Source organism: Flavobacterium sp. GSP27 (genome assembly GCF_003970395.1).
Taxonomy (GTDB): Bacteria; Bacteroidota; Bacteroidia; order Flavobacteriales; family Flavobacteriaceae; genus Flavobacterium.
This window is the reverse complement of record NZ_RYDP01000014.1, coordinates 1-57,671: the sequence shown is the minus strand read 5'-3', so window position 1 is coordinate 57,671 and position 57,671 is coordinate 1. Positions and strand designations below refer to the sequence as shown.

Annotated in this window: 40 protein-coding genes (1 of these 40 running past the window's edge); 17 read left to right on the top strand and 23 right to left on the bottom strand. The window is 35.6% G+C overall.

Translation table 11 applies throughout. The annotated features are described in order from the left end of the window. Positions 1 to 964: the 5' portion of a glutamine synthetase III gene (locus EKM05_RS12090; protein ID WP_126460970.1), read on the bottom strand. 1,226 nt of this gene lie to the left of the window's left edge; 964 of the gene's 2,190 nt are visible here — the first part of the coding sequence; the start codon lies at positions 962 to 964; the stop codon falls past the left edge of the window. Between the two features lie 302 nt (positions 965 to 1,266). On the opposite strand from EKM05_RS12090, the gene EKM05_RS12085 reads away from it, so the two are divergent. Further along, positions 1,267 to 2,232, top strand: a complete 966-nt coding sequence (locus EKM05_RS12085; protein ID WP_126460973.1) for a TerC family protein — start codon at positions 1,267 to 1,269, stop codon at positions 2,230 to 2,232. A 60-nt stretch (positions 2,233 to 2,292) separates the two neighbouring features. On the opposite strand, the gene EKM05_RS12080 is transcribed toward EKM05_RS12085, so the two are convergent. From EKM05_RS12080 to EKM05_RS12070, 3 genes are all read right to left on the bottom strand, one after another. Next, positions 2,293 to 2,793, bottom strand: a complete 501-nt coding sequence (locus tag EKM05_RS12080; protein WP_126555617.1) for a hypothetical protein — start codon at positions 2,791 to 2,793, stop codon at positions 2,293 to 2,295. 189 nt (positions 2,794 to 2,982) lie between these two features. Next, positions 2,983 to 3,855 (bottom strand): alpha/beta hydrolase family protein, encoded by an 873-nt coding sequence (locus EKM05_RS12075; RefSeq protein ID WP_126555615.1) that lies wholly within the window; start codon positions 3,853 to 3,855, stop codon positions 2,983 to 2,985. 407 nt (positions 3,856 to 4,262) lie between these two features. After that, positions 4,263 to 7,715: a methylmalonyl-CoA mutase family protein gene (locus EKM05_RS12070; protein WP_126555612.1), complete on the bottom strand. Its 3,453-nt coding sequence runs from the start codon at positions 7,713 to 7,715 to the stop codon at positions 4,263 to 4,265. A 239-nt stretch (positions 7,716 to 7,954) separates the two neighbouring features. Here EKM05_RS12070 and purU point away from each other — a divergent pair, with 239 nt between their 5' ends. Then, positions 7,955 to 8,809: a formyltetrahydrofolate deformylase gene (purU, locus tag EKM05_RS12065; RefSeq protein ID WP_126555609.1), complete on the top strand. Its 855-nt coding sequence runs from the start codon at positions 7,955 to 7,957 to the stop codon at positions 8,807 to 8,809. 274 nt (positions 8,810 to 9,083) lie between these two features. On the opposite strand, the gene EKM05_RS12060 is transcribed toward purU, so the two are convergent. Further along, positions 9,084 to 9,869 (bottom strand): alpha/beta fold hydrolase, encoded by a 786-nt coding sequence (locus EKM05_RS12060; protein ID WP_126461574.1) that lies wholly within the window; start codon positions 9,867 to 9,869, stop codon positions 9,084 to 9,086. A 106-nt stretch (positions 9,870 to 9,975) separates the two neighbouring features. Here EKM05_RS12060 and EKM05_RS14505 point away from each other — a divergent pair, with 106 nt between their 5' ends. Then, positions 9,976 to 10,125 carry a hypothetical protein gene (locus tag EKM05_RS14505; RefSeq protein ID WP_197037202.1) on the top strand — a complete coding sequence of 50 codons (150 nt, stop codon included), beginning with the start codon at positions 9,976 to 9,978 and terminating at the stop codon, positions 10,123 to 10,125. On the opposite strand, the gene EKM05_RS12055 is transcribed toward EKM05_RS14505, so the two are convergent. The 4 genes from EKM05_RS12055 to EKM05_RS12040 all read right to left on the bottom strand — a co-directional run bounded on the left by EKM05_RS12055 (position 10,120) and on the right by EKM05_RS12040 (position 14,985). Beyond that, complete coding sequence (locus tag EKM05_RS12055; RefSeq protein ID WP_199736841.1) at positions 10,120 to 10,932, bottom strand: ABC transporter substrate-binding protein; 813 nt, start codon at positions 10,930 to 10,932, stop codon at positions 10,120 to 10,122. The genes EKM05_RS14505 and EKM05_RS12055 overlap by 6 nt on opposite strands. Positions 10,933 to 11,133: 201 nt before the next feature. Then, positions 11,134 to 11,961 carry an orotidine-5'-phosphate decarboxylase gene (gene pyrF, locus EKM05_RS12050; protein WP_126555606.1) on the bottom strand — a complete coding sequence of 276 codons (828 nt, stop codon included), beginning with the start codon at positions 11,959 to 11,961 and terminating at the stop codon, positions 11,134 to 11,136. A gap of 175 nt (positions 11,962 to 12,136) precedes the next feature. Then, a complete protein-coding gene (gene prfA / locus EKM05_RS12045; protein WP_126454063.1) occupies positions 12,137 to 13,213 on the bottom strand; it encodes a peptide chain release factor 1 in 1,077 nt (358 codons plus the stop codon). Positions 13,214 to 13,548: 335 nt separating this feature from the next. After that, on the bottom strand, positions 13,549 to 14,985 hold the full coding sequence (locus EKM05_RS12040) for a glycosyltransferase family 2 protein (protein ID WP_126555603.1): 1,437 nt from the start codon (positions 14,983 to 14,985) through the stop codon (positions 13,549 to 13,551). An 810-nt stretch (positions 14,986 to 15,795) separates the two neighbouring features. Between EKM05_RS12040 and EKM05_RS12035 the strand changes: the two genes are divergently transcribed. From EKM05_RS12035 to EKM05_RS12010, 6 genes are all read left to right on the top strand, one after another. After that, entirely contained in the window at positions 15,796 to 18,087 is a 2,292-nt protein-coding gene (locus EKM05_RS12035; RefSeq protein ID WP_126555600.1) for a DNA topoisomerase 3, read from the top strand. 639 nt (positions 18,088 to 18,726) lie between these two features. After that, positions 18,727 to 19,206, top strand: a complete 480-nt coding sequence (locus EKM05_RS12030) for a DUF6265 family protein (RefSeq protein WP_126555597.1) — start codon at positions 18,727 to 18,729, stop codon at positions 19,204 to 19,206. Positions 19,207 to 19,394: 188 nt separating this feature from the next. Next, a complete protein-coding gene (locus EKM05_RS12025; protein WP_126555594.1) occupies positions 19,395 to 21,542 on the top strand; it encodes a TonB-dependent siderophore receptor in 2,148 nt (715 codons plus the stop codon). 63 nt (positions 21,543 to 21,605) lie between these two features. Then, positions 21,606 to 22,733, top strand: coding sequence for a PepSY domain-containing protein (locus EKM05_RS12020; RefSeq protein WP_126555591.1), 1,128 nt, complete (start codon positions 21,606 to 21,608; stop codon positions 22,731 to 22,733). A gap of 184 nt (positions 22,734 to 22,917) precedes the next feature. Further along, positions 22,918 to 25,125 carry a TonB-dependent siderophore receptor gene (locus tag EKM05_RS12015; protein ID WP_126461011.1) on the top strand — a complete coding sequence of 736 codons (2,208 nt, stop codon included), beginning with the start codon at positions 22,918 to 22,920 and terminating at the stop codon, positions 25,123 to 25,125. A 59-nt stretch (positions 25,126 to 25,184) separates the two neighbouring features. Further along, positions 25,185 to 25,733 (top strand): PepSY-associated TM helix domain-containing protein, encoded by a 549-nt coding sequence (locus EKM05_RS12010; RefSeq protein ID WP_126555588.1) that lies wholly within the window; start codon positions 25,185 to 25,187, stop codon positions 25,731 to 25,733. A 91-nt stretch (positions 25,734 to 25,824) separates the two neighbouring features. On the opposite strand, the gene EKM05_RS12005 is transcribed toward EKM05_RS12010, so the two are convergent. After that, complete coding sequence (locus EKM05_RS12005; protein ID WP_126555668.1) at positions 25,825 to 28,518, bottom strand: valine--tRNA ligase; 2,694 nt, start codon at positions 28,516 to 28,518, stop codon at positions 25,825 to 25,827. Between the two features lie 217 nt (positions 28,519 to 28,735). Here EKM05_RS12005 and EKM05_RS12000 point away from each other — a divergent pair, with 217 nt between their 5' ends. After that, the gene (locus EKM05_RS12000; protein WP_126461017.1) at positions 28,736 to 29,122 is read left to right on the top strand and encodes a DUF1573 domain-containing protein; all 387 of its coding nucleotides are present in this window, start codon (positions 28,736 to 28,738) and stop codon (positions 29,120 to 29,122) included. 198 nt (positions 29,123 to 29,320) lie between these two features. Here EKM05_RS12000 and EKM05_RS11995 read toward each other — a convergent pair whose 3' ends face one another. Next, positions 29,321 to 30,649 carry a PDZ domain-containing protein gene (locus tag EKM05_RS11995; RefSeq protein WP_126555585.1) on the bottom strand — a complete coding sequence of 443 codons (1,329 nt, stop codon included), beginning with the start codon at positions 30,647 to 30,649 and terminating at the stop codon, positions 29,321 to 29,323. Positions 30,650 to 30,776: 127 nt separating this feature from the next. On the opposite strand from EKM05_RS11995, the gene EKM05_RS11990 reads away from it, so the two are divergent. The 5 genes from EKM05_RS11990 to lgt all read left to right on the top strand — a co-directional run bounded on the left by EKM05_RS11990 (position 30,777) and on the right by lgt (position 35,841). Further along, positions 30,777 to 31,982, top strand: a complete 1,206-nt coding sequence (locus EKM05_RS11990) for a pyridoxal phosphate-dependent aminotransferase (RefSeq protein WP_126461023.1) — start codon at positions 30,777 to 30,779, stop codon at positions 31,980 to 31,982. 225 nt (positions 31,983 to 32,207) lie between these two features. Next, complete coding sequence (gene folE, locus EKM05_RS11985; RefSeq protein ID WP_126461026.1) at positions 32,208 to 32,879, top strand: GTP cyclohydrolase I FolE; 672 nt, start codon at positions 32,208 to 32,210, stop codon at positions 32,877 to 32,879. A gap of 142 nt (positions 32,880 to 33,021) precedes the next feature. Continuing rightward, complete coding sequence (cysS, locus tag EKM05_RS11980) at positions 33,022 to 34,500, top strand: cysteine--tRNA ligase (protein ID WP_126555582.1); 1,479 nt, start codon at positions 33,022 to 33,024, stop codon at positions 34,498 to 34,500. Positions 34,501 to 34,575: 75 nt separating this feature from the next. Then, positions 34,576 to 34,833 (top strand): membrane protein insertion efficiency factor YidD, encoded by a 258-nt coding sequence (yidD, locus tag EKM05_RS11975; RefSeq protein WP_126461032.1) that lies wholly within the window; start codon positions 34,576 to 34,578, stop codon positions 34,831 to 34,833. Positions 34,834 to 34,887: 54 nt separating this feature from the next. Further along, a complete protein-coding gene (gene lgt, locus EKM05_RS11970; RefSeq protein ID WP_126454092.1) occupies positions 34,888 to 35,841 on the top strand; it encodes a prolipoprotein diacylglyceryl transferase in 954 nt (317 codons plus the stop codon). A gap of 61 nt (positions 35,842 to 35,902) precedes the next feature. On the opposite strand, the gene EKM05_RS11965 is transcribed toward lgt, so the two are convergent. From EKM05_RS11965 to EKM05_RS11930, 8 genes are all read right to left on the bottom strand, one after another. After that, the gene (locus tag EKM05_RS11965; protein WP_233590905.1) at positions 35,903 to 36,511 is read right to left on the bottom strand and encodes an acyloxyacyl hydrolase; all 609 of its coding nucleotides are present in this window, start codon (positions 36,509 to 36,511) and stop codon (positions 35,903 to 35,905) included. A gap of 140 nt (positions 36,512 to 36,651) precedes the next feature. After that, the gene (gene secDF, locus EKM05_RS11960) at positions 36,652 to 39,624 is read right to left on the bottom strand and encodes a protein translocase subunit SecDF (RefSeq protein WP_126555576.1); all 2,973 of its coding nucleotides are present in this window, start codon (positions 39,622 to 39,624) and stop codon (positions 36,652 to 36,654) included. Positions 39,625 to 39,850: 226 nt separating this feature from the next. Next, positions 39,851 to 40,786 (bottom strand): malate dehydrogenase, encoded by a 936-nt coding sequence (gene mdh, locus EKM05_RS11955; RefSeq protein ID WP_126461042.1) that lies wholly within the window; start codon positions 40,784 to 40,786, stop codon positions 39,851 to 39,853. Between the two features lie 85 nt (positions 40,787 to 40,871). Continuing rightward, the gene (gyrB, locus tag EKM05_RS11950) at positions 40,872 to 42,815 is read right to left on the bottom strand and encodes a DNA topoisomerase (ATP-hydrolyzing) subunit B (RefSeq protein ID WP_126461045.1); all 1,944 of its coding nucleotides are present in this window, start codon (positions 42,813 to 42,815) and stop codon (positions 40,872 to 40,874) included. Between the two features lie 184 nt (positions 42,816 to 42,999). Beyond that, a complete protein-coding gene (gene asnB, locus EKM05_RS11945) occupies positions 43,000 to 44,616 on the bottom strand; it encodes an asparagine synthase B (protein ID WP_126461048.1) in 1,617 nt (538 codons plus the stop codon). 442 nt (positions 44,617 to 45,058) lie between these two features. After that, positions 45,059 to 46,684: an amidohydrolase gene (locus EKM05_RS11940; protein ID WP_126555573.1), complete on the bottom strand. Its 1,626-nt coding sequence runs from the start codon at positions 46,682 to 46,684 to the stop codon at positions 45,059 to 45,061. 172 nt (positions 46,685 to 46,856) lie between these two features. After that, entirely contained in the window at positions 46,857 to 48,533 is a 1,677-nt protein-coding gene (asnB, locus tag EKM05_RS11935) for an asparagine synthase B (RefSeq protein ID WP_126555570.1), read from the bottom strand. A gap of 269 nt (positions 48,534 to 48,802) precedes the next feature. Next, positions 48,803 to 49,039 (bottom strand): helix-turn-helix domain-containing protein, encoded by a 237-nt coding sequence (locus tag EKM05_RS11930; RefSeq protein ID WP_126555567.1) that lies wholly within the window; start codon positions 49,037 to 49,039, stop codon positions 48,803 to 48,805. 181 nt (positions 49,040 to 49,220) lie between these two features. Between EKM05_RS11930 and EKM05_RS11925 the strand changes: the two genes are divergently transcribed. Both EKM05_RS11925 and EKM05_RS11920 read left to right on the top strand, forming a co-directional pair. Then, positions 49,221 to 49,637 carry a hypothetical protein gene (locus EKM05_RS11925; RefSeq protein ID WP_126555564.1) on the top strand — a complete coding sequence of 139 codons (417 nt, stop codon included), beginning with the start codon at positions 49,221 to 49,223 and terminating at the stop codon, positions 49,635 to 49,637. Positions 49,638 to 49,836: 199 nt separating this feature from the next. Then, a complete protein-coding gene (locus EKM05_RS11920; protein ID WP_126555561.1) occupies positions 49,837 to 50,448 on the top strand; it encodes a hypothetical protein in 612 nt (203 codons plus the stop codon). A 501-nt stretch (positions 50,449 to 50,949) separates the two neighbouring features. Here the strand turns inward: EKM05_RS11920 and EKM05_RS11915 are convergent. The 4 genes from EKM05_RS11915 to EKM05_RS11900 form a co-directional block, all read right to left on the bottom strand. After that, the gene (locus tag EKM05_RS11915) at positions 50,950 to 51,399 is read right to left on the bottom strand and encodes a hypothetical protein (RefSeq protein WP_126555559.1); all 450 of its coding nucleotides are present in this window, start codon (positions 51,397 to 51,399) and stop codon (positions 50,950 to 50,952) included. 123 nt (positions 51,400 to 51,522) lie between these two features. Continuing rightward, positions 51,523 to 53,328 carry a TonB-dependent receptor gene (locus EKM05_RS11910; RefSeq protein ID WP_158615151.1) on the bottom strand — a complete coding sequence of 602 codons (1,806 nt, stop codon included), beginning with the start codon at positions 53,326 to 53,328 and terminating at the stop codon, positions 51,523 to 51,525. A gap of 70 nt (positions 53,329 to 53,398) precedes the next feature. Then, positions 53,399 to 54,262: a PhzF family phenazine biosynthesis protein gene (locus EKM05_RS11905; protein WP_126555556.1), complete on the bottom strand. Its 864-nt coding sequence runs from the start codon at positions 54,260 to 54,262 to the stop codon at positions 53,399 to 53,401. Positions 54,263 to 54,336: 74 nt separating this feature from the next. Then, positions 54,337 to 57,351 (bottom strand): tetratricopeptide repeat protein, encoded by a 3,015-nt coding sequence (locus EKM05_RS11900; protein ID WP_126555553.1) that lies wholly within the window; start codon positions 57,349 to 57,351, stop codon positions 54,337 to 54,339. Between the last annotated feature and the right edge of the window lie 320 nt (positions 57,352 to 57,671).

Sequence of the window (57,671 nt, the reverse complement as noted above, 5' to 3'; positions counted from 1 at the left end):
GGCGTTCTCCTACTTTTTGCATCACATCCATCAACAAGCAGTTATGATCAACAGCAAGATTTGTTTCTTCAAAAATAGGAGCCAATTCAAATTGATTTGGTGCTACTTCATTATGACGTGTTTTCACAGGAATTCCTAACAACATGCATTCTTGTTCCAAGTCTCTCATATACATTAAGGCACGAGTAGGTATAGACCCAAAATAATGGTCATCTAATTGTTGCCCCTTAGCCGATGTATGTCCTAACAAAGTCCTACCGGTCATCATAAGATCAGGACGCGAATTTGCTAAAGATCTATCAATTAAGAAATATTCTTGTTCCCAACCTAAAGTTGCAGTTACCTTTTTTACATTTTTATCAAAATATTTACATACTTCGGTAGCAGCGTCATCCATAGCGGTCAAAGCTCTCAACAAAGGTGTTTTATAGTCTAAAGCTTCCCCCGTATAGGAAATAAAAACCGTTGGAATACACAAAGTAGTTCCAAAAATAAATGCTGGAGATGTTGGATCCCAAGCTGTATACCCTCTAGCTTCAAATGTATTTCTGATTCCACCATTTGGAAAACTAGATGCATCCGGTTCTTGTTGTACTAATTGAGCGCCACCAAATTTCTCTACTGGATCACTGCCATCATACGAAGTTTCAAAGAAAGCATCATGTTTTTCAGCGGTTGTTCCTGTAAGTGGCTGAAACCAGTGTGTATAATGAGTCACCCCTTTAGCCAAGGCCCACTCTTTCATTCCCATTGCGATATAATCCGCTAATTTTCTGTCTATTTTAGTTCCATGTTGAACTGCATCGCGCACTCCTTTAAAAGCATCTGAAGTTAAAAACTGTTTCATTGCTTTGTCATTAAAGACATTTGAACCAAAAATAGTTGATTTTCTATCAGTCTCTTCAAATTTTACTGGAACTCTGTTTGATGCTTCTTTCAAAGCTTGAAAACGTAATGATGACATACAATTTTGTTTTAATTAATTAAACCCCCTATTATTTTGATGCAAATATAATTTAATAATTACTTTTATAAAATATTACCTCTGTTTTTTATGGGTAACCACGTCAAATTTATCAAATTAACAAAAAATATTAATTATAATAACAACTTAGCAATTTAAACACCCCTATTTATTTTTACTGATATTTTCATAAAATAAAATAAACATAGACAATCACAAACAACAGCAAACTTTCGATTAAATATTTATTGAAGTTAAACAATCTAAAAGTATCTTTGTGCAACTTTTTAAATATATGATATATGATTGTCTGGATTTCTTTCTTAGTAGCCGTAATGATTTTCTTGGCTCTTGATTTAGGTGTTTTCAACAAAACGCCGCATATTATAAGTTCAAAAGAAGCGGGTAAGTGGACTGCAATATGGGTTACTTTATCATTCCTGTTTTCCGGCGTTATTTATTGGCTCTACAACAATAATTATATCGCAAATCCGGATCAATTAACTCCCACAACAGCATCCATAAAGTTCATTACCGGATATTTAATTGAATTATCATTAAGCATTGACAACATCTTTGTCATAGCCATAATCTTTTCTGCTTTTAAAATTCCGCCACAATACCAGCATCGTGTTTTATTTTGGGGAATATTAGGGGCAATATTCTTTAGAGGCCTAATGATCTTTTTTGGCGTTATGCTAATCAATAAATTTTCTTGGATGACGTATATTTTTGGTGCTTTCCTGATCTATACTGCCATGAAAATGTTGTTTGGAAATGAAAATGAAAAATTTGAACCTAAAAAATCATTCGTCTATAAAAGCCTAAAAAAAATAATGCCCATATCTAATCATATGGATGAGGAGCATTTCTTTGTCAAAAGAAGACACATTACTGCCGCAACCCCTCTATTTGTAGCTCTTGTGGTTATTGAAGTCATGGATGTGGTTTTTGCCATTGATAGTGTTCCTGCTATTTTAGCCATTACTAATGACCCCTTTTTAGTTTTCAGTTCTAATATTTTTGCCATTCTAGGATTGCGATCCATGTATTTCTTTCTGGCTAATATGTTAGCTAAATTTAGTTATCTGGAATACAGTCTAATCGCTATTTTAAGTTTTGTTGGTGTGAAAATGTTAACCCATGACATACTAAAAAAATACAATTATGAAATTCCGGAATGGATGTCACTGGCTTTTATAGCGGTGGCTCTTATAGTGGGAATTGTAGTTTCACTTAGAAAAAACAGCAAAGAGTTTGTCTCCTAATTTTAAGGTCTATAAAAAAAGGAAATCTTTCGATTTCCTTTTTTTTTGACTTCTCTGAAATTATAAATTTATTTTTTGAATTTCACTTTTACTAACCTTCAATGAGGACATAACTGCATCCATATTATTTTTGTTTATTGTAGAGGCAAAATTTGCTGGTACAATTACTATTCTAAAAGTTTGATTTTGTGTCCAACTGGAATCTAAAGTATTCAGATTGAAATTAGCCGCAAGAAAAATTTTAACATCAAACCTGGAATAATCAAAATTAAAATCTAATTCACCACCATTATTCAGATAATACGTTTGAGGCATTAATTTCCAAATATCTGCTCCATTTACCGTATCATACAAATGGTATACTAAAACAGAATCCGAAGAATAAATTGGCGGATCAAATACAACCAAGCTGCTATAATTATTATTGGAGTTGAACGAAGTTGTAACTTCATACACTTCAGTTCGAGGACCGTTATCAACGGTATTATATAGTTCTGTCACTTCACAACTTTGTAGTGTCATCATCCCGATGAAAACTAAAAATAAAGTAATTTTTTTCATTCGTTATCGTTTTATAATTTATATTAAAAAACTCTATTCATGAATTGTGCCAAACTTTATTCTCAAAAAAAAGTGCTTTTCAATTATGGAAAAAAAACTTAAATTATACCTAATAATCCTGGGCTTAAAAGGAACTAAAAAAGCCTCTCAGACGAAAGGCTTTTTTAAAATTTTATTACTATTCGGTTATTATTTCTCCACAACAGCCACGCCATTATTGTTTAAAATTTTGCTAAAAAACAACACATGAAAAGGTAACGCATTTTCCCAATATTCCCACGTATGCGCTCCTGGCCGTTCCGTATAATCGTGAGCAACTTTATTATAAACAAGCCTTCGGTGTAATTCTCTATTGGATTCAATCAAAAAATCATCTACACCGCAATCTATAATCAATTCCAGTTTGTTACTTTTTATTTTATCCACCATATTCAAAACTGCACTGGAGGCATATACTTCCTGTGGCGCTCCTTCAATCCCAAAAACAGGTTCCATTAATTTAGTAACTCTTTCCTTAGATTCCGGATTAATCATGCTTCCCATATCAACAGCGCCGCTCATACTTCCTGCTGCACAAAATAGTTCTGGATGTCTTGTCGAAAGATACAATGCTCCGTGACCTCCCATAGAAAGTCCCGTAATTACACGTCCTTTTCTGTTGTTTATTGTCCGATAAGTGTTGTCTACTTTCTGAATTACTTCTTTTGTAATATACGTTTCAAACTGACTTCCCTTATTCACAGGACTATCCAGATAAAAACTGAATGTTTCTCCTTCCGGCATTACGATTATGATATTATACTGATCTGCTAAATTGTGCAATAAATTCTTATCCGGAGTTTTAGACAACCAATCATTAAAATGACCATAAGCGCCATGCAGCAGATAAAGCACGGGATAATTAATCTTGCTTTTTGCATACGAACTTGGTAATACTACCGCAGCTTTATACGTTTTATTCATTGCCATACTAGGAATTTGCAATGTATCGGCTTTTGCTGCATAAGAAACTACAGTATGACCAAGAAGAAAAAATAAGAATACAATTTGAAGTTTTTTCATACTATTCGGTTTTAAGGTAAAATGTAAATATAGTACTTTAACTCGTTGGGTGTAATTAATGAAAATTTCAATTAATCTTAACTAAAAAAATGAACCACATAGAAACATAGAAAAAAAGAGTTGGACAGCCCAATTTTTGGCTTCATATAGCTATGATTTTCTCCAAAAAAGTGAAACGACTTACATAATTTTAAAATCTATGTTTCTATGTGGTTAAAAAATTAAACGCATTGGATTACACCCAACAGCTACTTTAGAATAAATGTAATAAAGTCGCAATAATTACATGAACAAAAAAAGACCTCTCATTACTGTAAGGTCTTTTAAAAAAAAAATTAGATCACGCCCGCCCAAAAGCGGGATAAGCGATTCACACACTTTTTGCGATGCAAAAAGTGGTTCTCTGCTTACATATTTCTTCTGTATTGTCCACCTACTTCAAATAAAGCAGCTGTTATTTGTCCCAAGGAACAAACCTTGGTCGCTTCCATTAAATGCTCGAATAAATTTTTGTTTTTAATGGCTGCTTCCTGAAGCGTATTTAAATGATCCTTCACTACATCCTGATTGGATTGATGCAAATGGTTCAACATATCAATTTGGTATTGTTTTTCTTCCTCTGTGGCGCGAATTACTTCGGCGGGGATTACTGTTGGAGAACCTTTGGAACTCAAAAACGTATTCACACCAATGATAGGAAATTCACCTGTATGTTTCAAAGTCTCATAATACAAACTTTCTTCTTGAATTTTACTTCTTTGGTACATGGTTTCCATAGCTCCAAGCACGCCACCACGTTCTGTAATTCGGTCAAATTCTAATAAAACTGCCGCTTCGACTAAATCCGTTAGCTCTTCAATAATGAAAGCACCTTGAATTGGATTTTCATTTTTGGCCAGTCCTAATTCTTTATTGATAATCAACTGAATTGCCATCGCACGACGCACAGATTCTTCTGTAGGTGTTGTAATTGCTTCATCATACGCATTGGTATGCAAGGAATTACAGTTGTCATAAATGGCATACAACGCTTGCAAAGTAGTACGAATATCATTGAAATCAATTTCCTGTGCGTGCAAAGAACGTCCCGAAGTCTGAATGTGGTATTTCAACATTTGCGCACGCTCGTTAGCGCCATATTTATTTTTCATGGCTTTCGCCCAAATTTTACGTGCCACACGACCGATAACGGCATATTCAGGATCTACACCATTCGAAAAGAAAAACGATAAGTTGGGTCCAAAATCATTGATATTCATACCACGACTCAAATAATATTCTACATACGTGAACCCATTAGAAAGTGTGAAAGCCAATTGTGTAATTGGATTTGCTCCCGCTTCGGCAATATGATACCCTGAAATAGAAACCGAATAAAAGTTCCTTACATTCTTAGTAATAAAATATTCCTGTACGTCACCCATTAATCGCAACGCAAATTCAGTAGAGAAAATACAGGTATTTTGCGCTTGATCTTCTTTAAGAATATCGGCCTGAACGGTTCCACGAACTTGAGATAACGTTCTTGCTTTTATTTCGTTATACACTTCCAAAGGTAAAACCTGATCTCCGGTTACACCCAAAAGCAGCAACCCTAAACCGTTATTCCCTTGGGGCAAATCCCCTTGATAATGCGGTCTTTCAACTCCTTTTGCTGCATATATTTTGTTGATTTTTACCTCAACTTCTTTTTCAAGGCCATTTTCTTTGATGTAAAACTCACATTGTTGGTCAATCGCTGCATTCATGAAAAACCCTAATAACATAGGTGCCGGTCCATTAATAGTCATACTCACCGAAGTCATTGCATGAACCAAATCAAAACCAGAATATAATTTCTTAGCATCATCCAAACAACAAATAGAAACTCCGGCATTACCTATTTTTCCATAAATATCAGGGCGTACATGTGGATCGTTTCCGTATAAAGTCACACTGTCAAAAGCCGTTGATAATCGTTTTGCCGGTAATCCCGCACTTACATAATGAAAACGTTTGTTCGTTCTTTCCGGTCCGCCTTCTCCGGCAAACATACGAGATGGATCTTCTCCTTCACGTTTAAAAGGATATAAACCTGCGGTAAAGGGAAATTCTCCAGGAACGTTTTCCTGCAAACACCAACGTAAAATATCACCCCAAGCTTTGTACTTTGGCAATGCAATTTTCGGAATTTGAGAATGTGAAAGGGACTCCGTGTGCGTGGCCATTTTGATTTCTCTATCCCGAACTTTGAACGTATACACCGGATTCTTGTACTTGTTTACTTTCTCGTCCCAAGTCAAAATGATTTCCCAGTTGTATGGATCCAAATCCATTTTTATTTTATCAAATTGATTTAGTAAAAGATTTAAAAATATTTTGTCCTCAGCAGCACCCGGTTTTTCAGATTCTAAAGCACTTGGCAAAACCGAATCGTCATTAATTCCTGTTTTATTCAATTCAGGAATTTTTCTAGTAACCGATTCAATCGTTTTAAAAATCCCGTACAATTTCTGAGCCACTTGTTCTTGGCTAACGGCCGTAACATCATACTTCCGGTTGCTCTCGGCAATTTCAGACAAATAACGGGTTCTGTGTGGCGGAATAACGAAAATCTTCTCGCTCATTTCACGAGTGATTTGGAATGTTGATTTCAAATCAGAATTCGTTTTTTCATGGACTTTATCCATTATCGCTTTGTACAGCGTATTCATTCCCGGATCGTTGAACTGCGAAGCAATAGTCCCAAAAACCGGAAGCGTATCTAAATTCGCATCCCATAAATTATGGTTGCGTTGGTATTGTTTTTTCACGTCTCTCAATGCATCCAGAGAACCGCGTTTGTCAAATTTGTTTATCGCTACCAAGTCAGCAAAATCAAGCATGTCGATTTTTTCTAGTTGAGTTGCAGCACCAAATTCAGGCGTCATTACATATAAAGAAACGTCAGAATGGTCCATAATCTCCGTATCAGATTGTCCAATCCCAGAAGTTTCCAGGATTATGATATCATAATTTGCTGCTTTAATCACTTGGATTGCATCGGCAACATATTTAGACAAAGCCAAATTCGATTGGCGTGTGGCCAAAGAACGCATGTAAACTCGAGGGTTATTAATAGCGTTCATTCGGATTCTATCACCTAACAAGGCACCGCCGGTTTTTCTTTTTGATGGATCGACGGATATTAATCCGATAGTTTTTTCCGGGAAATCGATTAGAAAACGACGCACTAATTCATCCACCAAAGAAGATTTTCCTGCTCCACCTGTTCCTGTGATTCCAAGAACCGGAGTTTTACAACCCTGATTCTTTTTTTGGATAACTTCCAGAGTTTTGGCCGCTATGTCTGGGAAATTCTCTGCTGATGAAATAATTCTGGCAATTGCTTTTGGATTTTTTTCTTCCAAATGTTTTATTTCATCCGTCAGTTTATCTCCAACGGGATAATCAGATTGTTGTACTAAATCATTAATCATTCCCTGCAATCCCATCGCGCGACCGTCATCCGGCGCATAAATACGGGTGATTCCGTACGCTTGCAATTCGGCAATTTCAGAAGGCAGGATTACTCCTCCTCCCCCACCAAATATCTTGATTTGCCCAGCTCCTTTTTCCTGAAGCAAGTCATACATGTATTTGAAATATTCGTTGTGTCCGCCTTGATACGAAGTTATCGCAATAGCATTCGCGTCTTCCTGAATCGCGGTATTGACCACTTCTTCCACACTGCGATCGTGACCCAAATGGATTACCTCAACGCCTGTAGACTGAATGATTCTACGCATAATATTGATTGCAGCATCGTGACCGTCAAAAAGCGCAGCTGCGGTAACAATTCTTACTTTATTGTTAGGGATATATGGTTTTTGTTGTTCCATTTTATGAATATGATAATTTAAGACTGCAATTTACAATTTTATTTTAAAAATTATCCGTTGTTACTGTTGGTTATTAATAAATAATAAAGTTTATGCCATGCAGGACAACAAATAGATTAAAATTGGGCTATTTTTTTAAACATAAAACAACCCAATCTAACTTTTTTATAAACACAGATACATTTAGTTTTGAAAAACACTAATCATTACTAAAAAACAAAGCTAAAAACAAAATGCTAATGCAAAAAATCACAATCCTAATCCATTGCAAAGATCAAAAAGCAATTATTGCCTCCGTTACAAATTATATTGCCTCCATTGATGGCAATATAATCTACCTAGACCAACACGTTGATGCTAATGAGAATGTGTTTTTCATGCGTTTAGAATGTGAATTCAATACCAAAAATTGGAATATTGAAGCTATTAAAAATGATTTTCAAGCAACGTTGGCTTCACCGTTTAATATGTCCTGGGCAATGTACACCCAAGATGAAAAACCAAAAATGGCATTATTTGTTTCAAAATACGACCATTGTTTGTATGATATTTTAGGACGCCACAGCGCTGGTGAATTGCCACTTGAAATTCCTTTGATAATAAGCAACCATGAGGATTTGAAACCAGTAGCAGACCGTTTTAATATTCCGTTTCATTATGTACCTTTTACCAAAGATACAAAAGCCGAAGGCGAGCAAAAACAACTGGATTTACTGAAGCAGTATACTATTGACTTTATTGTTTTGGCTCGCTACATGCAGATTATCACCCCTAAATTGATTGCGCAATACCCGAATCAAATCATCAACATTCATCATTCCTTTCTCCCTGCGTTTCCCGGGGCAAAACCCTATCACTCAGCTTTCATGAGAGGTGTTAAAATCATAGGCGCTACCAGTCATTATGTGACTGAGGAATTGGATGAAGGTCCAATTATCGAGCAGGATATTACCCGAGTTACACACAGTCATTCTATTGAAAATTTCATCATGAAAGGACGTGATCTGGAACGTACGGTTTTGGCAAGAGCCATAAAACTGCATGCCGAGAGAAAAACAATAGTATATGACAATAAAACGATAGTATTTCTATAGACTTATTACCCTTTAAAATCCAGGTCTTAAACAAAAAGATAACTCAAAATTAAAACCTGAGACAGTCCATCGTGTAACTTGCTACCGAGTGAACAAAAAGTATGCATTGAAACAAAATAAAAAAAAACTTAACGTATGTACAACAAAGTAATAACAAAATCTTAACAGCAAAACGCCTCTGTAAGTGTGATCTTTGCAGAGTAATAAACTGGTTATTTATTATTTTGGTTTTGGTTAGTTAAAGAATTGCCTGCATAAAAAATGCAGGCAATTTTTATTTAGCAGTGTTTATAAAAGAAAGAACAGCATCGTTAAAAACATTAGGCTGTTCCACATTGACTACATGTCCACAGTTTTGTATTACAAACAACGTAGACGATTTGTAATGATTTTCTACCACTTTTTTAACTGATGGTAAAAACATATAATCCTCTTCGCCCATCACATAAAGCGTAGGAATATTTAACTCGACCTGACGGAACCATTTGAGTACCGGATTTATTTCGGCGGTGAGTTTAAACCATTTGATAAATTCTTTTTGGTATAATTTCTTGGCCTCGTTGATAAAAAGCACCCGAGACTGTTTGTGACTTTTTTTTGGCATGATGACAAAGGCAAAAAACTGATATAAAACCAAATAAGGCAGTACATATTTAAACAAATTACCCAATCGCATCAATACTTGAGAACGGAAATTCATTTTCAATATCGCACCGCCAAGGATCATGCTTTGCACGCGTTCCGGATACATTTCAGCCAATTGTCTGATGAGTATGGTTCCCAATGAAATTCCGACAAAATGTGATTTTTCAATTTTGAGATGGTTTAAGACTTCCAGAATATCATTGGCCAAAGCCGAAAAAGTATATTTTTGTTTGAAAGCTGTTTTCAGCGTAGGTTTTGATTCCCCGTGACCGCGTAAATCCAATAATAAAACACTATGCTGTTTCTTAAAATCCCGTATTTGTTTGAACCATATAGACGAACTTCCACCAGCACCGTGAACAAAAGTTACCCATTGGTCGCTGTTTTTATTTTCGTAAATGGTATAATTGATCACGTCTTTTTTTTGTAAAAATAGCACATTAATTTTAAATCCCAATCTTAACAAATAATAATGCTTCTTTTAAGATCGTAAAATGTAAATTTGCATAAAATCATCACCCATGAAAGGATTATTGCAAGAGAAAAGTGAAATAGAAAAGCTTAAAAAAGAGTACCAAAAGTTCTCAGAACTAAATTTCCATATCGAAAATTCTTCTGTTAAATCGATCGTGACAACAGAAAAATTGATTTTAGAAGAATGCGAATTATAATTTTTGATGCATTTTTTTAAAATAGTCAAACGCTTTTAACAGCCTGCTTCCATACCAGGAAAACATTTCACCATCTACAAATACCGTTTTTGCGTGGTGTGTGTGTCTTCCTATTTCGAAAGCATCTTCCTCTTTGAAAGGATACGGCTCTGATGAAAGAAAAACCAAATCCGGATCCCCTTCTAAACGCATTTTTTTGAGTTCAATTTCCGGGTAACGTCCAGAAGTCTCGGCATTGCCTGCATATATGTTTTGAAAATGGTTTAGTTTCAGTAATTCATTGATAAAATTATTAGAACCGGCAACCATAAAAGGATTTTTCCAAATGAAATATACTACTTTTTGTTGCGGCTTATCTTTTATAAAGTTTTTAAAATCGCTCAGGGCAAAAGCCAATTTATCGTTCCATTTCTGGGCTTCGGTTCTGCAATTGAAAAGTTGACCAAAGTCGGCAATCATCTGAAAATTATCTTCAATCGTGATGATATTGGTCACCCAAACCGGACAAATTTTACGCAACTCTTCCACAATTTCAGCGGTATTTTCCTCTTTGTTACAAATGACAATATCCGGTTGCAACAATCTGATTTTTTCGTAATGCACTTTTTTGGTGCCACCAACTATTTTCTTGGTCGACTTAAAATGATACGGATGCACACAGAATTTTGTAATTCCTATAATTCGGTCTTCCAAACCTAAATCATACAGCAATTCCGTTTGTGAGGGAACCAATGATATAATGCGTTTTGGCGAAGTTTCAAAAGAATGTGTTATTCCGATTTGATCGATTAAAGTTTTTTGTCTCAAGTTTAATGTTTAATGTTTAGTAAATTTAATCAAAAATTATATTTTTAAACCATTAAGAAATTTAGAAAAATTAAGGCTTAAAAAGTTTAGCGCTAAAATTTTTGATTCAAATCTTAGCGCAAGGGTAATAAAACTTAATTTCTTAATGGTTTAAAATGAAGAATGATTGAATTCAAAATATTTTATAAAAACCCAAAAACGTTAAACGTTAAACTTCAAACTCATAATTTGCTCCATTTCCTGTTGCATTTTCAACGCTTCGGTTCTTGCTTTATCGGCAAAATCAGTTCCGTTTGAAGCATAAATAATCGCTCTGGAAGAATTGATTAGTAATCCAACATTCGCATTCATTCCGTATTTACAAACTTCAGCCAGACTTCCGCCTTGTGCTCCTACTCCGGGAACAAGCAAGAAACTGTCAGGAACAATTTTGCGAATTTCAGTGAAATATTCAGCTTTTGTTGCACCTACAACATACATCAGGTTTTCGCTGTTTTTCCAGTTTTTAGATATTTCCAAAACTTGTTTGTACAATTCTTTTCCGTTTACGTTTAAAGTCTGAAAATCAAAAGCACCTTCGTTAGAAGTCAAAGCCAACATAATCGTATGTTTATTTTTGAAAGCCAGAAAAGGCTCCACTGAATCTTTTCCCATATAAGGAGCAACGGTAATACTGTCAAAATTCAAATCTTCAAAAAAAGCTTTGGCATACATAGCAGACGTATTACCAATATCACCACGTTTGGCATCGGCAATAGTAAAAATATCCGGATACGTTGAGTTGATGTAATCGATTGTTTTTTGTAGAGACGTCCATCCTTTCAAACCATACGCTTCATAAAAAGCAATATTAGGTTTATAAGCCACAGCCAAATCATGCGTTGCATCGATTATCGCTTTATTGAATTCGAAAATGGGATCTTCCAATTCTAGTAGATGCTGTGGAATTTTAGTCAAATCGACATCGAGTCCTACTGCTAGGAATGATTTCTTGCTTCTGATTTGGTCAATAAGTTGTTGTGTAGTCATTGTTGTGTGTTTAAACGCAAAGTTCGCAAAGTTTTTAGCAAAGATTACAATATTATTTTATCTACTATCCGTTTTTAGCCCCGATTGAGCCGATATCCTCGCAGTGAAACGAAGAGATAAAGGTGAAAGCGGGAAATAGCTCCAAAAAAAAGCCTCAATAAATGAGGCTTAGTTATTAATATACTTCGCTGGCTTCTTTCAGTTTTTCCATGTTGTTGACTAACGCCAACTCATCTACAATTTTCTGAATATCACCATTCATGATATTTCCCAAATCGTACAACGTCAAACCTACACGGTGATCCGTTACACGGCCTTGTGCATAATTATAGGTACGGATTTTTGCAGAACGGTCACCAGAACTTACCTGAGACGTACGCGTTGTAGCATCTTCCGCTTGTTTTTTGGCTAATTCCTGTTCGTACAAACGGGAACGCAAAACGCCAAAAGCTTTATCTTTATTCTTGTGTTGTGATTTCTGATCCTGACATTGCGCCACCAATCCAGTTGGAATGTGCGTCAACCGAACCGCTGATTTAGTTGTATTTACCGATTGTCCACCAGGTCCTGACGAACAGAAGAAATCCACACGCACATCATTCATATCAATTTGCACATCAAATTCCTCTGCTTCCGGCAATACCATAACAGTCGCCGCTGATGTGTGAACACGTCCTTGTGTTTCCGTTTGCGGTACCCGTTGTACACGGTGAACACCTGCTTCAAACTTCAAGGTTCCGTAAACATCCTCACCGGTAACTTCAAAAATCACCTCTTTGAAACCACCCGAAGTTCCCTCATTCATATCCACTACCGACGTTCTCCAACCTCTGTTCTCACAATATTTCGTGTACATACGGAACAAATCCCCGGCAAAAATACTCGCTTCATCCCCACCCGTTCCGGCACGAATCTCCACCATAACATTTTTAGCATCTTCGGGATCTTTAGGAATCAACATAAATTTGATTTCATCCTCCAGTTCCGGCAATCTTTCCTTAGCTTCGTCCAGTTGCATTTTGGCCATTTCGGTCATATCCGCATCACTGTTATCGGCAATTATTTCGTTTGCTTCGTCGATGTTTGCCATCAAAACAACATATTCATCGCGTTTTTCAGCCAAAGCTTTTAAACTTTTGTACTCTTGATTCAATTGCACATAACGCTTCTGATCCATAATAACATCCGGCTGAATAATCAAATCCGAAATCTCATCGAAACGTTGTTTTACTATTTGAAGTCTATCTAACATTTTCTTAGTCCTTTTATTGGAGTGCAAAAATACGAAATTTTTGTTTAAAGTTTCAAGTTTGATGTTTCAAGTTTTTCAGGAGCTATTTCCTGCTGTCATTCCAATCTTTCCATCAGGGCTAAGGTGTTTGTACTAATCAATATATTTTTTATCCGAATAAATCAATCTCATGTACCGTCCCTTCGAGTGATTTTTAATAGTAATGCGACAGCTTTACTACTAAAAATTGTATCGAGAAGCCTGTAAAAGTTGTAATCGTTCTGAAGCTAAAAAAACGACTTGAAATAGCTACTGCATATTTCAAGTCGTTTTATATTTAATTTCGGAACAATGGCTTATTCTTTTTGGGACAAACCTCGCGTTAACCACCCGCTTTTATTAGCCGTAAAAATAGCATATGGCATGATCCAAAACAGACTAAAAGTATAAAAAACACTGTATGAATACGCCCAAAAGGACTCCACAACTGAATAGCGTTTCGCATAAAATAAAACTGGAAAACTAGAAAAAATCAATATTCCTAATAGCGTAGAACTAATCAATAAAAGAGGATGTGTGAAGATAAGAAACATCATAAATAGCAGAAACGGAATAGCCATTATGATCTTTAGCGACTGATTTAAGAACAAAAGCCTGGTTCCAAATTTAGAGCTATTCCTAAAATTCTTGAACACATATTTAGCCATCATAATATTTTCGCGAACATTACTTCTGCCCCATCTGATGAACATTTTATACAAACCGGTATATTCCTCTGGTACGTTTGTCAAAACCAATGCATTGCTTTGAAATAATACCTGAGACCCTTGTTTCAGAATCATATTTGTCATCGCTCGATCCTCACCAATATCCGAAGGTTTCCCCATAAAGGTTTGGTTAATCCATTCCGGGAGACAAGCAAGCACTGCTGATTTACGATAAGCCGCTGCGGCTCCTGGAGTACATAAAACAGATCCTAAACTACTTTCTGCGGAACGCATGAATTCAAAACTCATTACAAAACTCACATTCAACATTTTAGGCAATATAGCCTTTTGATTATTTAAGACCTGTACATTTCCGGCAACAGCGCCACATTCTTTATTGGTGATAAACGGACTTACAAGATTACGCAAAGTATCTACTTTGACAATTGAATCACTATCAACTGTTACAAAGATTTCTCCGGTACCCATTTCAAATCCACGATTTAATGCCTGACGTTTTCCTTGGTTTTTAGGTTGCTGATAAATGGACAAACGATCTCCTAATCTCAATTTTGCTTGCTGCATCCAGTACCACGTATCATCTTTACTACCATCATCAATGGCAAATAGTTGCAATTTATGTTCCGGATAGTCGCTGGCAGCTAAGCTAATCAAGGTATTCCAAACCAATTTTCCCTCATTATAGGCAGGAACAATCACGGTACAAGTAGGCAATAATTCGTCCGTAACGGATTCAATAGGCTTATAGGCTAAATAGTGATATAGGTTGTATACAAAGACACTTCCGTAAAAGAAAAACAATACAGTGCTCAGAATCAAAAATAAAAACCCCCATGTAGAATTTACCCGGGAATCATGTAGGGCTTCAAAATCAGATTGTAAATTATATACTAAAAACGCTCCCGCTATCAGTAGTAAAAAAGTACCAATCAGCACTAAAGCAGCTAATGGACTACTGTTTCTCTTAAATCCTATTTTTAATGCCCTGAGATTAATTCGAAAAACGGAACTGATATCAGGGCTGGGGGAATAAACTTGTTTTAAAATACTCGTTTCACTTTTCATAATTGTACTACTAAAAATTATAGGTTATTGGTTTATTAAAATCTCATTAATTATTAATTTATTTATAGCTTGCGCGAATAAATATTCCTATACAATGAACAGGAGAAATTATACAGTTCGATTTAGCAATATTTGTTCCAAGATCACTTTAAAATGACAATCAACACATTACGAAAAACTCAGAAAAAAAAGTGAGTAATTATTACACAAATAAAATTTATCTACACAACTATTTCCCCACTTGAACCCCGTTATCACAAGCTTTCCGCTCTTGCACACAAACAGATGTAATGCATAAAATTTCGCAAGGCCGGAACGCTTGTTTCTACTATTACTAGAAAAATCTGTTTCAATATTTTATGTTTTTTTTTTCGTTATTATGAAAACAAAACGAAATCTTTAGCCCTGATGGAAGCGGCATCCCACGCTTTTTAGCGTGGATACAGCGGACAGCAGGAAGATGGGTTCTTGAAAAAACGCCATTCGTACTGCTCCTAATAAACAGCACGTCCTAACCGTTCATAACTCCACAAAATTTCTTTTTAATACCAATTTGTAAATTCCTAATTTGCGCCCTCAAAATAAGTAGCAAAAATGAAGGTCTGTATTACCGATCGCTCGAATATCCACAATCGTTAGCGCAGAATTGTATTCTGTGCCCATAACGATAAGCAAATAAATAATAGACCAACTGAATGGGATTGCTTCGTTCCTCGCAATGAATCACATACCAGTTCATAACTCCATAAAATTTATTTTTAATACCAATTTCTAAATTCCTAATTTGCGCCCTCAAAATAAGTAGCAAAAATGAAGGTCTGTATTGCCGAAAAACCAAGTGTCGCCCGCGAAATCGCATCCGTTTTGGGAGCTAATACCAAGCATGACGGATATTATGAAGGCAATGGTTATCAGGTCACCTACACTTTTGGGCATTTATGTACCTTAAAAGAACCGAACGATTACAAGCCCCATTGGAAAAGTTGGGATTTGAACAATCTGCCCATGCTTCCCGACAAATTCGAAACCAAAGTGGTCGAGAATTCGGGGATCCAAAAGCAATTCCGAATCATAAAAAGCCTTTTCGACAAAGCCGAGTTGGTCATCAACTGCGGGGATGCCGGGCAAGAGGGTGAACTTATTCAACGCTGGGTGATGAACGAAGCCAATTATAAAGGCGAGGTGCAACGCTTGTGGATTTCTTCCCTAACCACCGAAGCCATCAAAGAGGGTTTCCAGAACTTGAAACCATCTGCCTACTATGATAATTTATACTATGCAGGATTTTCCAGAGCCATTGGCGACTGGTTACTGGGCATGAATGCCACGCGTTTGTACACCGTAAAACATGGCGGATACAAACAAGTTTTGTCTATTGGCAGGGTGCAAACCCCAACATTGGCAATGGTTGTGGACCGATTCAAGGAAATCGAGAATTTCAAACCGCAACCGTATTGGGAGTTGCAAACTTTATACAGAGAAACGCTTTTCAGCTATGAAGAAGGACGCTTTTTGAAAAAAGAAGATGGCGAACTCTTGGCCAATAAAGTCAAGGAAAGTGAGTTCGAAATTGTTTCTGTCGAAAAAAAGAATGGCAATGAGTTTGCACCTAAACTATTTGATTTAACAGGATTACAGGTGTATTGCAATACCAAATTTGGTTTTACGGCAGATGAAACACTCAAAATTGTCCAAACTTTGTACGAACAAAAAGTAGTTACGTATCCCAGAGTTGATACGACGTTTTTGCCCAATGATATCTATCCAAAAGTGGCTGGGATTCTGAAAAACTTGACGAATTATGCTGCGTTGACGCAACCGCTTTTGGGAAAAAAGATAAAAAAATCGCCCAAAGTTTTCAACGATAAAAAAGTTACGGATCACCATGCGATTATTCCAACGGGGATTCAATCCAACTTGCAATACAATCAGCAGCAAGTATATGACATAATTACCAAGCGATTTATAGCCGTGTTTTATGACGATTGTTTGGTTGCCAATACAACCGTTATTGGGAAAGCAGCAGATGTAGCCTTCAAAACGACAGGAAAAGAAATCCTGAAAAAGGGATTTCGCGTAGTCTTTGAAGACCCAAACGCCAAAGAAAAAGAAGCCGATATTTTACCGAGTTTTGTTGTAGGTGAAAAAGGGCCACACGAACCCTCGTTTTTAGAAAAGGAAACCAAACCACCGAATCAGTTCACCGAAGCTACTTTATTGCGCGCTATGGAAACTGCAGGTAAGCAAGTGGATGATGAAGATTTACGCGAATTGATGAAAGAAAACGGTATTGGGCGTCCCTCCACGCGAGCCAATATTATTGAAACGCTGTTTAAACGCCAATACATCATTAGGAACAAAAAACAGGTATTGCCAACACCTACGGGAATTCAGCTTATTGACACCATTCAAAATGATTTGATTAAATCAGCTGAACTCACCGGCTCTTGGGAAAAGCAGTTGAAAGATATTGAAAAAGGAACTTTTACCGCTGCTGCGTTTATTAAGAACATGAAAAACATGGTAGAAGCTTTGGTCTATGAAGTGCGAAGTGAAACCAGACGTGCCAATATCTCGCATGCGGGAAGCATTCAAAAAGAAGTTGTTAAAGTCGAGAAAAAGAAAGCCGCAGGGATTTTGGCGGAAGCCTGTCCAAAATGCAGAAAAGGAACACTTATCAAAGGAAAATCTTCATTTGGATGTACCAATTATAAAGCAGGTTGCACGTTCCTATTGCCTTACACTTTTGCAGAAAAAAAAATATCCGAGAACCAATACTTGCGATTACTACAAAAAGGATCTACTGTAAACTTGAAAGATTTTAAAACTGATATCGGCACTGTGGAAGGTTTGCTTCGTTTTGACGAAAATTTCCAACTTCAATTAGAAGCCAAGAAAGCTTTAAAAAAAGTCATTCCGGACGAATTAGCCTGTCCGAAATGCAAGAAAGGAACGGTGCTAAAAGGAAAAATGGCTTATGGTTGCAGCGATTATAAATCAGGCTGTGATTTCAAAGTGCCTTTTGATGTGGTCAGAGCAAAACTGAAAGATCAAAAACCAACTAAAGAATTGGTTTATATTATTTTGAATGAAAGTGATTAAATTTTGTTTTAACCATATAAGTAGCAAGAAAGATATATTGTCGCAATTATTAAAAAGAGTTTTTGCCACAGATTGTAAGGATTAAAAAGATTTTTAAAATTACATAACGAATTAATCTGTGCTAATCTGTGGAAAAGAAATTTAGTGCTTTATTAAAATACGACATTAAATTTTAGTCATTACTTAAGTTATATAAGAAAACCCGTTGGGTGCAATTATTCAAAACGTCAGTTCGAGTGTTTTTTGTGTAGTAAAATGGAACAAACTTCTCGATACGCTTCGCACTCGAAGTGACGTGTATCGAGAACCGTTTTTAATACTAATTTTCTAGTTCTCGATATAATCCCGCCCAAAAGCGGGATCACTCGAACTGACGAAAATTATCATCAAAAATTAATTGCACCCAACGGGTTAAGAAAGTTAGTTTATTTGTCACATTGGCTGAAGAGAACGTAAGTTAAAACATTCTTTATGAACTATGCGACTTTCCTTAAATGAACTGTTTTTTTCCTTTATTCTATTCAAATTAAAAACTTATATGACTTATATGGTGAACCTGTGATTCCAAAACTAAAAAAGCGACGTTATTCTATTTTTTCTTAATTTAGCAGTTCAAAATAACACCAAATATTTACACCAATGTTTCAAAAAACAACTCTTATATTACTTTTGTTAACCATTTTTTCCTGCAAAGAATCGGATGCAAATGAATTAGAAAAAATGAAAGCCGCCAATTGGATTTTAGGAAATTGGGAAAATAAATCCGTTGATGGAAATCTTTCTGAAACTTGGAAAAAAGTAAACGACAGTACTTTTGAAGCGCAATCCTATTTTATCAAAGAAAAAGACACTTTGCATTTTGAATCTATTATTTTGCAACAAAAAGGAGAAGAATTAACGTATTCTACTATGGTAAAAGGACAAAACGAGGAAAAAGCAGTCGCATTCAAGTTGACAACGACAACTGAGAAACAACTGGTTTTTGAAAACCCGAAACATGATTATCCTCAAAAAATTATTTATAGTGAAATCAATCCAGACAGTATGGTGACAAAAATTTCAGGAATCCAGCAAGGAAAACCCAGTTCCGAACAATATTCAATGAAAAAAATCAACTAAAATTTTAACATTTTAGTTCCAATCAAAACCTTGCTCGAAATAAGCAAGGTTTTTTTATGCCGTTAAAAAACTGTTTTGCAGTGGAATAAAAATTAATTTTAAATATTATCTCTAATTAGTCTAAATAAGTTTTGTTAAGAACAAAAGCACTCTTATATTTGCAACTTATTTTTAATTAATCTAAATAAATGAAAAAGATACCTGCCTTTTACCTGTTCGTTTTGCTTTTTGGAATAACGGTTACTGCTCAAGAAAAGAAAGAGCAAGAAAAAGATACCTTAAAAACATTGAAAGAAGTGATTATAAACACCAACAAATACAGGTATAAAAGAGAAAAAAGTACCACAGTCTCTAAAATGCCTTTGAATAATATTGAAAATCCACAGGTGTACAACACCGTTACCAGCGAGTTAATGAAAGAACAAGTGGTTACTAACTTTAGTGATGCGCTAAAAAATGCAACTGGAATCACGCGTCTTTGGGAATCAACCGGGCGTGGCGGCGATGGTGCTGAATATTTTTCCATGAGAGGTTTTTCAGTTCAGCCAACAATGATCAACGGGCTTCCCGGAATCAACAATGGAAGTATTGATCCGGCCAACGTGGACAATATTGAAGTGATCAAAGGACCTTCAGGAACATTATTTGGTAGTAGTTTGATTTCATACGGAGGTTTAATAAATATTGTAACTAAAAAACCTTATTCAAGATTTGGTGGAGAAATCAGTTATAATGCCGGATCGTATGGTATGGATCGCCTTACTGCAGATGTAAATATCCCGCTAAACACGGATGTTTCCGTACGAATCAATACAGCCTACCAAAAAGAAAATTCGTTTCAGGATGCCGGTTTTGGCAAATCCTTTTTCTTTGCGCCTTCCTTGAGTTATAAAGTTAGTGATAAACTTTCGTTCTTGATCAATACTGAATTTACAAACCGAAATTCATCAAATGCCCCGATGCTTTTCTTGAACAGAAATTCCGCTCTATCATTTGATTCGATGGAATTATTCGAAAAAAACTATAATAAATCATTCACTTCAAACGAGCTGTCCATCAGCAATCCTACTTATAATTTACAGGCTCAAATGTTTTATAAAATATCGGATCAGTGGACTTCACAAACGGTATTATCCAGAAGCAACAGTAAAACAAATGGGTATTATTCCTATTTATTTGATGCATCAAACGGAAATGATTTTACACGATTCATTTCTAAAAGAAACGGAGAAACTTTAGCAACGGATATTCAACAAAATTTTATTGGAGACTTTAAAATTGGAAACTTAAGAAACCGATTGGTTGCTGGTGTCGATTATTATAAATCAAATATTATAAACGGGAGTACCGGCTGGGTTGGAAACGGAATTGTCTCCTTAATCGATGGATCAGATACCGGAGATTTGACCCAAGCGGGAGTTGATAATCTTTTAGTAGATTCGTTTGACGGAAATTCAAATGCTGAAGTTGAGGTTATTAGTGCGTACGCCTCTGATGTGTTGAATGTTACCGATAAATTATCTGCAATGATCAGTTTGCGCGTCGATTATTTCAAATCGAAAACAGCGACCGAAGAAAACAGCCAAGCAGCCGTTTCTCCAAAATTCGGTCTGGTTTATATGTTGATTAAAGATAAAGTTTCGGTTTTTTCAAATTATATGAATGGCTTTGTAAATGTAACGCCACGAGAAGTTTCTGAAGTGGATGGTTCTAATCCAAGAATGGAATCTTTTGATCCGGAGCAAGCTAATCAATATGAATTTGGATTAAAAACGAACTTATACAAAGACATCATTTCGGCATCGATTAGCTACTACAACATTGATGTAAAAAACCGATTAATGACGGATCCAAACAATATTAACAACGCAATTCAGGGCGGTGAAGTCAACAGTAAAGGAGTTGAAATCAGTTTTACGGCAAACCCAATGAAAGGATTTAATGTGATTGCTGGATTCAGTAATAACAAAAGTGAAGTTACAAAAGACAATCCCGGTGATGGATATTTAGGATTAAGACCTGAAGAAGCCGGACCAGAAACGCTAGTAAATTTTTGGGCAAATTACACGTTGACTTCCGGGAAATTAAAAGGATTCGGTCTTGGATTTGGCGGAAACCTTGCCAGTGAATATAAAACGTTGAACAGAGCGAATATCGGAACGTTTGTCTTACCAAGTTATACCATATTAAATTCGGCTTTGTCGTATTCGAATGATAAATTCAATTTAGCTTTAAAATTAAATAATATATTAAACGAAAAATATTATTCAGGCTGGTCTACTGTAACTCCACAGCGATTAAGAAGTGTAACTGCCGGTTTGACGTATAAATTTTAAGATTCCTAATTCGTTTTGTCTAACTAAACTCCTCTTTCCCTGGAGGAGTTTAATCCATTTATAATGAAAAATAACACCTTAAAAAAAGCAATCCTAAAAATCCATCTTTGGCTTGGCTTATCCTCAGGCATACTTGTTTTCATAATTGCCATCACGGGAAGTTTGTATGCCTTTCAGGAAGAAATACAAGATTACACCGATGAGTACAGGTTTGTTATAAAACAGGAAAAACCATTTCTATTACCTACGCAATTGGAAGAAATTGCCCGAAAAGAAATTCCAAACAAAGTGTTACATGCCATAAAATACAATGGTTCTGTCAAATCAGTGGAAGCTATATTTTTCCATTACGAACCTTCCTATCATTATATTGTGTACCTCAATCCGTATACAGGTGAAGTCCTTGAAAAAACCAATATGGAAGATGGGTTTTTTAACTTTATTCTTGACGGTCATTTTTATCTTTGGCTGCCTCATGAAATCGGACAAACCGTTACGGCATCGGCAACTTTAGTGTTTTTGATTCTGCTGATTACGGGAATGATTCTTTGGTATCCAAAAAATAAAAATGCTGCCAAACAACGTTTTTGGTTTAAATGGAAAAAAGGATTAAAATGGAAACGCAAAAACTATGACTTGCATAATATTACTGGCTTATACGTGCTTATAATTGCCCTTATTTTTGCAATTACGGGTTTAGTCTGGGGTTTCCAATGGTTTGGTTATTCTTATTATACGGTTCTTGGTGGAGAAAAATCATTGGTTTATGAAGATCCAATTTCGACTATAAAAACAAAAAAAGTAGATAAACCGCTGGATCAAATTTGGACTTTGATGCAAAAAGAATATCCAAAAGCAAAATCTATAGAAGTGCATCCACCGGAAAGTGCCAATTCTTCTATTGCTGCAAATGCAAATCCTGAGGAAGGCACCTATTGGAAAATAGACTATCGTTATTTTGACCAATACAACCTAGAAGAACAAAAAGTAGATCACCTTTACGGAAGGTATAAAGAAGCTAAAATTGCCGACAAACTGCTGCTCTTGAATTACGACATTCATACGGGTGCCGTTTTTGGAATAGCCGGAAAAATATTTGCCTTTTTAATCAGTTTACTTATTGCGAGTCTTCCTATAACCGGATGCTATATTTGGTGGGGAAGAAACCGAAAATCAAATGTTAAAATTTAACGTTTCACGCTAAAATTAAAAATCCTTGTCTAAAAGCAAGGATTTTTTTTATTTAAAAAACTGTATTACAATACATTAAAAAACATTTAAATTATTATCCATATTTAATCTAAATAAGTTTTGTTAAATCAAATTCAGATTCTATATTTGCATCGTTATTTTTAATCATTCCAAATAAACAACCATGAGAAACATTTTAATACCCGTTTTAGTTTTGTTATTCAGCATAAGTGGCTTTGCACAAGAAACAGCACAAGCAATTGAAAATACCGCAGACACGGAAACATTTGATAGCGTTTTAGACACCATAAAAAACAAAAAAGGAGAAATTCTTAAAGAAGTAATTGTAACTCCAAATCAGCATAAAAAACCACTATCAGCAGTACGATCCGGTTTGGAACCAATGGATATTCCCCAAAGCATACAAGTGATAGGAAATGAAATCATCGAACAGCAACAGGCAATCAGATTAAGTGATGTCATCAAAAACGTAAATGGAGTCTATGTGGGTTCCGCTCGTGGCAGTGCACAGGAATCCTTCTTTTCAAGAGGGTATGACATGTCTGCCAACAATATGTTTAAAAATGGATTCCGTTTTAACAGTGGTTCAATCCCGGAAGTTTCTTCATTAGAGAAAGTAGAAGTCCTAAAAGGAAGTGCCGCTTTATTGTTTGGAAATGTAGCACCCGGAGGAATATTGAATATGGTGACCAAAATCCCTTCCTTTAAAAAAGGAGGAGAAATTGCGATGCAAATGGGCAGCTATTCTTTTTACAAACCTTCCATCGATATTTACGGTCCCTTAAATGATAATATTGCCTATCGATTCACCGGCTCTTATGAAAACTCTGAAAGCTTCAGAGATAATGTGACCAAAGAACGGTATTACATCAATCCTTCTTTCCTTTTTACAGTGAGTGCCAAGACTGAAATCATAGTACAAGGAGATTATCTGCACGATGACTGGACTCCGGATTTTGGTACTGGAATCATCGGAAAAGAAATTGTTGAACTTCCTCGAAATACTTATTTAGGGGCAAATTGGTCTAATGGACAAACAAAACAAGCCACCGTATCTACCTTAGTAAAACATGATTTTAACAGCAATTGGAAATTAAACTTCAATACCTCTTTTCAAAACTACGACCGAACTTCAAAAGGAACGGAACGCATTCAACCGGCAACAAACGGTGACTGGAAAAGACCCTTAGGACAAAACAAAAATCTGGAACAAATCATTGGAGAACAATTCAGCATACAAGGTAACTTTAAAACTGGAAAGGTAAAACACCAACTATTCACGGGAGTTGATATGGAAAATGCATTTACACAAGCCTATGCTTTTGCATTCAGCCCTACAACCTATGGCAGTGGAAACATTTTTGATTTTGAAAATTTCAATCAAGGCGGTGCCATACCGGATGCAACTACAACCAGAATCGTAAAAACAGACACCAACCGTTTTGGGATATACGCCCAAGATTTAATTTCACTAACCGATAAATTTAAAGTTTTAGCAGGAATTAGGTGGTCTTGGCAAGAAGCTCAAGTAGCGACAACGGATGTCCTTAAAACCACAGTTACCGAAGCTCCAAAACGCAAAGATGTTGCTTTCACCCCAAAACTAGGACTTGTATTTCAACCTACAAAAAACATGTCCCTTTTTGCAAGTTACTCCAATTCATTTACACCAAACACCGGAACTACAGTAGATTTAAAAGCCATTGAACCGTCTATCATAGACCAGTATGAAGTTGGAATCAAAAAGGATTTCTGGAGAGGAATACTAAGCACAAACGTAACGGTGTACCAAATTACCAATAGCAACTTAGCACAAACTGCTGAATTCAAAGCCGATGGTTCCAGCAATATCGATACATCGATAAAAATTTTAAGCGGAGAAACCACCAGTAAAGGGGTCGAATTTGACATTATTGCAAAACCCATAGAAGGCTTAAATATCATAGCCGGTTACAGTTATAATGACATGCGCTATACTAAAACATCCGGTATAAAAGGAAGCTTTATAGAAGGAGATCGTTTGGCCAGAACTCCGGCTAATACAGCTAATCTAAGCTTTTTTTATACGCTGCCTTCCGGAATATTAAAAGGAGTATCTGTTGGAGCTTTAGGGAATTATATTGGAAAAAGAGTAGGCGGATGGAATAATCAAATTGACCAATCCTTGCCTAACGGGATTTATGACCGAGAAATTCCAATAAAAGGATACACCACAATTGATGTTTCAGTAGGATACAACTGGGAGAAATTCTCTCTATTATGCAGATTGTCAAATATTACAAATGTTTTGAATTATACCGTACATGAAAATTACAGTGTAAACCCAACAGCACCTCGTCAAGTGATGACCAGCTTAAAATATAAATTCTAATTAAACCTTTTGCCAAATAAAAAGTCTGATTAATAATTCAAAACCTAAAATTCAAACCCATGATGAAAATAAAAGCAAGAAATTTACACCGTGATTTAGGGTATTTCTATATCGGATTAATTGTTTCTTTTGCCCTCTCAGGACTTATGATGAACCACAGAGAATACTGGCATCCGGAAAAATACACTACCGAAACCAAGGCTATCCAAGTAAAAGTTTTTGCTGAAAATGAAATTAACGAAAAATTTGCTGAAGATTTAGGCAAACAATTGGGCATCGATGATAAAATGAGACGTCAAATGGTAAAAAAAGGAACCTTTAAAATTTCTTTTGAAAAGCACGATGTCGAAATTGACCTGAAAACTGGAAAAGGTGAGATTGTTTCCTTCTCTAAAACGCCAATTATCAGCCAAACGATGAAATTGCATAAAAACACCTCTAATTTTTGGATTTATTATTCTGATATTTTTGCGATCAGCTTAATCATTATTGCCTTAACAGGAACGGTTATGATTAAAGCCGGAAAATTCAGTTGGAAAAACAGGGGTTGGAAACTGGCCGTTGCCGGAATTATATTTCCGTTATTATTTTTGTTTTTATTTGGCTAAATTTCTACTTCAATCCTGCTAAACTAAGTTGACATAAAAAAGAACCCGACCCATATTGAAAATGGGTCGGGTTTATATATTTTGACTAAGTCTATTTCAATCCAGCCAAACTGTGCTCGATAGTTTCCATTTTTGCCAGAGCATCTGCTTCTTTTTGTCTTTCGTTGGCTAAAACTTTCTCCGGTGCACCAGCCACAAATTTCTCGTTGGCTAGTTTATTTTGTACTGATTTCAAGAAACCTTGCGTATAGACTAACTCCGCCGTCAGTTTAGCAATTTCAGCTTGCACGTCAATATTTCCGGTGATTGGGATGAAATATTCATTCGATTTGACACGGAAAGACAAGGCGCCATCCACTTTATCCAAAACATATTCTAAGGAAGTCAAGTTTCCTAATTTAGTCACCACCGAATCAAAATAAGCCGAAGTATTGTCATTATTGACAATTTTAAATTCAATCGCATCTTTAAACGGAATATTCTTGTCTTTACGGATCGTACGAATTCCGGAAATAACCTCCATTGTGTTTTCAAAATCAGCAATTAAACGGGAATCAAACGGTTTTATTTCTGGCCAAGTCGAAACGATTAATGCTTCATCTGTAGTTCTTTCGGCAAGAATTTGCCAAATTTCCTCTGTCAGGAACGGCATAAACGGATGCAATAATTTTAAATTATTTTCAAGCATTGCTATGGCTTTCGCCAAAGTAACGCTGTCGATTGGCTGTTGGTACGCCGGTTTTATCATTTCCAGAAACCAAGAGCAGAAATCATCCCAAACCAGTTTGTAAATTCCCATTAAAGCTTCGGAAATTCTGTATTTTTCGAAATTATCTTCGATTTCTAGAAGTGTTTGTTGCAACTTGGCTTCATACCACTCGATTGCTACTTTTGAAGATTCCGGTTGTGGAATCGTTTCCGAAACTTCCCAACCTTTGATCAATTTAAAGGCATTCCAAATTTTATTGGTGAATGCTTTTCCTTGGTTGCACAATTCTTCGTCAAACATAATGTCATTTCCGGCAGAAGCGCTCAAAAGCAATCCAACCCGAACACCATCAGCACCAAATTTCTCAATTAAGTCTAAAGGATCCGGGGAATTCCCTAATGATTTAGACATTTTACGTCTTTGTTTGTCACGAACTAAACCAGTCAAATAAACATTGGTAAACGGTTTTTTATCGGTATATTCATAACCCGCAATAATCATTCTCGCTACCCAGAAAAACAAAATATCCGGGCCCGTAACTAAATCATTGGTTGGATAATAGTATTTAAAGTCTTCACTTTCTGGATTCATTATACCTCCAAAAACGGACATTGGCCATAGCCAAGACGAGAACCAAGTGTCAAGAGCGTCAACATCTTGCTTTAAATCTTTTGTTTCAAGTTTAAGGTTTAAAGTTTTCTCTCTCGCTAACTTTAGAGCGTTTTCAATATTTTCAGCGACCACGAAATCCTCTTTTCCGTCGCCATAGAAATAGGCCGGAATTTGTTGTCCCCACCACAATTGACGAGAAATATTCCAATCGCGAATGTTGTTTAGCCAATGGGCGTACGTATTGTTAAAACGTGCTGGATGCAATTTAATTTCGCCATCAACCAATACGGATTGAATTGCCGGTTTTACCAAATCTTCCATTTTCAAGAACCATTGGTCTGATAAACGAGGCTCGATAACTGCTTTGGTTCTTTCCGAAGTACCTACTTTATTTAAGTGTGTTTCTGTTTTTGCTAAAGCACCTATAGTCCCTAGTTCTTTTGCAATTTCTTCACGAACCACAAAACGATCTTTCCCTTGGTAATGCAAACCAAAACTATTCATCGTTGCATCTTCGTTGAAAATATCAATAATCTCCAAATTATGCTTTTCTCCCAATGCCTTGTCATTCATGTCGTGAGCTGGGGTCACTTTCAAACAACCAGTACCAAATTCGATATCAACATAATCGTCTTCGATAATCGGAATCACTCTTCCGCAAATAGGGACAATCGCCTTCTTCCCTTTTAAATGAGCAAAACGTTCGTCATTTGGATTAATACAAATGGCACTATCTCCAAAAATAGTTTCCGGACGCGTGGTTGCTATTGTCAGAAATTCCTCCCCCAAACCCTCCGAAGGAGGGGAGTTAAAAGTTTCAGCTCCCTCTCCTTCGGAGAGGGCTGGGGTGAGGATTTTATACTGTATATAATATAATTTTCCCTGTTGTTCTTCAAAAATCACTTCTTCATCAGACAAAGTCGTTTTGGCTTCCGGATCCCAGTTCACCATTCGGTATCCTCGATAAATCAAACCTTTGTTGTATAAATCTACAAAAGAACGAATCACTGAGGCTGACATATCAGGATCCATGGTAAATTTTGTTCGATCCCAATCACATGAACAGCCCAATTGTTTGAGTTGTTCCAGAATTACACCGCCATATTTATCCGTCCATTCCCAGGCATGCGCCAAAAATTCTTCACGTGTTAAATCATTTTTATGGATTCCTTCAGCTTTTAATTTGGCTACCACCTTAGCTTCTGTAGCTATTGAGGCATGATCCGTTCCCGGAACCCAGCACGCATTGAACCCTTTAAGACGCGCTCTTCTTATTAATACATCTTGAATAGTATTGTTCAACATGTGTCCCATGTGTAAAACTCCAGTCACATTAGGCGGTGGAATTACGATAGTATATGGTGTTCTATGATCCGGCTCTGAGTGAAAATAATTATTTTTCATCCAGTAGTCATACCACTTATTCTCAATAGTTTTAGCGTCAAATTGTGCAGGAATAATCATTTTATTGTGGGTCATTTAATCGTTAAATTCAATTGTTTGTTGGTTCCGTTAAACCAATAACCAGATCAACAAATACCCTTGTAGACTTTGGTCTGATATTTGTAATTCTGATAGGGCACAAAAGTAAATAATTAAGTAGACTATAAAAAGGGAAATAAAAATTTGTGCGTTAATTAAAACAAAGTATATTTACTTTAATGAATTTAAAAAAATGAAAATGAAAAAAATACTAATTTTATTTGCATTCACATTAATTAGCACCGTAGGATTTGCTCAAAATGGCCCTAAAATTGAATTTGCTGCAAAAGACAATACAATCGATTATGGGAGGGTTACCAAAAATGATAATGGAACCCGTAATTTTATTTTTACGAACACTGGAAATGCGCCATTACTTATTACAAATGTACTTTCTACTTGTGGGTGCACCATTCCAACAAAACCAACCGAGCCAATTATGCCGGGAAAAACAGGAAAAATATCCATAAAATACAATATGGCTCCCGGACCAATTAGAAAAACAATAACTGTTGAATCGAATGCCGTGAATTACGATTCCGGGAGAGTCGCTTTAAAAATAAAAGGGGAAGTGGTTGCAAATTAAATCACGCAATTGTGATTTATTTAAAACAAGGAGATACCCTGTTTTCTCAGACTTTCGCGTTAAGGAGCCAATGGACAAAAACACTATTCCTCTAAATCCAATGTGTCCTATTTGATTTTTACCCGACCTACTTGATGGATTTAAATTCCATGTGTACACATCAATACGCTTCCTGAAACCCTCTGGAGGCGTTTTTTGTTAGAGAAAATCCTGTAACTGAAATCTAAATTTCAGAATCTGACTGTTTCTTTCCACTTCCAATGTTATCCATTTTTCCTCCTCAGATCTAAAGAGAGAATTAACTTTTTGCAACGAATATCTATAAGCAGGAGCGTTATTGATTAAAATAATAATATCGCCTTTTTGTACTCCTGAATTTGCTGCTGGCGAATTATTTCTAACATTTGCGATCTCATAAATAGGCTTTAATTGGAATTTATACTTAAAGTCATTGAGTACTTTAGTTTCGCCTGACTCATTATATTTTGGTAACAAAGGGACGGTTTCCATCCGAACAGTTTCCTGAACCCACTGTAATCCGTTGTGCTGGATCTCTACTCCGCTTTTATTGTATGCAAAAGGATCGTTGTAAAGACTATTTTTTTTTACATACATTTCTTTTTTAGGGTAATTAAAAATAACGGTAAATCTTTTCATAATCTCTCCTCCTACTGATCCCATCCGATCAGGAACCATAGTAACATTCCTAATTGAAGTAGAGTCCGGGAAAGCTACTATTGGATTATTAAATACAAACTGATTCATTGCGAATTTTTGAATTCTGGCTCTTTTTCCTTCAACATCACCACTAAATCCTCTGCCCAAAAAATCAGCAAAATTTTTCGGGGGAACTTTAAGAAATTCGGAGCGATCCTGAAACAACCATATTGCATCACTATTTCCTATATCAATCAGCAACTTGACCACCAGTTCCTTATTATTCAACAACACCGTACCTTTTAAATACGGCTTTGATTTCTCGATAGCGATAGGAATAGTTTTGAACTTTCTAACTATTTTTTTTTTATTTTTAGCGGTATCGCTATAGACTATAACTCTCTTTTTAGAGTAATTAATTTCAACCAGATTATTTCTAAAAAACTGAAATCCTATAATTCCGTTTACAGGAATCCCAATATGAGAGGATAAATTAAAATCCTGATTCAAAACAATATAAACCATATGATCCGCATACAACATGCTGCCGAATTGCAATATATTATTGGTCGATTTCAATCCCTCGACCGCCTCTTGACTGCCTAATCCTCTTAATAGTACTTTTTCCGCGTTAAAAAAACGAACTTCTTTTTTTTCTTCCAAACTAAATAATATGGTCTCTTCTACACCGGAATCCAATAAAAAATTCAATTCTACTCCATTCACTTTTATAGGCAGAAGCACTAAATTATTGATCAACTTGAAAGGCACACTAATTTTGTCTCCGTTTTTTTTAAACTGAAATCCTTGCTGCGCTAAAATACAGGGTATTGAGAAGATTAAAAAAAATAAATTTAGCGTTCTTTTCATTGTGCTAGCTTTCTATAAAAATACTAAAAATATAAAACAAAACCGTATTTTATATGATATATCCGGGCATAAATTGTGATAAATTCGAAAAAAAAATCGCAAATTTGCAATTCAATAATTTAAGACTATGCCAACAATATCAAATAAAGGCAAACAAATGCCTGAATCACCAATACGAAAATTGGTTCCCTACTCTGAAATAGCGAAAAATAAAGGCCATAAAGTATACCATTTAAACATTGGCCAACCCGATATCAGAACTCCTGAAGTTGCTATGAATGCGGTTAAAAATATAGATTTAACTATTTTAGAATACAGCCATTCCGCCGGGAATGAAAGCTATAGAAAAAAATTAGCTGCCTATTATACAAATCAAGGAATTCCTGTACATATTGAAGATATTATAATCTCCACCGGAGGATCTGAAGCCTTGATGTTTGCTATAGGCAGCACGATGGATCATGGTGATGAGATCATTATTCCAGAACCATTTTATGCAAATTATAATGGATTTTCAACCGCATCAGGAGTTTCTGTAGTTCCAGTAATCTCGAGTATTGAAACCGGCTTTGCATTACCGGCCGTAGCTGATTTTGAAAAGCTGATTACGCCAAAAACAAAAGCGATCCTGATTTGTAATCCAGGAAATCCAACGGGTTATTTATATTCAAAAGAAGAAATCATGCAACTGGCTGCCTTAGTCAAAAAACATGATTTATTTCTAATTTCTGATGAAGTATATCGTGAATTTACTTATGATGGTGATGTCCATTATTCAGTAATGAATGTTCCCGGGCTTGAAGAACATGCAATCATGATTGATTCTGTTTCAAAAAGATACAGCATGTGCGGTGCCAGAATAGGATGCATTGTTTCTAAAAACAAGGAACTGATGGCTACTGCAATGAAATTTGCACAAGCAAGATTAAGTCCACCAACGATTGAACAGATTGCAAGCGAAGCTGCTCTTGACACTCCACAAAGTTATTTTGACGAAGTAATTTCAGAATATAGAGAACGCAGAGACACTTTGATTGAAGAATTAAATAAAATAGATGGCGTTATTGTAAGCAAACCAAAAGGGGCTTTTTATTGTATTGCGCAACTACCAGTTGCTAATGCCGATGCTTTTGCGCAATGGCTATTAGAAAGTTATGACCTAAATGGAGAAACAGTAATGGTAGCGCCAGCAGCCGGTTTTTACTCTACTACGGGAATGGGATTAAATCAGGTTCGAATTGCTTATGTTTTAAAGAAAGAAGATTTAATTAGCGCAGTACGAATCCTGAAAGCAGCGATTCCTGTTTATAATGCGACACTAACGAAAGTATAATCAAACACATTTTGGTAGACATCCCCTTTAGGGAACCGGAACTATTTTATAAAAGGCAGTAACGAGTTCGTTATTGCCTTTTCTTTTTAGATCCAAAAAAGAGAGTATAACGGGCGGCTGAACCGATAAAGTAGTCTTAAATAGTAGGAGCGATAGAAATTTTTTAATTTTTATTATTTACCTTTACCCCTTAAATATTTACACCAACAATAATAGTTGCTTTTAATGATAAAAAACGAAGAATTTCAAGACGAAATAGGAGAAAACCATATTAGTTTATCCGCAAAAAATCCAGTACGAGATGATGCTTTTGTCATTTCTGATGAGGAAAAAATTGAAAAAATAAAAAAGGACGTGGAGAGCATTCTAATCACACTTGGAATGGACTTGACCGATGATAGTTTAAAAGGCACGCCCAATCGTGTTGCCAAAATGTTTGTAAAGGAAATTTTTGGCGGTTTAAATCCTGCTAAAAAACCAAAAGCATCTACATTTGACAATAATTACAAGTACGGTGAAATGTTAGTTGAAAAAAATATCATCGTATATTCTACCTGTGAACATCATTTATTACCAATTATAGGAAGAGCGCATGTGGCTTATATTTCAAACGGCAGAGTTATTGGTTTGTCTAAAATGAACCGTATCGTAGAATATTATGCTAAAAGACCTCAGGTTCAGGAGCGCTTAACCATGCAAATTGTTCAGGAATTACAAATCGCATTAGGTACAGAAGATGTAGCCTGTGTAATCGATGCCAAGCACCTTTGTGTAAATTCAAGAGGAATCAGTGATATTGAAAGTAGTACCGTAACCTCTGAATTTGGCGGAAAATTTAAAGATAGTGTCACTCGCAGAGAGTTTTTAGATTATATTAAATTAGAAACTAAGTTCTAGTCCTCTCCCCGACCCTCTGCAAAGGAGAGGGAGCCCAGCTTGGTAAGATCAGAACAAGATTACAACAATTATTAATAACGCATTCACGTCTCAACTCCCTTCCCTTTGGGGGGGGCTGGGGTGGGGAAAACAATAATCTACAATGCCATTATACAATAGCCAAAATCTAAAAATATACAATTCTCTTTCAGGAGAAAAAGAAATTTTCAAACCTATTCATGAAGGAAATGTAGGAATGTATGTTTGTGGACCTACAGTTTACAGCAATGTACATCTTGGAAATGTGCGTACCTTTATGTCTTTTGACGTGATTTTTAGGTATTTTTTGCATTTAGAATACAAAGTACGCTACGTTAGAAACATTACGGATGTGGGGCATATTGTGGACGATGTGGATGAAGGTGAGGATAAAATTGCCAAAAAAGCACGTCTGGAACAACTCGAACCAATGGAAGTAGTGCAACGCTATACGGTTGATTTTCATGAAATTCTGAATGCTTTTAACTTTTTGTCACCAAGTATCGAACCTACTGCAACGGGACATATTATTGAGCAAATTGAAATTATCAAAACCATAATTGAAAAAGGAATTGGTTATGAAGCCAATGGCTCTGTTTATTTTGATGTGGTAAAATTTAATGAAACCAATCATTACGGCAGATTAAGTGGCCGAAACATTGAGGATATGCTAGCCAATACCCGGGATCTTGACGGGCAAAGTGACAAGAGAAATCCACAGGATTTTGCGCTTTGGAAAAAAGCGGAAACTCAACATATTATGCGTTGGCCTTCGCCGTGGAGTGATGGATTTCCTGGATGGCATTTAGAATGTACTGCAATGAGCACTAAATACTTAGGCAATCATTTTGACATTCACGGTGGCGGAATGGATTTAAAGTTCCCGCATCATGAGTGTGAAATTGCACAAAACGAAGCCTGTACCGGTCAAACTCCGGTTAATTATTGGCTCCACGCCAATATGTTGACTTTGAACGGAAAAAAAATGGCAAAATCTACGGGAAATAATATTTTGCCAAGAGAAATATTGACTGGAGAAAACACCGTTTTAAGTAAAGCTTTTTCAGCATCAGTAGCACGATTTTTTATGCTCCAGGCGCATTACAGAAGTATTCTTGATTTTTCTGATGATGCCATTGTTGCTGCCGAAAAAGGATACAAACGATTGATGGAAGCGATGAATTCGTTGAAAGAAATCACTGTTCACACAAAAAGCACCGTTGACATTCCGGCTTGGAAGCAAACCTGTTATGATGCAATGAATGACGATTTTAACACGCCAATTTTGATTGCGCAGTTGTTTGAAGGTGTACGTTTTATCAATTTATTAAAGGATGAAAAAGAGACCTTGAATGCGGAAGATTTAAACCATTTTGCAAAAACAATGCATGCATTTGCGTTTGACGTATTAGGATTAGAAGACGAAAAAGTCTCGGACAGCAATAACGAGAAGTTAGAAGGAACGGTCAATATGCTTATTGAAATGAGAAAACAAGCTCGCGACAATAAGAATTTTGCACTTTCTGATCAAATAAGGGATCAATTGATTGTATTAGGAATTCAGTTAAAAGATGGTAAAGAAGGAACTTCGTTTAGTATCTAGTCCGCTAAATACCGAAATCGATTACAACTGAAAAATAATTTTGAATAACAACAGAGAAGTTTTAATTTTAAAATCATGTTATCAAAAATCATCATTTACCCATTTTTACTATTGGTTCGTTTCTATCAAGTGGCCATTTCACCCTTTACACCTGCGGCTTGTAGATTTGAACCCACGTGCTCCTCGTATATGATTGAAGCTTTACAAACCCACGGTTTGTTTTATGGCGGGTTTTTAGGTATAAAACGTGTTTTTAGTTGCCATCCTTGGGGAAAAACCGGCTATGATCCGGTTCCCAAAAAATCATGTACGCATAAAGATTCTCTTTTTTAATACGAATTTTACATTTAATCTCTATTTTTACGTCAAACATATAAAATACAATACATGACACACGCTTTAAACATCGTTTGGAATCCATCAGAAGGAATTGATTTAGGCTTTTTTATCATTCGTTATTACAGTTTAATGTTTGTAATTGCTTTTGGATTAGGCTGGTATATTATGAAAAATATCTTTGATCGTGAAGGGGAATCAATAGAAAAATTAGATTCGTTATTTATCTGGACTGTATTAGCGACCTTACTTGGTGCACGTTTGGGTCACGTTTTCTTTTACGATTGGGAGTATTATCGCAATCATTTATTGGAAATTTTTATGCCAATACGAGAAAATCCAAACGAAACGATTTTATACATTATAAAAGGATGGGAATTCACAGGTTTTCAAGGTTTAGCAAGTCATGGTGCTGCCATATCAATAATTATTGCTATGTATTTTTACAGTAAAAATATATTGAAAAAACCCCAGTTATGGATTTTGGACCGGGTGGTTATTCCTGTTGCAAGCGGTGCTATTTTCGTCAGATTGGGTAACTTTTTTAATTCGGAGATTATTGGTCATAAAACGACTTCTGACTTTGGAATAAAATTCTTGAAAGACCATTTTAGTGCTATGGACGCGGTCAATGCGACTCAAATACCCAATCCTCAAGCTGCGTACTCAGCCATTGCGAACGACCCTAAATTTGTCTCTTTACTGGAACAAGTTCCGGTAAGACATCCTACTCAATTGTACGAGGCATTCTGTTATATTTTTGTTTTTGCAGTCTTATTTTTCCTGTATTGGAAAACCGAAAAAAGAAGGTATACCGGATTTATATTTGGTATGTTCCTGGTTCTTTTATTTACAGTCCGTTTTATAGTAGAATCTGTTAAGGAAAGTCAAGGCGGTTTTGAAAGTGCTTTAGGTTTATTTTCAACCGGACAATGGCTTAGTATCCCCTTTATTCTTATAGGACTGTATTTTATTCTTACGTCAGAAAAAGAAATAACAAACTAAATAACAATACGTTACAACAAAAAAAAAAGCGTTAGCTGCATCTTAGTAGCTAACGCTTTCTTTATAACGAAAAGGAGAACCCAAAGTCAATGTTTTTAGTCGTATATCCCGCATTGGTTTTCTGTAATCCCCCATTAGACACATGACGAATATTTGGTCTTACATCTAAAGTCACACCCTTAAACCTAAAAGTAAATCCTACCGCTAAAACATCTGAAAAGGCAAAACCTTTGGATAGTCGTTCCGTTTCTGTATCTGTAATCATTGGACCTATGCTCCCTAAAACATAAATACTCGCCGATTTAAAGACTGGTTTTCGCACTAAAAAGCCAAGATTAAGAACGTATTCTTTTACATCTTTTAGCTTTGTATAGCGCTCCCGTTTTGCAATATAATCCGGATAATCAGGCTCCACAAAATAAATATTTAGGAGTTGATGGCTTGCAAAATTAATTTCTGGCTGAAGCACTAGTGCGTATTTAAAATTCTTCGTTTGTTTTACAACATAATAAAATTGCACCTTATAAGACTGATTTGTAAAGGTATAATTTCTGTTTTTAAATTCATTTCCTATTCCATACGAAAAACCCAAATCAACTTTACTTGCCTTTTCTTGGGCATAAAATGGAATTGTACAAAGGACTAAAACTAAAATAACTAATACTTTCATCCGCATAACTACTAGTATTTTCGTTTATCTGATTATACAGTTTTCAAAAAAGGAATTAAAATTATGTTTGGAGTTACAAATAAAAAAAGAGATTCAACTTTCGCTAAATCTCTTTTTTTAATTGGTATAAAAAGCTGTTTCTAGTTTTCTAGATGCGCCTTTTCGACTCTGTCTTTATCTTCTTTTGAGATGGTGTCTACAAGTACTGGTGTTGCAATAAACAATGAAGAGTATGTCCCTACAATGATACCAACTAACATAGCAAATATAAATCCTCTGATAGATTCCCCTCCAAAAATAAACATGATCAACAACACCACAATCATCGTCAAAGAGGTATTGATAGTTCTTGACATCGTTGTATTAATAGATTGATTTACGATTTCAGAGAAAGAACCTTTAGTTTTTCCGGCTAAATATTCACGAACCCTGTCAAATACAATAACTGTATCATTCATAGAATACCCAATAACGGTTAGAATCGCAGCGATAAAATGCTGATCGATTTCCATACCAAAAGGCATAAATTTATAGCACAATGAATAAATTCCTAGCACAAAAATAACATCGTGGGCAACAGCAGCAATCGCTCCTAAACTGTATTGCCATTTTCTATAACTGATCATCAAATATAAAAACACAATTGCCATTGCTCCAAGAACCGCCCAATAAGCATTGGTTTTAATATCTTCAGCAACTGTTGGCCCTACTTTAGACGCTTGTAAAATACCGAGTTTTTTACCATCATAAGCATTAACAAATTTATCATACGTCATATCAGCTGAAAAATGTTGTTTTAAAGTAGTAAACAATAATTTATTTACTTCTTCGTCTGCTTTGATTCCTGGCTCTTCCACTTTGTATTTAGTGGTAATTTTCAATTGATTATCACTACCAAAAACTTTTACTTCGGCACTACCATCAAAAACTTCCGCTAGCTCTGCTTTTACTGTTTCAGTTTCAATTGCTTTTTCAAAACGCACCTGAAAAGTTCGCCCTCCTACAAAGTCGACTCCTTCATCAAGACCATTAATAGCTAATGACGTAAAACTGATGATAACAATAATACTAGAAAATAAATACGTCCATTTTTTAACTCCTAAGAAATTAAAATTAAAATTGACAAACATATTTTTAGAGAAATTAGTAACAAACGTCAAATTGTTCTTTTTACTAATGTTCCAGTCAATAAAGATTCGTGCAATAAAAATTGAAGTAAACAATGAGGTTATAATACCGATTAATAACGTAGTAGCAAACCCCTTAATTGGCCCTGAACCAAAAATGAACAATACGGCTCCGGTCAAAATATGCGTAACATTGGCATCCGTAATCGAGGACATTGCTCCTCTCCAGCTGTAGGAAGTTTTAACGGCTTCTTCTAGTGTTTTACCCGCACGCAACTCTTCTTTTGCTCTTTCGTAGATAATGATATTCGCATCAACAGCTGTTCCCATTGTCAATACGATACCTGCAATACCTGGCAATGTAAGAACTGCACCAATACTTGCTAAAATTCCGAATAAGAAAAGTAAGTTAACCGCTAATGCAATATTAGCATACCAACCTGCTCTGCCGTAATAAATCATCATCCAGAGTGACACTAAAAGCAATCCTAACAAAGCAGAATTAGTCCCGTTATCAATTGCTTCCTGACCTAAGGATGGCCCTACCACTTCTGACTGAACAATATCTGCGGCAGCCGGTAATTTACCTGCTCTCAATACATTTGCTAAATCTTTAGTTTCTGTAACATCAAAAGCTCCTGAAATTTCAGATCTACCACCAGAAATTGGTCCGCTAGAAACTCCTGGCGCAGAGTAAACTACATCATCAAGAACAATAGCGATATTGCTTTTTTGAGTGTATGCTCTACCTGTTAATTCTTCCCATGCTTTTGCACCTTGTCCGTTCATTTGCATTGAAACTGCTGGTTTACCTGATTGGTCAAAGGTATCACTTGCATCTGTAACCACACCACCAGCCATTGCCGGTACATTGTCTCGGTTTCCTTTTAAAGCATATAATTCTACTGCTTCAACAGCTTTTGCTTTATCGTCTTTAATAGTCAAAGGTTTTCCCCAAACAAATTTCACATACCGTTGGTCTGCAGCCAATAAAACTCTAATATCCGCTCTTTTTAAATATCCGTTTACAACAGCCGTATCTTTTGGAGAGAAAAGTCCCAAAACTGGACCTCCACCTTGCCCAATGATTTTATCAAATAAAGGATTATTTCCTTTTTTTGCATCAGCTGAATCTTTACCATCCGAAAGCAAAGCGCTCAAAGAATCTTTCACAACAGGTTTAACTTCGGCAATATTGATTTCAGTTTTCTTCAATGACTCGTTAGCTGCCATCAAAAAATTACCAATTTCTTCTATTTTATATGTTTCCCAAAACTCTAGTTGAGCGGTACTTTGTAATAATCTTTTAATTCTGTCTACATCTTTAGCCCCAGGAAGTTCTACAAGAATTCTTCCCGTCTCCCCTAATTTTTGAATGTTAGGTTGGGTAACACCAAATTTGTCTATACGCTCTCTCAATACACCAAAAGCACTTTCTACAGACTCATCTACTTTTCTTTTGATTACTTTTTCGACCTCAGCATCGGTCATTTGAAAATCGACTCCACCTTCACCTTGCAAACTTCTGTTTGCAAAAATATCAGGAGAAGCTAATTTTACGGTCCCTTTTGAATTCGCTTCAAAAGCATTAAAAAATGCATCTAAATAGGTTTGATTTCCTTTTAGATTTGCTGTTGCATCAGCCAAAGATTTATTAAAAACCGGATTTTTTGAGTTATTCGATAAACCTTTCAATATGTCTTTAACAGATATTTGAAGTATTACATTAATACCTCCTTCTAAGTCAAGACCTTTGTTGATTTGCTTATCACTTACTTCATTATAAGTAAAATTAGTAAACCCAAGGCTAAATACTTTTTCTTTACCAATAGAATCTAAATATTTAGCTTCTTTATCAGGGTTTCCACCCGCAAAAGATTTCGCATCATTTTTAATTTTGCTCGCGACAAAAGTGAACGAAAGTTGGTAAATACTTACCAATGCAAATAGAATTGCGAAAAATTTAATAAGTCCTTTATTCTGCATTATTACTAAAAATTAATTATTTTATATTTATTTATTTTTGCTTTAAACCTTATGAAAGAACACTTTACATTCGTTTTTTATATTATAAAAGAATATATCGAGCTACTTCATTTTTTTTAAACCGAGCAAATATATAATTAACGGTAAGATTAACCAATTTATTTATAGATTAATCTCAAGAAAAAGACTGCAAAGATGCAGTCTTCTCTTTTTTATATGTAAATTTTTATACCAAAATCGATTTTAAAGCGTCATTCATTTGTCTGACAGCGTCTGCACTTTTAGCAAATAAGGCTTTTTCAGCATCATTTAGTTTAATGTCAAGAATTTCTTCTACTCCATTTTTACCAATAATACACGGAACACCAATACAGATATCATCCTGACCATATTCTCCTTCAACGAAAACAGAACATGCAATCATTTTCTTTTGATCATTTAAAATACTATCCACCAAGAAAGCAACGGAAGCTCCTGGAGCATACCATGCCGATGTTCCAAGCAGTCCTGTAAGTGTAGCTCCACCAACCATTGTATCGGCAGCTACTTTTTGCAATTCCTCTTCCGATAGAAATTGTGAAACCGGAATTCCGTTATAAGATGCTAATCGTGTCAAAGGAATCATAGTAGTATCTCCGTGTCCCCCAATAACCATTGCTGAAATATCATTGGCCGGTTTGTCTAAAGCCAAAGACAAATACGTTCTAAAACGAGAACTGTCTAACGCTCCACCCATCCCAATAATTCTGTTTTTTGGTAATCCCGTAGATTTCAATGCCAAATATGTCATGGTATCCATAGGATTAGAAACGACCACTATAATAGTATCCGGTGAATGCTTCAATACATTTTCAGCAACCGTTTTCACGATTCCTGCATTAATTCCTATTAATTCTTCCCGAGTCATTCCTGGTTTTCTTGGAATTCCAGATGTAATTACCACTACATCACTTCCTGCTGTTTTAGCATAATCATTGGTAACACCTGATACTTTGGTATTAAAACCAGTATTGGTAGCACATTGCATGATATCTAACGCTTTTCCTTCAGCAAAACCTTCTCTTATATCCAATAGTACTACTTCGCTGGCAATTCCTCTATAAGAAATCACGTCCGCACATGTTGCTCCTACATTTCCTGCTCCTACAATGGTAACTTTCATATTTTAAAGTTTATTCGGTTATTTGTTAATTTGGTTACTTTTTTTGCGTTATTCTATTAGAATAAAAACGGATGATTACGTTACGTTACGCATCAATATTTGCGTAAACTGCATTTTTCTCAATAAATTCTCTTCGTGGTGGTACTTCATCACCCATTAACATTGAGAAAACTCTATCGGCTTCCGCCAAACTGTCAATAGTTACCTGACGCAATGTTCTAAAACTTGGATCCATTGTAGTTTCCCATAATTGCTCTGCGTTCATCTCTCCAAGACCTTTATAACGTTGAATTCCTGCACTTCCGCCCATTCTTTCATTTGCCTGATCACGTTGCAAATCATTCCATGCATATTCTTTTTTGTTTCCTTTTTTAACCAAATACAAAGGCGGTGCGGCAATATATACGTGCCCTTGTTCGATTAATTCTTTCATAAATCTAAAGAAGAACGTCAAGATTAAAGTAGAAATATGACTACCATCGACATCGGCATCACACATAATGATTACTTTGTGGTAGCGTAATTTTTCGATATTCAATGCTTTGCTGTCTTCGGCAGTTCCTATTGTAACGCCTAGCGCAGTAAATATATTTCGAATCTCTTCGTTTTCAAAAACCTTGTGATGCATTGCTTTTTCTACGTTCAAAATCTTACCACGCAAAGGTAAAATAGCTTGAAACGCACGATCACGACCTTGTTTTGCGGTTCCTCCCGCCGAATCTCCCTCGACAAGGTATACTTCACATTTTGCTGGATCCTGTTCTGAACAATCTGATAATTTTCCTGGCAATCCACCGCCACCCATTACGGTTTTGCGTTGTACCATTTCACGTGCTTTTTTGGCTGCGTGACGTGCTTGTGCTGCAAGAATAACTTTTTGAACAATGATACGGGCATCATTTGGATTTTCTTCCAAATAGTTTTCAATCATCTCACTTACCGCTTGACTTACAGGAGAAACAACTTCTCTGTTCCCAAGTTTCGTTTTCGTTTGTCCTTCAAATTGTGGCTCCTGCACTTTTACCGAAATAATAGCGGTCAATCCTTCCCGGAAATCGTCTCCTGAAATATCAAATTTCAATTTGTCTAACATTCCGGAAGCATCTGCGTATTTCTTTAACGATCTTGTAAGACCGGTTCTAAAACCTTGCAAATGCGTTCCTCCCTCATGCGTATTGATATTATTCACATACGAGAAAATATTTTCCGTATAGCTGGTATTGTAAATTAACGCCACCTCTACCGGAATTTCTCCTTTTTCATGATCCATAGAAATTACGTGCGCAATAATTGGCTCACGGTTCCCATCTAAGTAACGGATGTATTCTTTTAAACCTTCGTCAGAATGAAATACTTCTGAAACAAAATTTCCGTCTTTATCAAATTCTCTTTTATCCGTAAATGTAATCGTGATTCCTTTATTCAAATAAGATAATTCACGCATACGAGCCGATAAAGTATCATACGAATACTCAATAGTTTGGGTAAATATGCTTGGATCCGGATAAAAAGTAACAATTGTCCCTCTCTTAGTCGTTTCTCCAATTTGCTTAACCGGGTATAATGCTTTCCCTTTTTCGTATTCTTGTTCGTATATTTTACCATCACTACTGTGAACTGTAGCTCTCAAATGGTTTGACAATGCATTTACCACCGAAACCCCTACACCGTGAAGACCACCAGAAACTTTATACGAATCTTTGTCAAATTTTCCTCCGGCACCAATCTTGGTCATTACAACCTCTAATGCTGAAACCCCTTCTTTTTTATGAATTCCTACCGGAATACCACGCCCATTATCTTCAACAGAAACGGATCCATCTTCATTAATATCAACTATTATGGTATCACAATGGCCTCCCATTGCCTCATCAATAGAGTTATCCACAACCTCATACACTAAATGATGTAGACCTCGAACTCCCACATCTCCAATATACATCGAAGGACGCATCCTTACGTGTTCCATTCCTTCTAATGCCTGAATACTATCTGCTGAATAACTGTCCTTCTTGATTTCTTCGCTCATATATATTTTATTCTAAAAAAAATGTACTTTTTGTCTAACACGCAAATATATAAAAACGCAAATTATATAACCGTTAAATTCCCTTTTAAAGCCCTTAAGTTATTAACATTTGTTCATATAATTACAAAAAAACGCTCTCAAAATTGAGAGCGTTCTTCATTTATAAAAAATTTAAATTATTGTTTCAAACTACAACTCCTATTTTGGCAATTTCAGTATCTGCCTGAACGTGTGCCGCATTCGCTCTTCCGCTTGGATCAAGGTTTTCCTGCCATTTTGGAATCCACTTCCTAACCGTTTGTGCCGCACTTACTTGCGGATAATATTTATTAAATACCGACCTGTAAAAATACGCTTCTTTAGTTGTAGGAGAATTATACGGAAATTCAGCTACAGCTCCAGCTAATTGCTCATCCGTAACTTGCGTAGCACAATAATCAATTAATTCATCAATCCAATTGTATCCTACTCCATCCGAAAATTGTTCTTTTTGTCTCCACAAAACCTCTTCAGGCAGATACGGATTGTCTGGCGTATCAAATGCTTTTCTTAAAATGTATTTTTCTTTTCCATCGTACGTTTTAGGCATCTTTTCTTCTGCTTTGATGCGAATTGACACATCCAAAAACGCTTTGTCTAAAAACGGAACTCTGGTTTCTAATCCGTGCGCCATCGTTGATTTGTCCGCTCTTAACAAATCGGCGGTAAACAATTTCTGTACTCTTTCAATAGTTTCCTTTTGGAAATCCTCCGCCGAAGGTGCATTTCTAAAATACAAATATCCCCCAAAAATCTCATCGGCTCCTTCGCCTGAGAGCACCACTTTTACACCTAAATCCGTAATCGCTTTCGACAAGAAATACATTGGTGTACTTGCTCTAACCGAAGTCACGTCATACGTTTCTAAATGCCAGATTAATTTATCTAAGATTTTTATTCCTTCTGCAACAGTAAAATGAATTTCATGATGTTCAGTCCCTAAAAATTCCGCTACTTTTCTGGCAGCCGCAGCATCTGGCGCATCCGCATTTAATCCAATAGAAAATGATTGTAATTTTTTGCCGCTTTCCGCCAATAACCTAGAAGCAATTGCTGATGTTAATGAAGAATCCAATCCTCCTGAAAGCAACACTCCAATGGGTACATCGCTCATTAAACGCTTACGAGTTGCTTCAGTCAACGTTTCCCTGATTAAATCCAAATCTAATTCTTGGTCGGCTTTTAAATAATCTTCATATTCCGGTTTGTAATATTTCACAAAACCTGTTTTTTGAGTATAATAATGTCCCGGAGGAAAAGTAGAAAATGTTTTACACTGATCCGCAATAGGTTTCATTTCGGAGGAAAAATAGATTCTTCCTCTTTCGTCCAAACCATAATACAACGGTTTCACTCCCATTGGATCTCTGCCGGCAATAAAATCATCGCCATCTACTACCACAAAAGCCCAGTCGCCATCCAGCATATTGCAAAAATCGTATCCAAACTCTTCGTACAAATGCACAATAACCTCTGAATCTGATTTGGTTCTAAAAGCATGCCTTTTCAACACACCATCTCTCAATTCCTGATGATTGTATATTTCGCCATTATGAACCATATAGGCCGTTTTTGTGCCTTGTATCGGTTGTTTTCCAGAATGTAAATCAATTATAGACAATCGTTCATGACTTAAAATATGCCCTTTTTCAGTAACATGTAAATCACTTTCATCCGGACCACGATGCGTCATTCTTTTTGAAAGTGCTCCAAACAATTGTTCCTCTTTTCCTCTTCCGATAATGGCTAATATTCCGCACATAACTCTATATTTTTATTTTTTCCCAATTCTAAGTCGACAAATATGCAATAGCAGTTACAAATACAAAACACAATTATGATATTTAGTTACTATTTAAAACAAAAAGATGCATTTTGTCTTAAAAATGTAATTCAAATACCAATAAATTAAAATATTCTATTACAGCTGTAAATTATCGCTACATTTTAAAATAAACAGCATTAATTTTAAACATATAAGTCATGTAAGTTTAAAAAAGTCAGTTTCTCAAATCGTTATTAAAAGGAAAATAAGTTAAAAAAGTTCTTTGCAAGGCTATGTGACTTTACTTAAATGAACTTTTAGTTTTATTTAATTTTATTCAAATTAAAAACTTATATGACTCCTATGTTTTAACAATGTATTCTACAAAATGCTATTGTTTGCAGAATTAATCGTAAATTATAAAAGGCTGACAATTCAATTACTTCACTTTCTGACCTTTTAAATAGGTATTCGTTGGTTTCATTTTTACTATCATATTCTCTTTCACCATAATTAAATCCGTGTCAAACATCACAAAATCAGCCCATTTTCCTACTTCCAGACTTCCTTTTTCTTTTTCTTCAAAATTAGAATAGGCGGCCCAAATAGTCATTCCTCTTAAAGTTTCAACTCTAGTCAACGCATTTTCCATTTGGAAACCACCTTTTGGATATTCCTTACTGTCTTTTCTGGCTACAGCAGCATGAAAAGTAAGCATCGGATTCACTTCCTCTACTGGGAAATCAGTTCCAAGAGCTACCATTCCAGCTTTTTGAAGTAATTTTTTATAAGCATAGGCATTTTTCAATCTTGCTTTTCCCAATCTGTCTTCAGCCCAATACATATCAGATGTGGCATGCGTGGGTTGAACCGAAGGAATAATTCCAAATTTGAAATAGTCAAAATCCGCTTCACGCAAAACTTGAGCGTGCTCAATTTTCCATCTTCGGTCTTTTGTGCCTGTCAAAACTTCTCTGTAAATTTTCAAAATCACCGTATTTGCTGAATCGCCAATGGCATGTGTATTCAACTGAAAATTTGAAGCTGCAATTTGTCTAGCTACATCGCTTAATCCAGAAATTGGTGCCAACAAAGCGCCATATTCGCCTGGCTTGTCGGAATACGGTTTGTGCATGCACGCTCCACGCGAACCCAAAGCACCATCACCATACATTTTAAAGGAACGCACATTTAGATTATCTGTTTTATAAATTCCTTTTTTTAAGTATAAATCAATGTTTTTTTGATTTGCAGTAATCATTGCATATACATTAAGCTTCATCACTTTTGCCTTTTGCAAACTATCCATCAAGTGAATAATATCCGGATCCAATCCTGCATCATTTACGGTCGTCAATCCGTAATCAAACATCACTTTTTCGGCATCAAGCAAAGCGGCTATTTGTGTTTTACGAGTTGGTTTTGGAATTATTTTGAACACTAATTCCATTGGATTGTCTACTAAAATTCCCGTTGGCTCCCCGTTTGCAATTTCGATCTGACCACCATCAGCTTTCGTATCCTTTGTAATTCCTGCTAACTTTAACGCTTTACTATTCACAATAATGGCATGACCGTCGATTCGATTTAAAACTACAGGAATATCAGGAAACGCAACATCTAAATCTGCTTTTGTTGGATACTTTTTGACTTTCCAATCGTTTTGATCCCAACCATTACCCACAATAAAGGTTGGATTTTTATCTTTTTGAAAAGCCTTTAAACGGGAAATTATTTCGTTCATGCTTTTGGTACCGCGCAAATCCGATTCCTGCAAGCTCAATCCATAGCTATAAAAATGGCAATGTGCATCAATCAGGCCTGGATAAATGAATTTGCCTTCCGCATCTATCGTATTCTTGGATTCATATTGTTTTGAAATCTCACCATTAGTCCCAATAGCGATAATTTTACCTTCATCGATTGCCATAGCCGAAGCTTTCTCAAAGGAGTTATTGACCGTGTAAATAGTGGCACCGGTAATAATGGTATCAACGGAAATCTTATTTTTTTGATCACACGAAATCAATAAAAATAAAACAAAGAATAAAGTAATATCTCTCATAATAAACATTTTAGTTTTGCTAATATAAAGAACTCCTCCTAATTATTTTAGACAATGTGTAATTATAATGTTTCTTCAAATTCTAAACTACTCTCGAAATATATTTCTCATAAAAAAACGCTCTCAAAATGGAGAGCGTTTTATCTATTTATAAAATCTTAATTAATTGTATTTATGCTTTTGCATACGCATCATCATGCACACTTGCCACCGCTCTTCCGGACGGATCATTCATGTTTTTGAACGCTTCATCCCATTCCAATGCAATTTTTGTACTACACGCCACACTTGCTTCTTGCGGCACACACAAAGCGGCGGCATCACTTGGAAAATGCTCATGAAAAATAGAACGGTAATAATATTCCTCTTTTGAAGTAGGAGTTTGCAACGGAAATTTATATTTAGCATTTGCTAATTGTTCATCCGAAATTTCAACAGCTACAACTTCTTTTAATGTATCAATCCACCCATAACCTACACCATCACTAAATTGTTCTTTTTGTCTCCAAGCTACACTTGGCGGCAACATCTCTTCAAAAGCTTTACGAACCACCCACTTTTCCATAGGATGTTCTGCATTGATCATTTTATCTTGTGGATTAACGCGCATCGCCACATCCATAAATTCTTTATCTAAAAATGGCACACGTCCTTCAATTCCCCATGCTGCTAAACTTTTGTTCGCTCGTAAACAATCGTACATGTGCAATTTACCTAATTTACGTACGTTTTCTTCGTGAAATTCTCTCGCGTTTGGCGCTTTGTGGAAATACAAATATCCTCCAAAAAGTTCATCTGCTCCTTCACCTGATAACACCATTTTGATACCCATAGATTTAATAACTCTTGCCATCAACCACATTGGTGTCGACGCCCTTATTGTAGTCACATCATACGTTTCTAAGTTGTAAATTACATCTTTAATTGCATCTAACCCTTCTTGAATAGTGAATTTAATTTCGTGGTGAATGGTTCCAATATGATCCGCAACTATTTGCGCTGCAGCTAAATCTGGAGAACCATCTAATCCTACCGAGAAAGAGTGCAATTGCGGATACCAAGCATCAGCAACATCTCCGGATTCAATACGTTTTTGCGCATATTTTTTGGCGACAGCCGAAGTAATAGAAGAATCTAATCCTCCTGAAAGCAATACTCCATAAGGTACATCGCTCATCAATTGTCTGTGAACCGCTGCTTCTAAAGCCACTTTAATTTCGTCAATGCTGGTTACGTTGTCTTTTACAGCATCATAATCTGTCCATTCTCTTTTGTACCATTGTACAAATTCGCCATCTTTACTTGACATATAATGTCCTGGAGGAAACAATTGAATTTTAGTACAATAGCCTTCTAATGCTTTCAATTCAGAAGCCACATAAAAAGTTCCGTGTTCATCCCAACCTATGTATAATGGAATAATTCCCATGTGATCCCGAGCAACAAAATACTCGTCTTTTTCGACATCATAAATAGCAAATCCAAAAATCCCATTCATTTCATCTATAAAATGAGGCCCTTTTTCTTTGTAGAGTGCTAGAATTACTTCGCAGTCACTTTCGGTTTGAAAGTTATATTTACCCTCAAATTGTTTACGTAATTCTCTGTGGTTGTAAATTTCACCATTTGCTGCTAAAACAAGTTGTTTGTCTTCACTGAACAACGGTTGTTTCCCTGAAGCAGGATCAACGATTGCCAGTCGTTCGTGAGACAAAATGGCTTTTTCATTACTAAAAATTCCACTCCAGTCCGGTCCACGATGACGGATAATTTTAGACATTTCTAATACTTGCGGTCTTAAAACTTCCGCTTTTTGTTTTAAATCAAAGACACATACTATTCCGCACATAATTTTTTTGTTTAAAGTTTAAGGTTTGCTTCGCCTGTTCGAGTAAAACTCTCGAGTCAAGTTATGAAAGAAACCTGCTTTGTTCATTTTGATAGGGCAAAGATGGAGTTATAGTTCTAATTGAAAAACGCAAATACTATTTTTAGTTATAATTTATAACTAAAAAATAGAATTTACGTTTAAACCGTAATGGAAAGGTGCTAAAAATAGAATTGAAGTTGCGGATTGTAAAATGGGACGCGGATGAGACGGATGTAAATAACGGATTTTTATTTAATTTCCTGAATAATAAACAATTCTTGCATCTGAATATTTAAAGCTTTACATATTTTAAAAAGAGTAGTTATTGAAGTACTTATCTCTCCTCTTTCTATTCTACCAACTTGGTTTTTAGGAATATTTGCATCATAAGACAAGGTCACTTGAGAAAATCCTTTAAGAATTCTAGCGTCTCTGATTTTATTTCCAACAGATTTTATTAGTTCTATCTCGTCTACTTCTTTCACACAGTAAAAATGCTACCATCTAAAAAATTATCAGGACACATATTTGTGTTTTAAATGTATTTTTTAATTACATTTGGTTGAATAAGTAAAAAAAAACGCTCAAATGAGGAAAACCGTAAGGAATCAAATTTTTAACTTTTTAAGTTTACTACATGTTTAAAGCACCAATTAAAAAAACGACATGAGAAACCTATTGCTAATTGCGACAATTACTATCTCATTACATAGCGTAATGAGTTTTGGCCAAAAAACGGAATACAACAAAAACGTTATATTCGGAACAGAAAAAGTAATAGATCAATGGTTTTATTATCAAGGATCGGAAGTATTAACATATGCCCAAACACCTGTTGGCTATGCTAAATCTTTTAGGGAAATAGAGGGAATATTATCGTTCTATGGAATTAGGTTTGATGAGGATATATTAAACAAAACAGTATTTGATTCTAATATAAAAATGATTAATGATTATGAACAAGTGAATAGAAGTATAATACAAGAAAAAACAGAGATTAACATATTATGGAAACGAAGCAATGGTAAGCGAATTTATTGGTTATGCGATAAGAAGTCTAATTCGGTTATTATTGAAAGATGATAAAAGAGGAAGATATCCATTTTCATAAAGAAGAATACATACGTTCAAAATTGTATTATAAAATTTTCCACAAATTAATTAATCCAAAACAATTATGAATTTTTTAAAAAATATTTTCGTAATAGGATCTATGTGTCTTTTTATGAATATTTCCTATTCGCAAGAAAAAAAAGTTGTCCTTCATTTTAAATCAATTCATATGGAATGGGAAGGTAAAACTAAAGATGCTCCTATTTGGGTTAATCGAAGCTCTTCTGTGACACTTGAGGGCGGTAATGTTACATTCGAAATGGATGGGATTCCTTCTTTATATAGGAGAACTGATACACCGAGCAAAAGACTTAAAACGCCTGAGGGAGTTACTTATGTTCAGAGTGAGTATCTAAATGAAATAAATAAAAAATGCTTTATTGAAATGCTTTTAACCGATAGAATGCAAGTCCGAATAATTGAGGATGATGGTAGTATTTTTCAAATGAATAAAGATTTAGTTGATACTTCTAATGACAAAGTAACTACTTTAGAAAATTCGGCAAATAACATAGAATCTGATTGTACTAAAGTACAAAATGAATTTATTGCTTGTGCCTCGTACAATCAGGAGCTTTTACAAGAAATCAATACATTAAAAAATCAGCAATTAATTTCCCAATCTGAAAAAATGACTATATTATCTTCAAAAGCAGCTGAAAACGTTGAGAAAGCTTTAGATTATCTTAAAAAAAGTCATCTTAAAATTCAAGATTTACAAGATAAATTAATAGAAAAAGATGCAATTATTTTAAAGTTGTCACGCAAAATTAATAAATAAAAACTTTTTGTTTTAGCTAAATCACACAAGCTTTAAATCTGATTTTCAACTAGATAAAAAATATTTACAGTTATATCAATTTGAATTTTCATTACTTATGCAATATAAACTTACAAATACAAAAAAAATTAAAAATGGGTAGAATAATTGGTAAAATTTTATTTGATATAATTTCATTGTTGTGGGCTCCAACAAGAGAGAAATTCTATGTGTTATTGTTCACTATATCAGTCGGAGGATTATTAGGTCTTTATTTCTACTGGATAACACATTAAAATTAATAAATAAACATTATGGGTATAATAATCTCAATAATTGTATTTGGAATAATTTTTTACTTGCTTAAAAATACCAAAAATATTTTCGGTAAAATACTCACTTTTATAATAATCGTGATTGCATTAGCTGTTTTTATGGCAATGGTTAAAGGCTAAAAACACATCCTCAAAAGGACAGAACGCTGATGACACGAATGCATGTAACACTGATTACAACGGATTTTTATTTAATATCCTCAACCAAATACTTCGTACCATTTATCTCAAAAGCAAACCCTTCTTGATTTCCCATCAGTTTATTTCCCAAAGGTGATTGCGGAGATAATGCGATAATATTGATTCCTTCGACATTGATTTTAGGAAGTGCCACACTCAGGTACAAATAGATTCCGTTCGCTTTTACCAAGCTCCCCACAATAATGGTTTCGGCAACTGTGCCAGCATCAATTTTATCCAAAACTGTTTTTTGGTCCAGTACTTCTCTCAATTTACGATTGAGTTTTTCCTGCTCAATGTGCATCATAGACAAAGCGGTTTCATGTTTATCTCCGGCTGAACCTTTAGCATCGTTTTTAGAATCTTCGGTAAGTGCCACAATCATGTCTTTGAAAACATCGATTCGATCCTGAACTAATTGCAGGTAATGGGTATGTATTTTTTGTTTGAAAGTCATAAGTAGATTTACATGCCTGACAGGGTTTTGAACCCTGTCGGGCATTCAAAGTTTTTAAATAAAAAAAGCGAAGATTGTTTTACTTTTCGGCTCCTTCTCCTTCGGCGAGGGCTGGGATAGGGATTAAAAATCAAATTTATAGTTCACGCCTAAAATCACCTGAAATCCCTGCACTGGATAATTTTGCCATTTTTGGTAGGCATTATTAGTGATATTATTGGCTCTGGCAAAAGCAGTCAATCGGTCGCTATATTTGTAACCAACATTTGCATTGACATCAAAATAAGACTTCAAAGTTACAGGAGCAGCGTTAGTCACCACATTGGTATTAACCTGAAAATCTTTTCGCTCGCCCACATAGAACACATTTGTACCAGCAAACCAGTTCTCTGTTATGTTAACATCCAAGCTTGAATTTAATTTTATAGCTGGCAAATTCCACGCTTCTTGTTGAAAATCATTTGTAAAACTGCTAAAGCTTCCGTTGATTCCAAAAGTCACGTTCTTAGAAAAATCAGCTTTTACTTCTCCATAAAAATTCAACGTTCTCATATCGTCATACACCACTTGAAAAGAATTCCCAAAAGCATAGTCCTGATTGGTTGCATTTTCATTGTAATCATTGCTTTTAAACAACGCCTTATTGCGCTCATTAATATAGGAACCTCTTATATTATAACTCATATTATTAGTCAATTTCCCTTTTAATCCTGCAAAAACATCATACTGCTGATCCGTAGGTGCAATAGCTAGTGTTGGTGACAAAAAAGGATTTTCATCTACAAAGTCCTGGTACGAGTTTTGTTTTAAATTTCCTTCGGCTCCCGCATAAAAAATCATCAAATCACCAACAACATTATAGGAAGCGTTAAATTTTGGATACACAAAAAATTTATTATTGCTGTTTTGATTGTCCAGACTATAAAAAATAGCGGCACCAATATTCAGTGTCCAATCCTCCTCCTGCATCACAAAACTAGGTGCAATTCCCAGATTTGTAAAACCGTATTTGATTGGTTCTGTATTGGTATTTAAATAATTATTATTGAAACTTCCACCAACATAATCTACGATTAAGTCCGTTTTTACAGCACTATCCATCACATCAAATTCTACAGTTGGCTTGGCGTAAAACCTATTTTCTGAAGAATCAAAAATATCAGAAAAATGATTAAATTTCAGACTCATTTTATTAAAAAAACTTTCGTTAAAGGCTACATTCCCTCCTAACGTCAGCGTACTGTAGGATTGCTGCGGCCTGATTCCACTGATCAAGATTGCTCTGTCCTGAGGCGCCAGCGTAGTGCCAAAATCAGCCGGTAATCCATACCAATTGTACGTTTGGTTTTGATATCCTAAATCCAGATTCCATGAAACTTCTTTTCGATTTGATCCATACATCAAATCAATCGAAGTATCATAAAAACGATCGTCCAGAATCACATTTTCAATACCCCCTTGGGAGGAGTGATGCCGAAACATGCCACCAATATAATCCGTAGCATTAAGGTCATGATTCACATATAATTCCCCTACAAAGGTTCCGTAATTCCCTACACCAAATGTGGCGTAGTTTTGAAACAAAACGGCTTCTTTTTCTTTCTCTACGCCTGCTGCTTTTCCTTTAGACGGCGTGAAAGTTGATGCTACCGGGAAAGAGAAAATAGTATACTTTACGGTTTCCTTTTTTGTGTTATCTTCTTCGTCCAGCAACGGTGTTTCCTTCACTTTGAAAGCATCTAATATGGTTGGTGTGTAGGGCTTGACTACATTTACGGTCTCGGTACCTATTTGCTCTTTCTTTTGTGCAAATGAAACTTGAGAAACGAAAAGAAATAAAATCCCCAACCCAACGCTCCCCAAAGGGAACGGATCCGAAAACGTTACGCTATTATTTATAAACGATATTACTTTGTTTTTAAATGTCATGTTTTATTTTTTTACTGCTAACTTCCTACTTACTGCTACTTTTTTTACTACTGCATTTTTAACCGGTACGTTACACTTCCCATTCTCCTTTTGCGAGGTATTGTGTTTTTCCTCCAATTTTAATATCAAACTGATTTTCAGCTAATTTTCCATCGAAATAAATCTGAGAGGCTCTGTTTATAAAATCGCCCTGATGATTAATCATTTGAATTTCCGGCGAGTGATATTTTAAAAGAAAAGCCTGTAAACACGTGCTCGCACTTCCCGTAGCCGCGTCTTCTATAAGCTGATTCGCTTCAATACAAAACATCCTGCTACTCAGCTTTTTTTCTACCAAACAATAAAAATACAACGCTCTATGACTGGTTTTGCAGTGTGCATGCAGCCATTCTTTCATTTTATCCTTATCAAGAATCAAATGCTCTAGTGCCTTTTTACTTTTAATAGGAACAATCACAAAAGCGCTTCCTGTAGTCACTTCCTGAATGGGAAATTTATCCTCAAAATCAGCTCTGCTTAAATTGCTGAAGGATAAAAAATCTTCCGTTAAAAAAGTATTCAAAAACTCCGGTTGAGCCGCCTGTAGCCAAACCAAATCTCCCGATTGATGTACCGGAATTTCACCAATTGGAACCGACAGCGAAATCTTTTCAGGTTTATTCTCAAATATTTTATGCATCAAAACCCATGATGTTCCTATGATTGGATGGCCTGCAAACTGCATTTCGTGGTCTGGTGTGAAAATCCTAATTGCAGCAGTTTTATTCTCCGGTTGAAGCTTAGTAATAAAGGTGCTTTCGGCAAAGTTGATTTCGCGGGCAATTGTCTGCAGCTGCTGGTCGCTCAAGGAATCAGCACCTAAAAAAACCGCGAGTTGATTGCCTGTATATTTATTCTCTGCAAAAACATCAACGATGTAAAAAGGTAGATTCATTCCGTATGTTTTTTTTGTTTTCAGTTATTTTTTCGCGTTGATTTTGGTTGTTTTTCTAACTTCCACTCGCAGCTTTATTTAGTTATCGATGCATTTGTTTTGGACTCTTCCGCTTTAATTCTGTCTAATTCAGTTTGTGCCTCTGAAACTACATCCTGAAAATCAGTAAAATTCTGAATGACGTTTTCTAAAATGTAAGTCGCCTGATAGCTGTCTTTGAGTCCGTAAAAATTTTTCGCCATTAAGACTAATCCTTTGGCTCCAAAATACTTATAGCTCGCATAATTTTCGGCTAATTTTTGAACGGCAACATTAGAAGCTTCAAAATTTTCTTCTTTATTTTTAAAATAAGCATCATAGTACAGGGCTTCGGCCGCTAATTCCCCCTTAGCAATTGTCATTACTTTGGCATAAGCCGCTCGTGCTATGGCTTCATCACCAGTTTGCATTGCTGCCCGTGCAATGATAATTTGCGCATCACTTTTGACATTATCATCAGTCTTTGGATTCATTAAGACTTTCTCCGCGTACACTACTGAATTTGGATAGTCCTTATTTTCATAAAAACATTTCATCAGATTGGATTGTGCAAATGTTTTATTCTGAGAAACATCTGCTTCGTTTTCTAGACGGGACAATACCGGAATTGCTTTGTCATATTCCTTATTTTTCAGAAAAAACTGTGCCAAACGCACTAAAGATGGCTCCGTAAATTCACTTCTGGATTGGGCTATTACAAATTCATAATTAGGAATTGATTTGCTTTCAGATCCTTCAGAAAAATACAATTGCGCCAGGTAATAATTAGCCTTCAAGGCATGTATTCCTGGGGAAAACTGACTTAAATACCCACTAAAACCTGTAATTGCCTGTTTGGTATTGTTTTGTTGAAATTGTTTTTCGGCAGCTTCAAATGTATCATTATCCAGCTCTGCATCCGTGACAGCCACAAAATCTAGGGTACGTACCCAAGTTGCATATTCATCTACTCTGCCCATATCTACGTAAATTAATCGGGCTGCAGCTACTGCTTCTAATGCCTCCGGAGACCGAGGAAATTCAGCCGCTACTTTCTTAAACTTCACTACTGCCTGATCATTCCTGTCTGAATTAAAATAAATTAATCCCTGGCGCAAAATAGATTTTGAGGCAAAAGAACTCTTTTTGAATTCTGTATTCAGTTGCTCATACGCTTTTAAAGCCAAATCATTTTTATTTTCGGCAACATAAGTATTCCCTAGTTCAAATAAAGCATCATCTCGGTAACCCGATTTTGGATACAATTGTAAAAAAGCATTCAATTCTTCTATTTTTTTATCGTTTTTATCCATAAATCCATAGGAAATTGCTTTTTGAAAATACGCATAATCCGCATCGACACTTTTAGAGGCTATCACTTTAGAGTACGCATCCATTGCGGGACCGTATTTTGAGGTTACAAAACGACAATCTGCCAAACGCAAATACGAATCATTCAAACGCACTTTATCCTCTGGTGCTTTTTCAATCTGATTTTCGAAATAATTTCCTGCCTGATCGTACTCTTTCAATTTGAAATAAGCATACGCAATCGTGTAATTGTGATTTTTATATTCAGGAGTTTTTGAGGCTTGTGCAAAGCCTGCAAATTGTTTGAAACTCAACAACGCATTTTTAAAATCATTCAAAACATATTCTGTTTCTGCTTTCCAGAAAGCCGCTCTGGCAGTAAAATACGGATCTTTCTGTTCGTTCATAGACTGCGTAAACATAGTCAAGGCTTCCGGATAATCACCGTCTGTATACAATTCTAACCCATTGAAAAAAGTAACTTTCTGGTACGCTAATTTGTTTTCAGGGGATCTGTTTTTTTCCAATATTACTAAGGCCTCTTTATAGTTTTTAGAAGAAATATAAGAATCAATCAAGAGTCTTTCTATTTCTGAACGGTTGGCATTATTGGGGTATTTCTTCAAAAAAGCATGCAAAATTGCAGGCACACTTTGATAGGAATTTCCAAGTTCATAGCTTAATTTAGCGTAATTCAAACCCGCATCTTCCTGTATTGCTTCGTCAAATGACATTTCCGACGCATTTTTGAAAGCATTTAAAGCTTGCTGTTTCTTGTTTGTATTGAGGTAACTTTCCCCCAAATGATAATAGGCGTTTTGTGCAACAAAATCTTTCCCACCTATGATTTTATTGAACTGAGAAATGGCATTTTCGTAGTCTTTTTGTTTGTAATACGCATATCCTAATTGGTAAAAATCCGTATTATTCCATCTTCCTTTTTTACCTTGATAAGCAACTAAATAGAGAATTGCGGTATCGTATTTTTTTAAATTAAAATAGCTTTCGCCAATGATTTTATTAAGTTCCGATTTTTCTAAAGGATTTGATTTGGCCATTGCTTTTTCCCCTAAATCAATTGCGTTTTGGAAATTTCCTAATTTAAAATTCATATCCGCCTGATAATAAGACAGTTTTTCCTTGTATTTTTCTTCTCCGGAAACGGCGTCAAAATATTTTGTCGCTTGCTTATAATCATCTCCTTCATAGGCCATAAATCCCAAGTAATATTTAGCTTGCGAACCATATTCAGGAGCATTCACCACTTTATTAAAATAAACAGTTGCCTCTTTTTTCTTTTTGGCATTAAAAAAACTATACCCTTTTTGAAAATTAAACTGGTCTTGCTCCTTTCTGCTCAGATTCCTTTCATCCACTTTGTCAAACCATTGCAGGGCTTGGGGATAATTTCCCAAACTAAAATGATACTGTGCCACCTCGATATACGCTTGATTTTGTTTGACACTCGTAGGATAATCCGAAACAAAGCGTTCCATCATCTGATCTGCATTGGCTTGATTAGTACGAATGGCGCAATTTGCCACATAATAGGCACAATCTGATTTTAATTCATCGGTGCCGGCGGATTCTTTTACTTTATTAAAAATAATTTGTGCCGATGCATATTGTTCTTCGTTAAACAACGAAACCGCTTTGTTGAAATCCTTTAAATCGTGGGTATAAATAGTTGATTTTTGTGCCGAAATACTGATAGTGCTACTAATGAAGAAACTACAGAAAAGCCAAGAAATTTTACGCATTGTGGTTTTATTTTAATAATTCAAATGTATTGCATTCTGATCTTTATAACGAATTGCGATTGGTTTTTATTATGAATATTTTTTTTTAACCGTTTATAATTTAACCTTCTTAAAACAGACTGACCAATTATTATACCTTTTAATAACCTGATCACCGGATCCGTTAACACAATAGTAACGGACAACGAGTTTTGGCTTAACACCTTAAAAATATCTTTACTTTAATAAATTTAAACATAAACATTTTAGTACATGACAAAAAAGATATTTCATTGAAAACCAATTAAATAAGCAACAATAAAATAGGATAAAAGACTGAT

What these genes read in the sequence shown, in the direction of transcription:
- EKM05_RS12085 (WP_126460973.1), top strand. Translation starts at nt 1,267, where the DNA reads ATGATTGTCTGGATTTCTTTCTTAGTAGCCGTAATGATTTTCTTGGCT.
- EKM05_RS12080 (WP_126555617.1), bottom strand. Translation starts at nt 2,793, where the DNA reads ATGAAAAAAATTACTTTATTTTTAGTTTTCATCGGGATGATGACACTA.
- EKM05_RS12075 (WP_126555615.1), bottom strand. Translation starts at nt 3,855, where the DNA reads ATGAAAAAACTTCAAATTGTATTCTTATTTTTTCTTCTTGGTCATACT.
- EKM05_RS12070 (WP_126555612.1), bottom strand. Translation starts at nt 7,715, where the DNA reads ATGGAACAACAAAAACCATATATCCCTAACAATAAAGTAAGAATTGTT.
- purU (WP_126555609.1), top strand. Translation starts at nt 7,955, where the DNA reads ATGCAAAAAATCACAATCCTAATCCATTGCAAAGATCAAAAAGCAATT.
- EKM05_RS14505 (WP_197037202.1), top strand. Translation starts at nt 9,976, where the DNA reads ATGAAAGGATTATTGCAAGAGAAAAGTGAAATAGAAAAGCTTAAAAAA.
- pyrF (WP_126555606.1), bottom strand. Translation starts at nt 11,961, where the DNA reads ATGACTACACAACAACTTATTGACCAAATCAGAAGCAAGAAATCATTC.
- prfA (WP_126454063.1), bottom strand. Translation starts at nt 13,213, where the DNA reads ATGTTAGATAGACTTCAAATAGTAAAACAACGTTTCGATGAGATTTCG.
- EKM05_RS12040 (WP_126555603.1), bottom strand. Translation starts at nt 14,985, where the DNA reads ATGAAAAGTGAAACGAGTATTTTAAAACAAGTTTATTCCCCCAGCCCT.
- EKM05_RS12035 (WP_126555600.1), top strand. Translation starts at nt 15,796, where the DNA reads ATGAAGGTCTGTATTGCCGAAAAACCAAGTGTCGCCCGCGAAATCGCA.
- EKM05_RS12030 (WP_126555597.1), top strand. Translation starts at nt 18,727, where the DNA reads ATGTTTCAAAAAACAACTCTTATATTACTTTTGTTAACCATTTTTTCC.
- EKM05_RS12025 (WP_126555594.1), top strand. Translation starts at nt 19,395, where the DNA reads ATGAAAAAGATACCTGCCTTTTACCTGTTCGTTTTGCTTTTTGGAATA.
- EKM05_RS12020 (WP_126555591.1), top strand. Translation starts at nt 21,606, where the DNA reads ATGAAAAATAACACCTTAAAAAAAGCAATCCTAAAAATCCATCTTTGG.
- EKM05_RS12015 (WP_126461011.1), top strand. Translation starts at nt 22,918, where the DNA reads ATGAGAAACATTTTAATACCCGTTTTAGTTTTGTTATTCAGCATAAGT.
- EKM05_RS12010 (WP_126555588.1), top strand. Translation starts at nt 25,185, where the DNA reads ATGATGAAAATAAAAGCAAGAAATTTACACCGTGATTTAGGGTATTTC.
- EKM05_RS12005 (WP_126555668.1), bottom strand. Translation starts at nt 28,518, where the DNA reads ATGATTATTCCTGCACAATTTGACGCTAAAACTATTGAGAATAAGTGG.
- EKM05_RS12000 (WP_126461017.1), top strand. Translation starts at nt 28,736, where the DNA reads ATGAAAAAAATACTAATTTTATTTGCATTCACATTAATTAGCACCGTA.
- EKM05_RS11995 (WP_126555585.1), bottom strand. Translation starts at nt 30,649, where the DNA reads ATGAAAAGAACGCTAAATTTATTTTTTTTAATCTTCTCAATACCCTGT.
- EKM05_RS11990 (WP_126461023.1), top strand. Translation starts at nt 30,777, where the DNA reads ATGCCAACAATATCAAATAAAGGCAAACAAATGCCTGAATCACCAATA.
- folE (WP_126461026.1), top strand. Translation starts at nt 32,208, where the DNA reads ATGATAAAAAACGAAGAATTTCAAGACGAAATAGGAGAAAACCATATT.
- cysS (WP_126555582.1), top strand. Translation starts at nt 33,022, where the DNA reads ATGCCATTATACAATAGCCAAAATCTAAAAATATACAATTCTCTTTCA.
- yidD (WP_126461032.1), top strand. Translation starts at nt 34,576, where the DNA reads ATGTTATCAAAAATCATCATTTACCCATTTTTACTATTGGTTCGTTTC.
- lgt (WP_126454092.1), top strand. Translation starts at nt 34,888, where the DNA reads ATGACACACGCTTTAAACATCGTTTGGAATCCATCAGAAGGAATTGAT.
- EKM05_RS11965 (WP_233590905.1), bottom strand. Translation starts at nt 36,511, where the DNA reads ATGAAAGTATTAGTTATTTTAGTTTTAGTCCTTTGTACAATTCCATTT.
- secDF (WP_126555576.1), bottom strand. Translation starts at nt 39,624, where the DNA reads ATGCAGAATAAAGGACTTATTAAATTTTTCGCAATTCTATTTGCATTG.
- mdh (WP_126461042.1), bottom strand. Translation starts at nt 40,786, where the DNA reads ATGAAAGTTACCATTGTAGGAGCAGGAAATGTAGGAGCAACATGTGCG.
- gyrB (WP_126461045.1), bottom strand. Translation starts at nt 42,815, where the DNA reads ATGAGCGAAGAAATCAAGAAGGACAGTTATTCAGCAGATAGTATTCAG.
- asnB (WP_126461048.1), bottom strand. Translation starts at nt 44,616, where the DNA reads ATGTGCGGAATATTAGCCATTATCGGAAGAGGAAAAGAGGAACAATTG.
- EKM05_RS11940 (WP_126555573.1), bottom strand. Translation starts at nt 46,684, where the DNA reads ATGAGAGATATTACTTTATTCTTTGTTTTATTTTTATTGATTTCGTGT.
- asnB (WP_126555570.1), bottom strand. Translation starts at nt 48,533, where the DNA reads ATGTGCGGAATAGTATGTGTCTTTGATTTAAAACAAAAAGCGGAAGTT.
- EKM05_RS11925 (WP_126555564.1), top strand. Translation starts at nt 49,221, where the DNA reads ATGAGAAACCTATTGCTAATTGCGACAATTACTATCTCATTACATAGC.
- EKM05_RS11920 (WP_126555561.1), top strand. Translation starts at nt 49,837, where the DNA reads ATGGAATGGGAAGGTAAAACTAAAGATGCTCCTATTTGGGTTAATCGA.
- EKM05_RS11915 (WP_126555559.1), bottom strand. Translation starts at nt 51,399, where the DNA reads ATGACTTTCAAACAAAAAATACATACCCATTACCTGCAATTAGTTCAG.
- EKM05_RS11910 (WP_158615151.1), bottom strand. Translation starts at nt 53,328, where the DNA reads ATGACATTTAAAAACAAAGTAATATCGTTTATAAATAATAGCGTAACG.
- EKM05_RS11905 (WP_126555556.1), bottom strand. Translation starts at nt 54,262, where the DNA reads ATGAATCTACCTTTTTACATCGTTGATGTTTTTGCAGAGAATAAATAT.
- EKM05_RS11900 (WP_126555553.1), bottom strand. Translation starts at nt 57,351, where the DNA reads ATGCGTAAAATTTCTTGGCTTTTCTGTAGTTTCTTCATTAGTAGCACT.